This is a genomic window from Paenibacillus larvae subsp. larvae (assembly GCF_002003265.1).
Taxonomy (GTDB): Bacteria; Bacillota; Bacilli; order Paenibacillales; family NBRC-103111; genus Paenibacillus_H; species Paenibacillus_H larvae.
This window is the reverse complement of sequence record NZ_CP019687.1, coordinates 625,413-683,083: the sequence shown is the minus strand read 5'-3', so window position 1 is coordinate 683,083 and position 57,671 is coordinate 625,413. Positions and strand designations below refer to the sequence as shown.

General features: G+C 46.0%; 59 protein-coding genes and 1 pseudogene (2 of these 60 cut by a window edge). 1 reads left to right on the top strand and 59 read right to left on the bottom strand.

Features of this window, described 5'->3' with window-relative positions:
* From BXP28_RS03805 to BXP28_RS03595, 43 genes and pseudogenes are all read right to left on the bottom strand, one after another.
* Nucleotides 1-274, bottom strand: the 5' portion of a protein-coding gene (locus tag BXP28_RS03805; protein WP_023484676.1) for a M16 family metallopeptidase. It extends 977 nt beyond the left edge of the window; the window shows 274 of its 1,251 coding nt (coding positions 1-274); the start codon lies at nucleotides 272-274; the stop codon falls past the left edge of the window.
* Nucleotides 275-370: 96 nt separating this feature from the next.
* Complete coding sequence (locus tag BXP28_RS03800) at nucleotides 371-1,387, bottom strand: polysaccharide deacetylase family protein (protein ID WP_023484677.1); 1,017 nt, start codon at nucleotides 1,385-1,387, stop codon at nucleotides 371-373.
* A 214-nt stretch (nucleotides 1,388-1,601) separates the two neighbouring features.
* Nucleotides 1,602-3,719, bottom strand: a complete 2,118-nt coding sequence (pnp, locus tag BXP28_RS03795) for a polyribonucleotide nucleotidyltransferase (protein ID WP_024094252.1) — start codon at nucleotides 3,717-3,719, stop codon at nucleotides 1,602-1,604.
* A 226-nt stretch (nucleotides 3,720-3,945) separates the two neighbouring features.
* Nucleotides 3,946-4,215 carry a 30S ribosomal protein S15 gene (gene rpsO / locus BXP28_RS03790; protein ID WP_023484679.1) on the bottom strand — a complete coding sequence of 90 codons (270 nt, stop codon included), beginning with the start codon at nucleotides 4,213-4,215 and terminating at the stop codon, nucleotides 3,946-3,948.
* Between the two features lie 164 nt (nucleotides 4,216-4,379).
* Nucleotides 4,380-5,318 (bottom strand): bifunctional riboflavin kinase/FAD synthetase, encoded by a 939-nt coding sequence (locus tag BXP28_RS03785; protein WP_023484680.1) that lies wholly within the window; start codon nucleotides 5,316-5,318, stop codon nucleotides 4,380-4,382.
* A 40-nt stretch (nucleotides 5,319-5,358) separates the two neighbouring features.
* A complete protein-coding gene (gene truB, locus BXP28_RS03780) occupies nucleotides 5,359-6,270 on the bottom strand; it encodes a tRNA pseudouridine(55) synthase TruB (protein WP_023484681.1) in 912 nt (303 codons plus the stop codon).
* Nucleotides 6,267-7,265 (bottom strand): DHH family phosphoesterase, encoded by a 999-nt coding sequence (locus BXP28_RS03775; protein WP_023484682.1) that lies wholly within the window; start codon nucleotides 7,263-7,265, stop codon nucleotides 6,267-6,269. The genes truB and BXP28_RS03775 overlap by 4 nt, the downstream gene beginning before the upstream one ends.
* On the bottom strand, nucleotides 7,262-7,618 hold the full coding sequence (gene rbfA / locus BXP28_RS03770) for a 30S ribosome-binding factor RbfA (protein WP_024094255.1): 357 nt from the start codon (nucleotides 7,616-7,618) through the stop codon (nucleotides 7,262-7,264). Before rbfA ends, BXP28_RS03775 begins: the two co-directional genes overlap by 4 nt.
* 6 nt (nucleotides 7,619-7,624) lie before the next feature.
* On the bottom strand, nucleotides 7,625-10,021 hold the full coding sequence (gene infB, locus BXP28_RS03765; protein WP_394804672.1) for a translation initiation factor IF-2: 2,397 nt from the start codon (nucleotides 10,019-10,021) through the stop codon (nucleotides 7,625-7,627).
* Between the two features lie 55 nt (nucleotides 10,022-10,076).
* On the bottom strand, nucleotides 10,077-10,403 hold the full coding sequence (locus tag BXP28_RS03760) for a L7Ae/L30e/S12e/Gadd45 family ribosomal protein (protein WP_374049659.1): 327 nt from the start codon (nucleotides 10,401-10,403) through the stop codon (nucleotides 10,077-10,079).
* Entirely contained in the window at nucleotides 10,396-10,704 is a 309-nt protein-coding gene (rnpM, locus tag BXP28_RS03755) for an RNase P modulator RnpM (protein WP_036654035.1), read from the bottom strand. The genes BXP28_RS03760 and rnpM overlap by 8 nt, the downstream gene beginning before the upstream one ends.
* 30 nt (nucleotides 10,705-10,734) lie before the next feature.
* Nucleotides 10,735-11,832, bottom strand: a complete 1,098-nt coding sequence (nusA, locus tag BXP28_RS03750) for a transcription termination factor NusA (RefSeq protein WP_023484687.1) — start codon at nucleotides 11,830-11,832, stop codon at nucleotides 10,735-10,737.
* A 37-nt stretch (nucleotides 11,833-11,869) separates the two neighbouring features.
* Nucleotides 11,870-12,331, bottom strand: coding sequence for a ribosome maturation factor RimP (gene rimP / locus BXP28_RS03745; RefSeq protein WP_023484688.1), 462 nt, complete (start codon nucleotides 12,329-12,331; stop codon nucleotides 11,870-11,872).
* A gap of 183 nt (nucleotides 12,332-12,514) precedes the next feature.
* Entirely contained in the window at nucleotides 12,515-16,822 is a 4,308-nt protein-coding gene (locus tag BXP28_RS03740; RefSeq protein ID WP_036654033.1) for a PolC-type DNA polymerase III, read from the bottom strand.
* An 84-nt stretch (nucleotides 16,823-16,906) separates the two neighbouring features.
* Nucleotides 16,907-18,352: a proline--tRNA ligase gene (gene proS / locus BXP28_RS03735; RefSeq protein WP_023484690.1), complete on the bottom strand. Its 1,446-nt coding sequence runs from the start codon at nucleotides 18,350-18,352 to the stop codon at nucleotides 16,907-16,909.
* Between the two features lie 77 nt (nucleotides 18,353-18,429).
* Nucleotides 18,430-19,683, bottom strand: coding sequence for an RIP metalloprotease RseP (gene rseP / locus BXP28_RS03730; RefSeq protein WP_023484691.1), 1,254 nt, complete (start codon nucleotides 19,681-19,683; stop codon nucleotides 18,430-18,432).
* A 337-nt stretch (nucleotides 19,684-20,020) separates the two neighbouring features.
* The gene (locus BXP28_RS03725; RefSeq protein ID WP_036656569.1) at nucleotides 20,021-21,172 is read right to left on the bottom strand and encodes a 1-deoxy-D-xylulose-5-phosphate reductoisomerase; all 1,152 of its coding nucleotides are present in this window, start codon (nucleotides 21,170-21,172) and stop codon (nucleotides 20,021-20,023) included.
* 33 nt (nucleotides 21,173-21,205) lie between these two features.
* A complete protein-coding gene (locus tag BXP28_RS03720) occupies nucleotides 21,206-21,994 on the bottom strand; it encodes a phosphatidate cytidylyltransferase (RefSeq protein WP_023484693.1) in 789 nt (262 codons plus the stop codon).
* A gap of 23 nt (nucleotides 21,995-22,017) precedes the next feature.
* Nucleotides 22,018-22,794: an undecaprenyl pyrophosphate synthase gene (gene uppS / locus BXP28_RS03715; protein WP_023484694.1), complete on the bottom strand. Its 777-nt coding sequence runs from the start codon at nucleotides 22,792-22,794 to the stop codon at nucleotides 22,018-22,020.
* Between the two features lie 71 nt (nucleotides 22,795-22,865).
* Nucleotides 22,866-23,420 carry a ribosome recycling factor gene (gene frr, locus BXP28_RS03710; protein ID WP_036654032.1) on the bottom strand — a complete coding sequence of 185 codons (555 nt, stop codon included), beginning with the start codon at nucleotides 23,418-23,420 and terminating at the stop codon, nucleotides 22,866-22,868.
* 3 nt (nucleotides 23,421-23,423) lie between these two features.
* Nucleotides 23,424-24,149: a UMP kinase gene (gene pyrH / locus BXP28_RS03705; protein WP_024094262.1), complete on the bottom strand. Its 726-nt coding sequence runs from the start codon at nucleotides 24,147-24,149 to the stop codon at nucleotides 23,424-23,426.
* A 227-nt stretch (nucleotides 24,150-24,376) separates the two neighbouring features.
* Complete coding sequence (gene tsf, locus BXP28_RS03700; RefSeq protein ID WP_023484697.1) at nucleotides 24,377-25,027, bottom strand: translation elongation factor Ts; 651 nt, start codon at nucleotides 25,025-25,027, stop codon at nucleotides 24,377-24,379.
* A 131-nt stretch (nucleotides 25,028-25,158) separates the two neighbouring features.
* Nucleotides 25,159-25,857: a 30S ribosomal protein S2 gene (gene rpsB / locus BXP28_RS03695; protein ID WP_024094263.1), complete on the bottom strand. Its 699-nt coding sequence runs from the start codon at nucleotides 25,855-25,857 to the stop codon at nucleotides 25,159-25,161.
* Nucleotides 25,858-26,085: 228 nt separating this feature from the next.
* Nucleotides 26,086-26,577 (bottom strand): hypothetical protein, encoded by a 492-nt coding sequence (locus BXP28_RS03690; protein ID WP_023484699.1) that lies wholly within the window; start codon nucleotides 26,575-26,577, stop codon nucleotides 26,086-26,088.
* Nucleotides 26,570-27,124 carry a hypothetical protein gene (locus tag BXP28_RS03685; RefSeq protein WP_024094264.1) on the bottom strand — a complete coding sequence of 185 codons (555 nt, stop codon included), beginning with the start codon at nucleotides 27,122-27,124 and terminating at the stop codon, nucleotides 26,570-26,572. Before BXP28_RS03685 ends, BXP28_RS03690 begins: the two co-directional genes overlap by 8 nt.
* Nucleotides 27,125-27,138: 14 nt before the next feature.
* A complete protein-coding gene (locus BXP28_RS03680) occupies nucleotides 27,139-27,486 on the bottom strand; it encodes a hypothetical protein (protein WP_051427801.1) in 348 nt (115 codons plus the stop codon).
* A gap of 41 nt (nucleotides 27,487-27,527) precedes the next feature.
* Nucleotides 27,528-28,931 carry a flagellar assembly protein A gene (locus tag BXP28_RS03675; RefSeq protein WP_036654029.1) on the bottom strand — a complete coding sequence of 468 codons (1,404 nt, stop codon included), beginning with the start codon at nucleotides 28,929-28,931 and terminating at the stop codon, nucleotides 27,528-27,530.
* A 26-nt stretch (nucleotides 28,932-28,957) separates the two neighbouring features.
* Nucleotides 28,958-29,746, bottom strand: coding sequence for a FliA/WhiG family RNA polymerase sigma factor (locus tag BXP28_RS03670; protein WP_023484703.1), 789 nt, complete (start codon nucleotides 29,744-29,746; stop codon nucleotides 28,958-28,960).
* A gap of 15 nt (nucleotides 29,747-29,761) precedes the next feature.
* Nucleotides 29,762-30,196 carry a hypothetical protein gene (locus BXP28_RS03665; RefSeq protein WP_023484704.1) on the bottom strand — a complete coding sequence of 145 codons (435 nt, stop codon included), beginning with the start codon at nucleotides 30,194-30,196 and terminating at the stop codon, nucleotides 29,762-29,764.
* Between the two features lie 3 nt (nucleotides 30,197-30,199).
* On the bottom strand, nucleotides 30,200-30,694 hold the full coding sequence (locus BXP28_RS03660) for a chemotaxis protein CheD (RefSeq protein WP_023484705.1): 495 nt from the start codon (nucleotides 30,692-30,694) through the stop codon (nucleotides 30,200-30,202).
* Nucleotides 30,691-31,308, bottom strand: a complete 618-nt coding sequence (locus BXP28_RS03655; protein WP_023484706.1) for a chemotaxis protein CheC — start codon at nucleotides 31,306-31,308, stop codon at nucleotides 30,691-30,693. The genes BXP28_RS03660 and BXP28_RS03655 overlap by 4 nt, the downstream gene beginning before the upstream one ends.
* A gap of 3 nt (nucleotides 31,309-31,311) precedes the next feature.
* Entirely contained in the window at nucleotides 31,312-31,773 is a 462-nt protein-coding gene (locus BXP28_RS03650; protein WP_023484707.1) for a chemotaxis protein CheW, read from the bottom strand.
* A gap of 69 nt (nucleotides 31,774-31,842) precedes the next feature.
* Nucleotides 31,843-33,899: pseudogene (locus tag BXP28_RS03645) on the bottom strand (chemotaxis protein CheW).
* A gap of 87 nt (nucleotides 33,900-33,986) precedes the next feature.
* Nucleotides 33,987-35,129, bottom strand: a complete 1,143-nt coding sequence (locus tag BXP28_RS03640; RefSeq protein WP_023484709.1) for a protein-glutamate methylesterase/protein-glutamine glutaminase — start codon at nucleotides 35,127-35,129, stop codon at nucleotides 33,987-33,989.
* A 28-nt stretch (nucleotides 35,130-35,157) separates the two neighbouring features.
* Nucleotides 35,158-36,036: a MinD/ParA family protein gene (locus BXP28_RS03635; RefSeq protein WP_023484710.1), complete on the bottom strand. Its 879-nt coding sequence runs from the start codon at nucleotides 36,034-36,036 to the stop codon at nucleotides 35,158-35,160.
* Nucleotides 36,029-37,411, bottom strand: coding sequence for a flagellar biosynthesis GTPase FlhF (flhF, locus tag BXP28_RS03630; RefSeq protein WP_023484711.1), 1,383 nt, complete (start codon nucleotides 37,409-37,411; stop codon nucleotides 36,029-36,031). Before flhF ends, BXP28_RS03635 begins: the two co-directional genes overlap by 8 nt.
* Nucleotides 37,408-39,441: a flagellar biosynthesis protein FlhA gene (gene flhA / locus BXP28_RS03625; protein ID WP_023484712.1), complete on the bottom strand. Its 2,034-nt coding sequence runs from the start codon at nucleotides 39,439-39,441 to the stop codon at nucleotides 37,408-37,410. The genes flhF and flhA overlap by 4 nt, the downstream gene beginning before the upstream one ends.
* Before the next feature lie 25 nt (nucleotides 39,442-39,466).
* The gene (flhB, locus tag BXP28_RS03620; protein WP_024094272.1) at nucleotides 39,467-40,558 is read right to left on the bottom strand and encodes a flagellar biosynthesis protein FlhB; all 1,092 of its coding nucleotides are present in this window, start codon (nucleotides 40,556-40,558) and stop codon (nucleotides 39,467-39,469) included.
* A 41-nt stretch (nucleotides 40,559-40,599) separates the two neighbouring features.
* On the bottom strand, nucleotides 40,600-41,379 hold the full coding sequence (gene fliR, locus BXP28_RS03615; RefSeq protein WP_036654025.1) for a flagellar biosynthetic protein FliR: 780 nt from the start codon (nucleotides 41,377-41,379) through the stop codon (nucleotides 40,600-40,602).
* A 12-nt stretch (nucleotides 41,380-41,391) separates the two neighbouring features.
* Nucleotides 41,392-41,661, bottom strand: a complete 270-nt coding sequence (gene fliQ, locus BXP28_RS03610) for a flagellar biosynthesis protein FliQ (protein ID WP_023484715.1) — start codon at nucleotides 41,659-41,661, stop codon at nucleotides 41,392-41,394.
* A 22-nt stretch (nucleotides 41,662-41,683) separates the two neighbouring features.
* Nucleotides 41,684-42,451: a flagellar type III secretion system pore protein FliP gene (gene fliP, locus BXP28_RS03605; protein WP_023484716.1), complete on the bottom strand. Its 768-nt coding sequence runs from the start codon at nucleotides 42,449-42,451 to the stop codon at nucleotides 41,684-41,686.
* Nucleotides 42,444-43,085, bottom strand: a complete 642-nt coding sequence (locus tag BXP28_RS03600) for a flagellar biosynthetic protein FliO (protein ID WP_023484717.1) — start codon at nucleotides 43,083-43,085, stop codon at nucleotides 42,444-42,446. The genes fliP and BXP28_RS03600 overlap by 8 nt, the downstream gene beginning before the upstream one ends.
* 35 nt (nucleotides 43,086-43,120) lie before the next feature.
* Nucleotides 43,121-43,483, bottom strand: a complete 363-nt coding sequence (locus BXP28_RS03595) for a response regulator (protein ID WP_023484718.1) — start codon at nucleotides 43,481-43,483, stop codon at nucleotides 43,121-43,123.
* A gap of 128 nt (nucleotides 43,484-43,611) precedes the next feature.
* Between BXP28_RS03595 and BXP28_RS03590 the strand changes: the two genes are divergently transcribed.
* Complete coding sequence (locus BXP28_RS03590) at nucleotides 43,612-44,835, top strand: IS256 family transposase (protein ID WP_023483236.1); 1,224 nt, start codon at nucleotides 43,612-43,614, stop codon at nucleotides 44,833-44,835.
* 72 nt (nucleotides 44,836-44,907) lie between these two features.
* Here the strand turns inward: BXP28_RS03590 and fliY are convergent, their stop codons facing one another.
* The 16 genes from fliY to fliE all read right to left on the bottom strand — a co-directional run.
* Entirely contained in the window at nucleotides 44,908-46,155 is a 1,248-nt protein-coding gene (gene fliY / locus BXP28_RS03585; RefSeq protein WP_023484719.1) for a flagellar motor switch phosphatase FliY, read from the bottom strand.
* The gene (fliM, locus tag BXP28_RS03580; protein WP_023484720.1) at nucleotides 46,145-47,143 is read right to left on the bottom strand and encodes a flagellar motor switch protein FliM; all 999 of its coding nucleotides are present in this window, start codon (nucleotides 47,141-47,143) and stop codon (nucleotides 46,145-46,147) included. The genes fliY and fliM overlap by 11 nt, the downstream gene beginning before the upstream one ends.
* Nucleotides 47,144-47,185: 42 nt before the next feature.
* Nucleotides 47,186-47,470: a flagellar basal body-associated FliL family protein gene (locus tag BXP28_RS23825; RefSeq protein WP_023484721.1), complete on the bottom strand. Its 285-nt coding sequence runs from the start codon at nucleotides 47,468-47,470 to the stop codon at nucleotides 47,186-47,188.
* A gap of 9 nt (nucleotides 47,471-47,479) precedes the next feature.
* Entirely contained in the window at nucleotides 47,480-47,638 is a 159-nt protein-coding gene (locus BXP28_RS23820; protein ID WP_235430643.1) for a hypothetical protein, read from the bottom strand.
* Nucleotides 47,638-47,859, bottom strand: coding sequence for a flagellar FlbD family protein (locus BXP28_RS03570; protein WP_023484722.1), 222 nt, complete (start codon nucleotides 47,857-47,859; stop codon nucleotides 47,638-47,640). The genes BXP28_RS23820 and BXP28_RS03570 overlap by 1 nt, the downstream gene beginning before the upstream one ends.
* A gap of 52 nt (nucleotides 47,860-47,911) precedes the next feature.
* The gene (gene flgG, locus BXP28_RS03565; protein WP_024094279.1) at nucleotides 47,912-48,724 is read right to left on the bottom strand and encodes a flagellar basal body rod protein FlgG; all 813 of its coding nucleotides are present in this window, start codon (nucleotides 48,722-48,724) and stop codon (nucleotides 47,912-47,914) included.
* Nucleotides 48,725-48,812: 88 nt separating this feature from the next.
* Nucleotides 48,813-49,202, bottom strand: coding sequence for a TIGR02530 family flagellar biosynthesis protein (locus tag BXP28_RS03560; RefSeq protein WP_023484724.1), 390 nt, complete (start codon nucleotides 49,200-49,202; stop codon nucleotides 48,813-48,815).
* A complete protein-coding gene (locus BXP28_RS03555) occupies nucleotides 49,199-49,792 on the bottom strand; it encodes a flagellar hook capping FlgD N-terminal domain-containing protein (protein WP_052752953.1) in 594 nt (197 codons plus the stop codon). The genes BXP28_RS03560 and BXP28_RS03555 overlap by 4 nt, the downstream gene beginning before the upstream one ends.
* A gap of 35 nt (nucleotides 49,793-49,827) precedes the next feature.
* A complete protein-coding gene (locus BXP28_RS03550) occupies nucleotides 49,828-51,231 on the bottom strand; it encodes a flagellar hook-length control protein FliK (RefSeq protein ID WP_023484635.1) in 1,404 nt (467 codons plus the stop codon).
* Nucleotides 51,232-51,266: 35 nt separating this feature from the next.
* Nucleotides 51,267-52,178 (bottom strand): magnesium transporter MgtE N-terminal domain-containing protein, encoded by a 912-nt coding sequence (locus BXP28_RS03545; protein WP_024094283.1) that lies wholly within the window; start codon nucleotides 52,176-52,178, stop codon nucleotides 51,267-51,269.
* A 25-nt stretch (nucleotides 52,179-52,203) separates the two neighbouring features.
* The gene (fliJ, locus tag BXP28_RS03540) at nucleotides 52,204-52,647 is read right to left on the bottom strand and encodes a flagellar export protein FliJ (protein ID WP_023484637.1); all 444 of its coding nucleotides are present in this window, start codon (nucleotides 52,645-52,647) and stop codon (nucleotides 52,204-52,206) included.
* 10 nt (nucleotides 52,648-52,657) lie between these two features.
* The gene (gene fliI / locus BXP28_RS03535; protein ID WP_023484638.1) at nucleotides 52,658-53,977 is read right to left on the bottom strand and encodes a flagellar protein export ATPase FliI; all 1,320 of its coding nucleotides are present in this window, start codon (nucleotides 53,975-53,977) and stop codon (nucleotides 52,658-52,660) included.
* A complete protein-coding gene (locus tag BXP28_RS03530; protein ID WP_235430645.1) occupies nucleotides 53,977-54,813 on the bottom strand; it encodes a FliH/SctL family protein in 837 nt (278 codons plus the stop codon). The genes fliI and BXP28_RS03530 overlap by 1 nt, the downstream gene beginning before the upstream one ends.
* Nucleotides 54,797-55,801 carry a flagellar motor switch protein FliG gene (gene fliG / locus BXP28_RS03525; protein ID WP_023484640.1) on the bottom strand — a complete coding sequence of 335 codons (1,005 nt, stop codon included), beginning with the start codon at nucleotides 55,799-55,801 and terminating at the stop codon, nucleotides 54,797-54,799. Before fliG ends, BXP28_RS03530 begins: the two co-directional genes overlap by 17 nt.
* Before the next feature lie 24 nt (nucleotides 55,802-55,825).
* Nucleotides 55,826-57,409 (bottom strand): flagellar basal-body MS-ring/collar protein FliF, encoded by a 1,584-nt coding sequence (gene fliF / locus BXP28_RS03520; RefSeq protein ID WP_024094286.1) that lies wholly within the window; start codon nucleotides 57,407-57,409, stop codon nucleotides 55,826-55,828.
* A 101-nt stretch (nucleotides 57,410-57,510) separates the two neighbouring features.
* Nucleotides 57,511-57,671: the 3' portion of a flagellar hook-basal body complex protein FliE gene (gene fliE, locus BXP28_RS03515; protein WP_024094287.1), read on the bottom strand. It continues 154 nt past the right edge of the window; the window shows 161 of its 315 coding nt (coding positions 155-315); its start codon lies beyond the right edge, outside the window; it ends in the stop codon at nucleotides 57,511-57,513.

Below are 57,671 nucleotides of genomic sequence, written 5' to 3'. Positions count from 1 at the left end.
CATCCAGTACTTTTGCATAATAACAGGTGTATTCTTTGGATGTAAAGGCGTTCACATTTCCGCCAATTCCGTCAAAAATCTCAGCGATTTCTTTGGCTGAGTGACGAACCGTTCCTTTAAACAGCATATGCTCAATAAAATGGGAAATCCCGTTGTTTTGAGCCGACTCGTTTCTAGAGCCGGTTTTCACCCAAATGCCGAAAGCTACGGACCTGCAAGTGGGGATTTTTTCAATTACAACCCTGAGCCCGTTCTTTAATTGATATTTTATCACCAAGGGTTCCTCCTCAAAAAGTAGACGCACCTGGACATTATTCACACGAAACCTGTAAAAGTCCACCTATGATTCTAACAAAAATGTAGAATGGACTCAACTTGAAGGCTGGGGCTCAGGCAACCGCTTTGAAGACAACACATCGCTCACTGTCCCTAAGGAAATCCCTTTATTTTTGATGATCTTAATCATTTCAGGAAGGGCCTCGCTGGATGAAGAAGTAGGATGCATCAGAACCAAAAAACCTGGTTCCATACGGTGGCTTATTTTTTGATTGATCCTTGCCGCACCCGGATTTTTCCAGTCGATGGTATCAAGAGACCACATTATGGTTTTAAGCCCCTGTTCATGGGCAATCTGAACAGTCTCTTGGTCAAAATCTCCGGAAGGCAGAGCAAAAAGTGTATTGTTCACACCCAGTTCCTTTTTAATAAGCTGCTCAGTTTTTACAATTTCTTCCGTAGCTTTTTGTCTGCTAAGTTCACTCATATTTTTATGCGAATAACCATGGTTCGAGATTTCATGGCCTTCGGCTTGAATCTGTTTAGCCATATCTACATTTTTTTTCAGCCAGGAGCCATCCAGAAAAAATGTCGCTTTGACATTTTCCTTTCTTAGGGTTTCAAGCATGCCCGGTAAGAATTCATTCCCCCAGGCTACATTGATCATTAGAGCTGCCATCTGCTTGCGTGGGTTTCCTTTATAAATGGGGTGAGCCCCCAGTTCCTCCAATTTTACTTTAGGCTCAATCTCTTTATATACATAAGTTATTGGTGTGCCGGGGGGTTTCTCTTTAGCAAGCTGATATGTTTTCTCTACATCCACTTCCCTGCCGTTATATCCGGGCATTGCTTTCCAGATCTTGTCCACTTTCGCATCTACAGGCGCTTCTTTGCGTTTCCCGGCTTCAGCCTGGATTTCTTTCATCAGGGCATGATCATCAGGCTTTTCTCCCCAAATAAAGACAAGTGAAGTCAAGCCGTGGGAATTGTTCCACACCTCACGTGTCTCCCCGCTTTTTACGGCATGAATAAATCCGTTTATCGGCTGAATACAAAGTCCAATAAAAACAGCTGCAAAAACACAGCAAAGGAAAATGACCTTTTTTCGCATCTTCTTTTCCTCTTTTCACCCATAGTGCTACAACTTATGCGGAAAAGGACAAGAATAGACTAGCCAAAATAAAAAAGAGACAGGCATATATGCTGGATCTTTGTTTGGGGATGTAGAACGTTCTCCCGAAAGGAGGACGTTTTACCCGAGGATGGGAAAGCATAAAGAATTTATACTTTCCAATGTATTCAATTAGGGTAACTCGCACGTAAACTTATGACTTGGTTGGTTCCTGTTGAGGCTTCTCCTGATTCACAAGCGTAGCCTTGCGGGAAAGATTGATCCGGCCCTGATTATCAATTTCCGTAACTTTAACCGTAATTTTATCGCCGATAGAGACAACATCCTCTACCTTTGCAACACGCTCTATGGAAAGCTGGGAAATGTGAACGAGACCCTCTTTATTTGGAAGCACCTCTACGAATGCACCGAATTTTTCAATCCGCTTCACCGTACCCAGGTAGGTTTCTCCCACTACTACTTCACGAACGATGCCTTCAATAATTTCTTTGGCTTTTTGATTCATTTGCTCATTCGAGGAAGCTATGAAAACGCGGCCGTCCTGTTCGATATCAATTTTTACGCCGGTCTCTTCAATGATTTTGTTGATGATTTTACCACCTGCTCCAATGACATCCCGGATTTTGTCAGGATGAATGGACATGGTCAAAATTTTCGGGGCATAAGGTGAAAGCTCTTTCTTAGGATCACTGATACGGCTCAGCATTTTTTCCAGAATGAACATTCTTCCCTCTTTGGCCTGAGTAAGTGCCTGATGCAAAATGTCCCGATCTATGCCGTTGATCTTAATATCCATCTGCAGCGCAGTTACGCCTTTAGCCGTACCAGCTACCTTGAAGTCCATATCCCCGAGGTGATCCTCCATACCTTGTATATCTGTCAAAATGGAAAAGTGTTGCCCGTCTTTGATCAGACCCATAGCAATCCCGGCAACAGGCGCTTTAATCGGCACCCCTGCATCCATCAGGGCAAGCATACTTGCGCAAATGCTGGCTTGGGAAGTAGATCCGTTGGACTCTATCACTTCAGATACAAGACGAATGGTGTACGGGAACTCTTCCTCGGAAGGAATAACCTGCTCAATAGCTCTTGCTCCAAGAGCACCATGACCAATTTCACGGCGGCCAGGAGCACGAAGCGGTCTAGCCTCCCCAACACTGAACGGAGGAAAGTTGTAGTGATGCATGAAGCGCTTTGTTTCTTCCAGATCCAGCCCGTCCAAAATTTGCACATCCCCAAGTGCTCCTAAAGTACATACACTGAGAGCTTGGGTTTGACCCCGGGTGAAAAGACCCGACCCGTGGGTTCTCGGAAGAAGGGAAATATCACATTCGATAGGGCGTATTTCATCCAGAGCCCGTCCATCCGGTCTTACCTTCTCATGAGTGATCAAACGGCGGACTTCTTCCTTTACGATGTCATGCAGCACTTCCTTGACGTCTTTCAATTTCGCCGGATCGTCTTCAAGTAAGGAAGCAAAATGCTCCTCCGTCTCGGCACTGACCAAGTCAATGGCTTCTTGTCTCGCATGTTTCTCAGGAACCTGAATCGCTTCAATCATTTTTGCTGAGGCAAACTCACGTACTTTCGCGTTAATTTCCTCGTCCACTTGATGAAGCTGCACTTCCATTTTAGGCACCCCGGCCTCTTCCACGAATTGTTCTTGTACTGCCACGATCTTTTTAATCTGCTCATGACCGAACATGATCGCTTCAAGCATAACCTCTTCCGGAACTTCGGCTGCCCCCGCTTCTACCATCATAATGGCATCTTTCGTACCGGCAACCGTCAGGTGAATATCACTCTTGGCCGCCTGTTCCGTAGTAGGATTGATCACAAATTCACCGTCTATACGGCCAACTATGACACCGCCGATAGGTCCGTTAAACGGAATATTGGAAATGCTAAGTGCTGCGGAAACCCCGGTCATGGCAGCAATCTCAGGCGAACACTCCTGATCAACACTCATGACTATCGCTACTACCTGAACCTCATTCCGGAATCCTTCCGGAAATAGCGGACGAATAGGACGGTCAATCAAACGGCTGGCCAGAATGGCTTTTTCACTGGGACGGCCTTCCCTCTTAATAAATCCGCCCGGAATTTTCCCTACGGCATATAATCTTTCTTCATAGTTCACTGTCAGCGGAAAAAAATCCAGATCCTTTGGCTCACTGGACGCCGTGACCGTACACAATACAACGGTATCGCCATACCGGACAAGTACCGATGCATTGGCTTGCTTGGCAAGACGGCCTGTCTCAAGTGATAGTGGCCTTCCTGCCAAGTCCATTTCGACGATCTTAACCATACTCAACCTCCTAGAAGTTTTTGAAGAAAATGCTTCTTACGCTAAGATTCTTCATCATGCTGTACAAGTGCTGTTACCCGAATCTCATAGTATTTCTGCGTATGTATAGTATTTCCTTCTTTTTATAATTTAAAAATATAACAAAAAGCAACCCGTTAGCCTTTCGGCAAGCTCGGCTAGAGCTCGCTACCAAAGAACAGCAGGGTTGCTTTACTGTGTGCCGGTCCTATCTACGTAAACCAAGCTTCTCGATCAATGCACTATAGCGCTTGACGTCGTTGTTCTTCAGGTATGCCAGCAATTTACGGCGTTGACCTACCATTTTCAGAAGACCGCGACGGGAATGATGATCTTTCTTGTGAGTGCGCAAGTGATTAGTCAAGTTGATAATGTTTTCCGTAAGGATAGCTACTTGCACTTCCGGAGATCCAGTATCCGTGTCGTGCACCTTATGTTCTTGAATCAACTGCTGTTTGCGTTCTTGAGTTAATGCCATCCTTGTCACCTCCTGTTCCTGTTAAAAGAATCGCCGTTAGCCCAGAAAGCGTCGGTGTCTCGCAAATCCAAGCTAAGGTTCGTTGCCTTTATGCTTTGTTGTAGCATTGCAGGCGTTGTTTAGTATATCATAAGCGTCCGCCAGAAGCAATCAGGACATGAAAATTAAGCTAATTTTGTTTCGGCTGCTTTCACATCCTGCTGAATTTGGGCCACCAAAGCTTCAACTGAAGAAAATTTCTTTTCCGGGCGCAGAAAACAGACAAAATCCGCTTGTATGTCTTCACCATAAATGGTCTCATGAAAATCCAGTATATGCACTTCAAGGGTAATCCTCTTGTCAGAACTGAATGTAGGCTTTGTACCTATACTCATTACACCTTTATACCGTTTCCCTTTTACCCAGGTATACACAGCGTACACTCCGATTGCCGGTGTTACATACGGCTCTTTGATGTCCATGTTGGCAGTAGGGAATCCAATGGTACGTCCCCGGCGGTCTCCTCCGATTACCTTCCCGCGTATGGAATAATAGCGTCCCAGAAGCTCGTTTGCATACATTACATCTCCGTCTTTTAGTGCGGATCGGATCTCTGTACTGCTTGTTTTGATCCCGTTTTGAGTAAAAGGACTCACGACTTCAACCCCATATCGGCCATTACTCCACTCTATCAACTTATCAGGAGTACCCAGACCCTTGTAACCGAAAGTAAAATCAAATCCGATCACCAAGTCGGCAACGTTAAGGGGAATTAATACTTCCTCTACAAAAGTTTCGGCAGACAGCTTCATAAGGGATTCATCAAAATGCAGTACATAAGCATAATCAATCCCGAGCTTTTCCAAACAGTCCATTTTATGGTCCAAGGGGGTGATAACATCGGTATATATTTGCTGCCCCAGTACTTCTTTAGGATGCGGATAAAAAGTCATAACGGCCGAAGGAATCTTCTTCTCAGAAGCCATGCTGAGGGCACGCCCTATTACTTCCTGATGTCCTAAGTGAACCCCGTCAAACTGGCCGATCGCCATGACCTGTTTCTCAGGAAGCTTGGATATTACGGACTTATCAATAGGGTAATTCAAATGAATCATTTCCATCATGTATGTTCACCTACCATCTTTGCCTGCATCACGGGCTATTTTACAGGAATACTTTGACGGGTTGCAAGAGATGCTGGTCACATTTCCATTCGAATATGCCTAAGAACTTATCATTCGGGCCATATGCCCGAAACAGCTTTTCCCCAGAAACGCCTACTGAAGGCACCGAGATTAATGTGATTTTTTTGCCTTGAAGAGCATTCCCGGACTGCACGGCTGTTAACTGGACTTTGGGCAGGTGGAAGACAGCCTGGTCCATGGGAATAAGCTTTTCATGAAGAAGCCCCTTTTGAACAAGCTTAGCCGCTTCCTCTAGAGTGATGCACTGCTCCAGACCGATTGCTCCTGTTGAACTGCGTACCAGCCGTTTCATTGTTGCAGGATACCGCAATTTTTTCCCTATGTCTACACATAAGGTGCGGATATAAGTCCCTTTGGAACATTTCACCTTGAAACGAACCTCCGGGAACCTCAAGGATAAATCCATGTACACATCAGATATTGAATAAATGTACACTTCTCTGGATTTACGTTCCACTTCCTTTCCTTCACGAGCCAGCTCATAAAGCCGTTTCCCGTTCACACGGACAGCAGAGTACATTGGAGGGACTTGTCGTATGGAACCTACGAATGATTCCAAAACACGGATCACCTGGCCTTCCTCAAGCTGGACTTGTTCGGCCTGCTCTATGATTGTCCCGGTTGCATCTTCTGTATCCGTGGCAATGCCTATTTGAAGCGTGGCCTCATATTCTTTAGGCAGCTCCTGAATATATTCCACTAAGCGGGTAGCCCTTCCAAGGCATAAAGGAAGGACCCCGGTAACAGAGGGGTCCAAAGTACCGGTATGGCCAATTCGTTTCATACCGAGAATTCGTCTCATTTTGGCTACCACGTCATGCGAGGTAAATCCCTCAGGTTTATAAACAGGCAATATCCCTTCCCATGTCATGTTAGCTTGCTCCTAACTCTATCTACTACTTGATTAATCACTTCTTCCAGCGTTCCCTGGACCGAACACCCGGCTGCCCGGATATGTCCTCCTCCTCCGAAAGACTGGGCAATTTCGGCTACATTGGCTTGTCCATTGGAACGCAAGCTTACTTTCACGGTCTGTTCATCCCGTTGTTTGAACAACAGGCCGGCTTCAACATGCTCTATGTTACGCGCATAATTGACTAAACCATCCAAATCATCACTTGTAGCCTGCAGCTCTTCAATCTCTCGAACGGTTACCGAAAGCCATGCTATTTTCCTGTCTGCACTAAACGTTAAGGTGGAAAGTGCTCTTTTTAACAGCTCAACCTGAGCATACGTCATACGTTCCAAATATTTCTCCGCGAGTACAGAACCGTTCACTCCAAGCGCCAGCAAATCAGCTGCAATCTGCATTACCCTTTCTGTCGTACTAGAGTAGCGAAAACCTCCGGTATCTGTTAAAAGGCCGGTATACAGACATTCAGCACACTTGACTTCCAGCGGAAACGGAAAGCGTCCCATCAGATCCGTCAAAATTTGCGTGGTGGATGCGGCATCCGGTTTAATAAGCTGACAAGTGCCAAAATAGTCATTGGTTGGATGATGATCGATATTTAATAGATCCGGTGAAGGAGCAAACAAAGAAGCTACTTCCCCGATTCTTGAAAAATCCGCACAATCAACGGTTATAATCGACTGATATGTCCGGTTAGGGCACTGATTCGAATAATTCAGAACATCGGCAAAATGAACCAAATCCGAAAATTTGACAGGCAAACTTCCTTCGTTAATTAAGGTTACCTGCTTGCCAAGCCGGCGAAGCAGCCAGCCGACAGCCAGGGTGGAAGCGGCCGCATCCCCGTCGGGTTGGACGTGGGATACGACGAGAAAATCATCCCTTTCCTCAATAAACCGCTTAGCCTGATCCAACTGAGCCTCATAGGACAAAGAACGGGAGTCTGCCGTCATGGGGTTTGATCTCCGCGGTTAATGTCCTGAAGCAGGGATTCAATCCGGCTGCCGTAATCAATGGATGTATCGAATTTAAACTGAAGTTCTGGTACTTTGCGCAAACGGATTCGCTTGCCAAGTTCCGAACGGATATATCCACTTGCCACACCTAAGGCTTTCAGCGTCGCTTCTTTCTCCTCATCGGAACCCAGAACGCTGAGATACACTTTTGCCAGGGAAAGATCGTTTGTCACATCTACCCCTGTAATTGTCAGAAAACCGATTCTGGGATCTTTTAATTCGGATTGGACAATCTGGCTCAGCTCTTTTTTGATCTGCTCTCCAACTCGTCCCACTCGAACTCTAGCCATGTGTTATCACCTCTCAACTGTTTCCATCACAAAGGCTTCAATGGTGTCCCCTTCTTTAATATCGTTGTATTTCTCGATGGAAATACCGCATTCGTAGCCTTGGGCCACTTCTTTTACATCGTCCTTGAAACGTTTGAGGGAGTCAATTTTGCCTTCCACAATCACGATACCGTCCCGAACCAGACGTACTTCCGCATTGCGGGTTATTTTACCTGAGGTTACCATACAGCCGGCGATTGTACCGACACCTGAAATTTTAAAGATATTGCGCACTTCCGCATGTCCGATTACAGTTTCCTTAAATTCAGGATCCAGAATCCCTTTCATGGCTTGCTCAATTTCTTCAATAACATTATAGATAATCCGATGCAGACGAATATCTACTTGTTCCTCTTCAGCAGTCGCTTTGGCAGCCGGTTCAGGACGGACGTTAAAGCCAATAATGATAGCATTGGATGCGGAAGCCAGAATAATATCCGACTCCGTAATAGCTCCGGCGCCAGTATGAATAATTTTTACCCGGGCGCCTTCCACTTCAATCTTCTCAAGTGAACTGCGAAGAGCTTCTACCGATCCTTGAACGTCGGCTTTAATGATGACATTCAGATCTTTGATTTCACCCTCTTGAATGTGTTTGTACAGATCATCCAGAGTAACCCGGGCATTTGCATTCATTTCACTCTGACGCTGGGTTACGGCACGTTTTTCAGCAATGGAACGAGCTTTCCGCTCGTCTTCAAACACCATGAACGGATCACCTGCTTGCGGTACTTCAGCAAGACCGGTAATCTCCACCGGAGAAGATGGGCCCGCTTCTTTTAATCTTTTGCCCCTGTCATTCATCATGGCACGCACACGTCCGAAGCAGGTGCCCGCTACAAAGCTATCCCCTACTTTCAGCGTGCCGTGCTGAACGAGGATACGGGCTACCGGGCCTTTTCCTTTATCCAGTTCAGCTTCAATCACGGTACCTCTGGCACGCTTATTCGGATTCGCCTTGAACTCTTGTACCTCGGCAACCAGCAAAATCATTTCGAGCAGGTTTTCCAGACCGATCCGTTGTTTTGCCGAAATTTCAACAAAGATCGTATCGCCACCCCACTCTTCAGGGACAAGTTCATATTCAGTGAGTGCTTGTTTGATTTTCCCTGGATCTGCAGTAGGTTTATCGATTTTATTCACCGCTACAATAATTGGTACATTAGCTGCTTTAGCATGGCTGATTGCCTCCACTGTCTGTGGCATTACACCATCGTCAGCCGCAACTACAATAATCGTGATATCGGTGACCTGGGCACCTCTGGCACGCATTGTAGTGAATGCTTCGTGTCCTGGAGTATCGAGGAAAGTGATTTTCTTGCCGTTCACTTCTACCTGATAGGCACCGATATGCTGGGTAATACCTCCGGCTTCGCCTTCCGTTACACTTGTATGGCGGATCGCATCAAGCAAGGTTGTTTTCCCATGGTCAACGTGCCCCATAATGGTAACGACAGGAGGACGATCTCTCAGATCTTTTTCATCGTCCTGTTCCTCAACGAGTTCGAATTTATCTTCTTCTACCGGGATCTTCACTTCAACTGCAACACCGAACTCAGTTGCTACAAGTTCAATGGCATCTAGGTCAAGTTCCTGGTTAATCGTCGCCATAACCCCTAAAAACAGAAGCTTTTTGATTACTTCCGAAGCATCTTTATGAAGGGCTTTGGCCACTTCCCCGACGGTCATGGTTCCACGGACAATGATTTTCTTAGGTGTATTATCAATTTTTTCTTTCTTAACAACCGGTTCCTGATTGCGGCCTCTGCCCCTGTTGCCTTTATAGTTATTTCCCCGGTTTTGTCCCCGGTTATTGTCATCAAATCGCTTTTGATTGCCGCCTGTGTGTTTGTTTTTACCGCGTTTTTCCGACGTGTTGTTTGCACCTCCTGCTTGGACACGGGATGGCTTGTTATGGTTATCTGATACAGGTTTGTTCCCTTGATTCTGACGGCGCTGCTGGTTTTGGCCGGGGGATTGAGAGCGGTTATTGTTTCGCTCAGTCGGTCTTGCGTTCCCTTGATTATGCCCACTACCTTTACGCTGGGATTGGCCTTGGCCATTACCCTGGTTCTGACGCTGTTGTCCGTTCTGCTGGTTGCGGCGCGCACCTGGAGCGGCAGATGTATTTGCACCTTGTTTCTGACTTTTTGACTGTTCCTGCTTAGGTTCCTGATTCGTAGTTGATTGATTCAAATTTTCATGTCCTCCATCATTCACTGCCCGTTTTGCCGCGGCATTTGCTTTGATATCTCGAAAAAACTTCTCGACACTGTGTACCGCTTCGTTTTCCATCACACTCATGTGATTGTTTACGGGGATATTAAGTCGCTTGAGAATGGTTATGATTTCTTTACTGCTCATATTTAAAGATTTGGCATATTCATACACCCGAAGTTTATCCTTAGAATTTTGTTTATTACTCAATACCATTCACCTCCGTGGGATTTACCTGGCAATTCTGAAGCATCTTGGCGAAACCGCCATCAAGGATGCCTACGACCACGCGCGCTTCCTTGCCGATGCTTGCTCCTATCTGGCTCCTGTCCCCCGCTATCATAAGCGGAATGCCGTATGACCGGCATTTATCCGAAAATTTCTTCAGGGTGTTCGGACCGGCGTCTCTTGCTAAAATTACAAGTTTCGCATCACCGGAGCGCATTGCTTTTAGTACCCCATCCTCACCGGTTGTTAATTTGCCGGCTCGCATGGTCAATCCAAGATACGAGTAAAACTTATCACTCACCAGGCATCACTTCTTTTCCTGAGTGGAATTCATCTTGGACAGAAATAAAGTCCCGTTCCAACTGTTCATAAATATCCGCACTAACCGTGTGTTTCAATGCCCTGTCCAGCGCTTTGGTTTTTTGGGCTAGGCGGAAGCAAGAAACTTTCCCGCACAGGTAGGCACCGCGACCGGATTTTTTTCCTTTGAGGTCAATCTGGATGTCACCTTCCGGTGTCCGCACAACCCGGATCAGTTCCTTTTTGGGCATCATTTCCTGGCAGGCCACACATTTACGTAGAGGAGTTTTTCTTTGTTTCATTGTTATCACCCCTTCTCTCGCGGTCCGTCATCAATCAATGCTGATGGAATCTTGATGCATTTCCTCCGTAGACGTTCTAGGTCTGCCAAATTCCTGCTCAGCCTGAGTCTCACTCTTGATATCAATTTTCCAGCCAGTCAGCTTGGCTGCAAGCCGGGCATTCTGTCCCTTGATCCCAATCGCAAGGGAAAGTTGATAATCCGGAACAATGACCCTTGCCATCTTTTCATCTTCAAAGATATTCACTTCCAGTACCTTGGAAGGGCTCAGCGCATTAGCTACATACTCTTCCGTACTTTCCATCCAGCGGACAATATCAATCTTCTCCCCGCGCAGCTCGTTCACAATAGTTTGAACACGCAATCCTTTAGGGCCCACACAGGAACCGACAGGGTCTACTTCCTCATTCCGGGAATCAACGGCAATTTTTGAACGGAAGCCCGCTTCACGCGCAACGGAACGGATTTCAACTACTCCATCGAAGATTTCGGGCACTTCCAGTTCAAACAAACGTTTCAGCAGTCCCGGATGAGTACGGGAAAGAATGATTTGCGGCCCTTTCGTCGTATTCTCCACTTTCGTAATATAGGCTTTAACACGATCTCCGTGCTTAAATTTTTCTGTAGGCATCACTTCATTAAGAGGAAGCACAGCCTCTACTTTGCCAAGATCCACATAATAGCTTCGCTGATCTTGGCGCTGTACGATACCGGTAACGATATCTTCTTCTTTATCGATAAAAGCATTGTAAATTAATCCCCGTTCGGCCTCCCGGATTCGCTGCGTGACTACTTGCTTCGCTGTCTGGGCCGCAATCCGGCCGAAATCCCGGGGCGTTACCTCAATCTCTACGATATCACCAAGCTGATAATTCTGGTTTATTTCGCGTGCAGCCGTGAGGGAAATCTCAAGTCTCGGATCCAGAACATCCTCTACAACAGTTTTGCGGGCAAACACCCTAATCACGCCTGTTTGCCGGTTGATATCGACCCTTACGTTTTGTGCTGTATTAAAGTTGCGCTTGTAGCTCGAAATCATGGCGGCTTCAATAGCATCAATAAGTAGATCTTTAGAAATTCCTTTTTCCCTTTCGATTTCAGATAAGGCTTCAATAAACTCGCTGTTCATCTGAATCGACTTCCCCCTTTCATTAGTTCAACAATTATTAGAATACAATCGCTAATCTGGCGCTGGCCACTTTCTCATAAGGAATGGAGCTTTTCTTCTTAGCGGTTTTTACTACCAGCGTCTCGCCATCAAAAGAAAGAAGTTCTCCCTCAAACTCTTTTGCATTATCCACAGGCTCGTATGTAGTAATAAATACGTGTTTGCCAACAGATTTGGCTATATCCTGTGGTTTTTTTAGCGGGCGCTCTGCACCTGGAGACGATACTTCCAGGAAATAAGCCGTTGGAATAGGATCTTTCTCATCCAGCTTGGCACTTAGATACTCACTGATTCTGCCGCAATCCTCTATATCAATACCGCCTTCCAACTTATCGACGTACACGCGTAAAAACCAGTTGCTGCCTTCTTTCACATATTCAATGTCCACTAGTTCAAAACCGTTTTCAGTGAGATAATCCTTCATCATCTCTTCGACAATGCTTTTTATGGATGAACTCATGGTTGACCGATCCTCCTGTACTGTCTTTTCGGGTCTTAGTAACCAAAAAAGTCTCATAGCAAAATGTAAAGAGTGGGTTGCCCCACTCTCCCGTTAATAAGTCGATATCCTCATTATTGCCAAGAAAAATTATACCATAACCTTAATTCTTATGACAATAGTGAATCCTTTTCAGGCGCCCAATTAAAACAGGGAAAGCTGGTTGGACTCGGGAAGCCCGCGGAAACAGCCCATTTGACCCAGCAATTCCACTATACTCTTCGATACTTTTGCCCTAGTCTGAAAATCCTCAATGGAGAGGAAATCTCCGCCTTCACGCGAAGCCGCGATATTTTTAGCGGCATTCTCTCCAATACCGGGAACCGCTGAGAATGGAGGAATGAGCGAATCCCCGTCGATAATGAATTTGTTGGCTTCCGACCGGTACAGGTCAACCGGTTTGAAACTGAAACCCCGGGCTGTCATTTCAAGGGCCATTTCCAGGATGGAAATCATCGCTCTCTCCTTAGGAAGCGCCTGAAAACCTTTTTCCTCAATCTCAATCAGTCGTTTTAAAATGGTATCGTATCCCTGGCAAAGAAGATCGAGTTCAAAGTCCTCCGCCCGGACAGAAAAGTAAGTAGCATAGAAAGCGATAGGATGATACAGCTTGTAGTACGCCGTGCGAACAGCTGAGATGACATAAGCTGCGGCGTGGGCTTTCGGGAACATATACTCAATCCGTTCGCAGGATTCAATATACCAATCCGGCACGTTGTGTTTTTTCATCTCCTCTTTCCATTCGTCCGTAAGCCCCTTTCCTTTCCGCACGCTCTCTGTAATTTTAAAAGCCAGCCCTGCATCCATGCCGGCTTTATAGATCAGGTACAACATGATATCGTCCCGGCAGCCGATAACGGTTTTAATGCTGCATATGCCTTTTCGTATCAGTTCCTGGGCATTGCCAAGCCAAACCCCCGTGCCGTGGGACAAGCCGGAAATTTGCAGCAAATCCGCAAAGCTGCTCGGCTGTGTTTCCTGAAGCATCTGGCGAACGAATTTAGTACCCATCTCCGGCACTCCGAAAGTGCCTACAGGAGAACGGATCTGTTCGGGAGTTACGCCAAGCGCATCCGTCGAATTGAAGATGCTCATTACCTTCGGGTCATTCATTGGAATTTTCAACGGATCTACGCCGGTTAAATCCTGAAGCATTCTCATCATAGTCGGGTCATCGTGACCCAGAATGTCCAGTTTTAGCAAGTTCGCATCAAAGGCGTGGTAATCGAAATGGGTTGTTTTCCACTCCGATTTCGTATCATCCGCCGGAAATTGAACAGGCGTAATATCATCCACTTCAATATAATCCGGTACTACAACAATTCCCCCAGGATGCTGTCCTGTACTCCTTTTAACCCCGGTACACCCTGAAGCAAGCCGGCTTATCTCTGCATTCCTCCATTTTTTTCCAAGGCTTTCTTCATATTTTTTCACATAGCCGAATGCTGTTTTTTCCGCCACCGTTCCTATTGTTCCTGCCCGGAATACATTTTTCTCGCCAAAGAGCACCTTTGTGTAATTATGGGCCACTGGCTGATACTCACCGGAAAAGTTGAGATCAATATCCGGTACCTTGTCGCCTTTAAAACCGAGGAATGTTTCGAACGGAATATCCTGCCCCTCACCCTTCAGCTTTCCGCCACAATGCGGGCACTCCTTGTCAGGGAGATCAAATCCACTGGGGACACTTCCGTCCATGAACCATTCACTATGTTTGCAAGAACTGCAAATGTAATGGGGAGGAAGCGGATTAACTTCAGATATTCCAAGCATCATTGCCACAACAGAAGATCCGACGGAACCCCGTGATCCAACCAGATAGCCGTCTTCATTCGATTTTTTAACCAGTCTCTCCGAGATGAGATAGTTTGCAGAGAACCCGTATTTGATAATCGGAACAAGTTCTTTCTCAAGCCGGTCAATAATAACCTGGGGAAGGTCTTCGCCGTAAATCTGCTTCGCCGTATTATAGCATTTTGTCCGGATTTCTTCGTCTGCTCCTTCAATAATCGGGGTGAAGAGCTTGTCCGGGAACAGTTCGAGTTCTTCGAAGCGGTCTGCCAGTTCGTTCGTATTTTTGACGACTACTTCATAGGCTTTCTCTTTACCGAGGAATTGAAATTGCTCCAGCATATCGGAAGTAGTTCGGAAGTGGGCATCCGGTTTTTTCATGTCCTTAAGCGGGCTAAATCCGGTTATGCCGTTAATCGTAATATCCCGGCATACTTTATCCCTTGGGTGAAGATAGTGGACATTACCGGTGGCTATAACCGGTTTACCAAGTTTCTCACCAATCCGGATAATACGTTTCACCGCATCCTCCAGATCCGCTTTGCTGCCTACAAGCCCTTTTTCTACCAGATGCCTATTATAATCAACAGGCTGTATTTCCAAAACATCATAAAACTCAGCAATTCCCTCGGCTTCTTCCATCGATTTGTTAAGAACCGCTTCGAAAAATTCCCCTTTTTCACAGCCTGAAGCAATGATGAGTCCTTCCCGCAGTTCAATCAGTTTGCTTTTAGGAATACAAGCTACCCTGTGAAAATATTCCGTGTGCGATAAAGAAACAAGCCTGTACAGATTCTTCTTCCCAACCATATCTTTGGCATATATGCAGCAGTGGAACGGTCTTGTATTTCTTAAATCTTTTCCCACATGATCATTCAACCGGTTCAGCTGTGTCAGGTTCTGTTCCTCTGCTTCTTGAAGTAAATGATTTAAAATATGCATAAGTGCAACCGTATCATCAATGGCCCGGTGGTGATTCTCCAGGCTGACCTTGAACTTATCGGCAAGTGTATTCAGTCTATGATTTTTCAAGGACGGGAATAGAAGTCTCGCCAGCTCCAGCGTATCCAGAGAAGGGTTGGGCAGTTCAGGCATGCCAATGTTTTTCAGATTCGCCTGGATAAAGCCCATATCGAATCTGGCATTGTGCGCAACAAGCACAGCGTCCCCTACAAACTCGACAAATTTCGGCAGCTCCTCGGCGATATCAGGGGCTCCCTGTACCATCTCATCTGTGATGTTGGTCAGCTGCTGAATGTTATATGGAATCTTTTCATGAGGGTCGATAAAAGTTGTATACCGTCCAATCTCTTTTCCATCTTTCATTTTCACTCCGGCTATTTCTATAATCTTGTTATTGATAACGGATAAGCCGGTCGTTTCAATATCAAACACAACATAAGTAGCTTCTTTCAATTTGATTTCTTTGGAGTTTTCAACAATTGGTACAGAGTCATTAACCACGTTAGCTTCCAGCCCATAAATGACTTTCATGCCGTGTTTCTTTCCCGCCTTGTTAGCATCTGGGTAACATTGAACCCCGCTATGGTCCGTTATTGCAATAGCTTTGTGGCCCCATTTGGCAGCTGTCTTAATGTACTCTCCTACCGGTGTAATTCCATCCATGGTGCTCATCGTCGTATGAAGATGGAATTCTACCCGCTTCTCTTCCGCATCATCTGTCCTCTCTTTGGGAGGAAGAACTTCATTGATATCGGACGGCATCATTACAAGCTCAGGTACCTGCATGAAACGGTCATATTCTACCCGGCCTCTGGCCCGAATCCATTTGCCGTTAGCCAGAAGGCTAAGTACACGTACATCTTCCTTTGTCTTGGCAAATGATTTCATCATAATAGAATCGGTAAAATCTGTAAGATTATAAGTAAAGAGCGGACTCCCGTTGCGCAGTTCTTTCATTTCCAGGCCAAAAATTGTTCCCTGAATGGTGATTTTCTTTTCTTCATCAATTACTTCCATAATCGGAACCGGCATATCTTTAATTTCATAACCGACCATCAGCTGCACATCAGCATCCAAAGCTTCTGCTGCGGCTGTTTCTTCCTGTTTAACTGATTGCATGATTTCCTGAGTAACCACTTTTTCTTCTTCTTCAATCTGTTTGGCAAACTGAACGTACTCTTCTTCCGACATCTCGCTTACCGCATATCGAACCGACAACTCGGTCATGAAATATTCCATGAAAAAGGTGCGGACCCATTCGTCCATCTTTTTCTTTTTTGCCAGTTCAAGCCCAATATTGTCCAGCAGGGTTAACGTTAATAGATGATCCTGGACCTCTACTTTTGCCCGGCTTAGCCAGCCGTTCACGGACACGGCTTCCCGCTGTACCCACTCGATAAACAAGCTCCAAAACTGCTCTACTACTTCAGCAGGCTGTGCCTCTTGCATGTGCAGTTTAAATCGTATTTTCGCGATATGCTGAAATTTCTCTTGAATCCTTTTGCAAAAGTTCCTGTACGCTTCCTGAGGAACTATAGTTGATTTCAGTAAATAAAATGTCCACTCGCGGTTCGTGCGGCTGCATTCCACCTTCTCTATGTAGGCATCCGAAAAAAAGGCTTGTGCCAGTTCGGAAGGGATCTCTGCCTGCTGCATCAAAAGCTCGAACCGCTTCCTTTTCTCTGCCGTATTCGTCATGTCCATCCTCCCCGTATTACCGCCTGTTTGGCAGTAGTCAATAAGAAAGGGCAAAAGTAAATTCTTTTGCCCCGGACTGCCCGATTAATAAGATTTGCCGAATACCACCGTATGCTTAGCAGGTGCTCCGCAAACGAGACACGTGGATTTATGTTCTCTTGGTTCAAATGGAATGTTGCGGCTCGTAGCACCAGTTTCATCCTTAACTGTAGCTTCACAAGCTTCTGAACCGCACCACCCGGCTAATGCAAAGCCGCGCTTGGCTTCCAAAAATGCTTTAAATTCATCCAGTGTATCCACACTGATCATATGTTCTTCCAGGAACTGCTTCGCTTTGGCAAACATTTGGTTATGGGCCTCATCAAGAAGCCGGGTGATCTCTTCAACCAGGTTATCCTGTGCTACCACTTTCTTTTCTCCGGTTACACGGGATACAAGAATCACCTGTCCATTTTCCATATCGCGGGGGCCAAGCTCTACCCGTACCGGGACCCCTCTCATTTCGTATTCGTTGAACTTCCAGCCCGGACTTTGTTCACGGGCGTCCACCCGTACCCGGAAACCGGCTTTTTTGATCTCTGTCTGAAGTTCGTATGTCTTAGCGAGGACCTGGTCTCTGGTCTTAGCCGGTCCTATTGGAATCATAATAACCTGGGTCGGAGCAACTTTCGGCGGCATCACAAGTCCGCGGTCATCACCGTGAGCCATAATCATAGCACCAATCAAGCGGGTCGATACTCCCCAGGATGTGGTATGAACAAACTCATGCTGATTTTCACGATTCAAAAATTTAATATCAAATGCTTCAGCAAAATTCGTTCCCAAGTAATGCGATGTGCCTGCCTGTACCGCTTTGCCGTCCTTCATCATCGCTTCAATAGAGTACGTATCGATAGCCCCGGCAAATTTTTCGGATGGTGTTTTTTGTCCGGTAATAACAGGAATAGCCAAGTAATCTTCGACAAAGGTTCGGTAGATTTCCAGCATCTGCATCGTTTCTTTTCTGGCATCCGCTTCATCCTCATGTGCCGTATGCCCTTCTTGCCATAAAAATTCGCTCGTTCGCAGGAATGGGAGTGTTCTTTTTTCCCAGCGTACTACGTTCGCCCATTGGTTAATCAGCAGCGGAAGGTCCCGGTAGGAATTGATCCATTCCGCATACATATGGCCTACCATGGTTTCTGAAGTCGGACGAACTGCCAGCCGTTCCTCCAGCTTTTCGCCACCCGCTTCAGTTACCCAAGGTAATTCAGGGTTGAAACCCTCCACATGTTCTTTCTCTTTCTGGAAAAAACTTTCCGGAATAAAGAGCGGAAAATAAGCATTGCGATGACCCGTTTCCTTAAACATATCATCCAAAATGCGCTGGCAGTTTTCCCAAATTTCATATCCGTCCGGTTTGAAAACCATACAGCCTCTAACGGGTGAATAACTCATTAAATCCGCTTTTTTGATGACATCAATATACCACTGCGAGAAGTCCTCCTGCTGAGGTGTAATCTCTTTGACAAACTGCTTATCCTTCGACATATGCTCCTCCTCACAGTCTGCTGCCGGCAGTCCCGGCGGCAGACAACTTCATACACTGATACTATAGTAAAACTATATTACTGTTTGATCAATCTTAAAATATCGTTGTAGGTCACGGCTATCATCAGCATGAACAACATGGCAAAACCGATGAAATGGACCATCCCCTCTTTATTAGGATCGACCGGTTTCCCTCTGACCGCCTCCAGACCCAAGAAAACAAGACGGCTTCCGTCCAAGGCCGGAAATGGAAGAAGGTTGAATATTCCAAGGTAAAGGCTGAGCAGTGCCATCCAGTAAAGGAAAGCAGAAAATCCAACCGATGCAAATTGTCCGGTAACTTCCACAATGCGGACAGGACCACCAAGATCATCCATCTTGAAATCACCCAGCACCAGCTTTTTGAATCCGTCCATGATGCCTACCGTAGAATTGACGACATGATTGTAGGTGCCTGTCATAACTTCTTTGAAAGAAGCCGTTCTTGTATCCGCCGTTATGCGCACTCCTACCATGATAGTCCCATCAATTTGTTCCGGTGTTACCTTTAAAGGAATCTCTTCATTACCGCGTTTTACTAACCAATCCATCGTTTGGTCCGGTGATGCCTGAATGAGTCTTTTAAACTTGTCCTGATCGGCACCAATCGGTTCGTTGTTAACGGATATCACAATATCCCCGGCTTTCAGGCCAGCTTTGGCAGCAGGCTGATTAGCCATCACTGAGTCCATTTTTACATTTGTCGGGACTCCGCTCATGATGACCAGAATCAGGAACAAGACTATAGCAAGCAAAAAGTTCATGACTGGTCCCATCACTATGGATAAAGCACGTGCTCCGACAGTCTTGCTGGAGTATTGCCGGTCGTAAGGGGCAATTTGGGTTTCCTTGCCTTTGGCCACGATCATGGCATCTTCTTGAACAGGATATTGAACAGATTCTCCTCCTACATCCAGCCGGATAAAGAGTTCTCTTTCGAGATCAATCTCTTCAATAACCCCTTGAATAACATGAGATCTTCGATCGAGCTGGTCCAGATAAATCTTGCCGATCTTCCCCTCATTATTTAACTCCACGGCAATGGTTTGGCCGCTTTGCGCTTCTACTACTTCAGGGTCTTCCCCGGCCATACGGCAGTAGCCGCCAAATGGAAGAAGGCGCAGCGTATATCTGGTTTCACCTTTTTTATGAGAGAACAGCTTTGGCCCAAATCCGATGGCAAACTCGCGGACCAAAATGCCGGCACGCTTGGCAAAATAAAAATGTCCCCACTCGTGGATAGATACGAGGACGAAAAATAGAAAGATCACTTTCAAAGCGGTTTCGATCATGCCGCACCATCCCTCCTTTGCGTCATATGTCTTAGATTAACATTATTTCTAAGTTTAAAACAAGCCATACCAAACCTATGGCATGTATACGAGAGAGGGATCCTGTTTAGAAGTAATCAGTAACAACTTTACCCTCCTGTTTAAGAAAGATCCGGTCGGATGGAAATCTAAATGATGAAATTGATTCGCTTATTTTTAATTTAAGCGTACGGGGAAATGGTTCAATTGACTTTCCCCTTGTTGAAAAAAGAGCCTGACAACCGGCACCGCGGCTGACGGCTCGTCTAATCAAGTTGACTCTTTATGGTTCTTTGCCCCATATGACCTACAGAGAAACTTAACGGATTTGCGAGGCAAATGTTCTAGCCCATGAATCTGCTTCTGTTATCTCCTCCAAAGACGGCATTGTTTCCGGATTATGCGCATTTAGCGTACGTTCAATCAAATCTTCAATTTTGAGGAAAGAAATTTCACCTTTTAAAAACCGGGCAACTGCCACTTCATTAGCTGCATTGAATACGGTTGTGGCTGTACCTCCAGCCTTTCCGCATTCATATGCCATTCTAAGGCATGGAAAACGGTCAAAGTCCATCCTTTGAAAATGCAGCTTGCCGATCTCGGCAAGGTTAAGACTCTTACCTGGAGACGGCAGGCGCTTAGGAAAGGTTAGGGCATATTGAATCGGAATTCTCATATCAGGAAGACCCAATTGAGCTATAATACTGTAGTCTTGGAATTCGACATAAGAGTGGATAATACTCTCGGGATGGATCATAACTTCAATTTGTCCATAAGGAACCCCGAAAAGCCAGTGAGCTTCAATTACTTCCAGTCCTTTATTAACCATTGTTGCCGAATCAATCGTTACTTTTGCTCCCATTGACCAGTTCGGATGGTTCAATGCTTCCTTCACTGTGACTCCCTGCAGCTGATCACGGGTTTTGTCCCGAAAAGAACCGCCTGAAGCCGTTAACGTAATAGCACGAACGTCTTTGCTGTTTTCTCCGTTTAGGCATTGAAAAATAGCAGAGTGCTCACTATCTAGGGGGAGCAGAGTAACTTTATGCTTCCGGGCTGCTTCCGTAACCAGATGTCCGGCACTTACCAGGGTCTCCTTGTTGGCGAGTGCAATTTGTTTACCTGATTCTATGGCAGCAAGAGTTGGCTTTAGACCTTGGCTTCCCACAACTGCCGTTAGTGTCACATCCGCATCCGTCCCCGCCGCCGCTTCGATCAACCCTTCTTCGCCATAGAAAACTTTCGTATCCGGCGGAACCAGAGATTTTATTTGTTCCGCGAGTTTCTTGTCGGCAACCGAAATCATCTCCGGACTAAACTTTCTGGCCTGCTCAGCAAGTAAATTAATATTACGTCCTCCTGCCAATGCTTTAACGGTGAACAATTCCGGGTGATTTTCGACCACCTCTAGCGTTTGGGTTCCTATTGAACCTGTTGATCCGAGTATTGAAATTGATTTTGTTGTTAGCATAAGCATCTCCGTTTCCTGAATTTCCCCTAAAACTTATGGAAGCAAAGACAGCAAGTGAACGATAGGAAAGACGATAAGCCAGCTGTCCACACGGTCGAGTATGCCCCCGTGCCCCGGAAGGATGGCGCCTGTATCTTTAATGCCTTTGACCCGTTTATATGCCGATTGGATTAAATCTCCCAGCTGGCCTACTACAGCGATAACAACACCAAGCAGGGCTGCCCGTCCGATTGAAAGCAGTTCCGGATCATATAACGCAAAAGCTACTGCTACGATTGCGGCAATAATTACACCGCCAATGGAACCCTCCACAGACTTTTTAGGGCTTATAACCGGCCAAAGCGGGTGTTTCCCCAGCTTTGATCCGACAAAATAAGCTCCTGCATCACTAGCCCATATGCAAAGAAAGATGAGCAGTGTCCAGAACAAGCCATTTTCAAGACGCGTCAGGATCATATAATAAAACCCAATCCCTATGTAAACTACTCCAATAAAGAGGAGGGCAATCTGATCGATTGTAATTTTATTTTTGGACAAAACCGTTATGGCGAGCAAAACAAACATCAGCAGCCAGATGACTGCAGAAGTATCAGGTTGAAAAGACCATCCTGTCAGGCTCCAGGGAATTGTAAGCACGATCAACCCCAGCCAGCCTGCTGCATACGTTCCCTTGTTTGCTTTCATATGAATCATCCGGACAAATTCGTCATAGCCGATAATTGCCATGAGCAAGAGTAAAGCGGCATACCAATAGGAGCCGAGAATTAACAGAGCAATGAATCCAGCACCGGCAACCACACCTGTGACAATACGCTGCTTCAAAAGATACTACCTCCAAACCGTAATTATACCGCGCCATACCGCCTTGCACGACGTTGATATTCCGCAATAGCTTGATAAAAATGAGATTCAGTAAATTCTGGCCAGTAGGCATCTGTGAACCATAGTTCCGTATAGGCCAGCTGCCATAAGAGGAAATTGCTTAATCTCAGCTCGCCACTTGTACGGATCAATAAATCCGGATCAGGCAAGCCTGCGGTCAGCATATACCCGGAAAAAGTTTCTTCGTCGAGCTGCGACAGATCAAGTTTACCGGATTTCACATCCCGAACCACTTCATGGACGCCGGAAAGAAGCTCTTTCCGTCCGCCATAATTAAGGGCGAAGTTAAGAATAAGACCGGTATTGTGCTTCGTGCGTTCAATGGCACCCTCGACCGCCTTTAGCGTATGGTCCGGCAGTCCTTCACACCAGCCTGTCATATGAACGCGAACATTATTTTCTATAAGTTCATCAATTTCCAAAGGGAAGAATTCCTGCGGCAGTTTCATCAAAAACTCCACTTCTTCCTTTGGTCTCTTCCAATTCTCAGTCGAGAACGCATACATCGTAAGTACCTGTACCCCGATGTCATTGGCGGCCATCGTAATTTTTTTGACATTTTTCATACCTGAATGATGGCCGGCTACCCGGGGCAAGCCTCTTTGCCTGGCCCAGCGACCGTTGCCATCCATGATAATCGCCACATGTTTCGGAACGTTCTCAAGATCAAGGGATGAAGCATCCGGTTTCTCCTTCTGACCGGAACTGTTCCCAAACCATTTTTTTAACGGATTGAACATCTTTTTTCCTCCACTAAAGGAAAGATGAAAAGCCCCCAGCTATACCAATAGATAAGGGGCCTCACTTGTTGCTAGACTTCCATAATTTCTTTTTCTTTCGCAGCCAGTACTTTATCTACTTCTGCAATATATTTGTCGGTTGATTTCTGAATATCATCCTGATGACGCCTGGATTCATCTTCTGAAATCTCCGTTTTTTCCATCTTTTTAATACTTTCATTCGAATCACGGCGGATGTTGCGGATGGCCACTTTCGCGTCTTCTCCGTATTTTTTTGTCATTTTAACCAATTCCAGCCGTCTCTCCTCTGTTAGCGGCGGGATCGTAAGACGAATCATTGTACCGTCGCTTGTAGGAGTTAATCCCAGCTCAGATTTCAAAATCGCCTTCTCAATAGCACCTAAAGAACTTTTGTCCCAAGGTTGGATGAGTAGAGTGCGGGGATCCGGCACATTAATGTTCGCCAGCTGATTCAGGGGCGTCATTGCTCCGTAATACTCCACTTGAACACGATCAAGCAGTGCTGGAGTAGCACGGCCCGCACGAAGTGAAACCAGCTCTTTTTGAAGAGCTGCTACTGCTTTTTGCATACGGTCTTCCGCATTTATTTTCACTGATTGAGGCATGAATTATACACTCCCTTTAACTGTTGTACCGATTTTTTCGCCGAGCACTACGCGCTTGATATTGCCTTTCTCCGTAATGGAGAAGACGATTAGCGGAATATCATTGTCCATACATAAGGAAGATGCTGTTGAGTCCATAACTCTCAGGTTTTTATTCAATACTTCCAAATAAGTTAAGGTTTCGTACTTCACGGCTGCGTCATCTTTGAACGGATCAGCAGAGTAAACACCATCGACCTTGTTTTTGGCCATAAGAATCACTTCAGCCTCGATCTCCGCTGCCCGAAGCGCTGCTGTTGTATCCGTAGAGAAATAGGGGTTACCGGTTCCGGCTGCGAATATGACTACGCGTCCCTTTTCCAAATGACGGATAGCTCTTCGGCGGATATATGGTTCAGCGACTTGCTGCATGGATATTGAGCTCTGCACACGGGTAGGAACTCCTATAGTTTCAAGTGCGTCCTGCAATGCCAGGGAGTTCATTACCGTTGCCAGCATTCCCATATAATCTGCAGTGGCCCGGTCAATGCCCTTGGAACTTCCGGCGATTCCTCTCCAAATGTTGCCTCCGCCTACGACAATTGCCACTTCCACCTGTAAGTCGACAACTTCTTTCACTTGAGCCGCAATCGAGGAGATCATCTCGGAATCGATGCCGTACCCCTGCTGTCCTGCCAAAGCTTCCCCACTTAGTTTAAGAATAACACGTTTGAAAAAAGGTCGCTCCAACTTTAAAAACCCTCCGTTTCCCAAAAAAGCTTATCATTTCTTAAATGAATCCATTTCATAACTTAGATTTTCATCCAAACGGGTACAAGATATAGTTAAATCCGGACCGTATTTATCTATATCTTTTCGATTAAGCGCTCACCAGTTGTATGATGAAATTGATTCAACTGAATACTTTATTTTAAAAAAGAAGGAACACGGTGTGTGTTCCTATTTCGGGTTGCCTATTAAAGTTTCGCTTGAGCCATAACTTCTTCAACGAAGTTGTCCTGTTTCTTCTCAAGACCTTCACCCAGCTCGAAACGAACGAAACGACGAACAGAAATGTTTTCACCGATTTGACCGATCTTCTCTTTCAAAAGAGTTTCAACGGTTTTATCCGGATCTTTAATGAAAGCTTGTTCAAGCAGGCAAACTTCTTCATAGTATTTGCTCATGCGGCCTTCCACCATTTTCTCAACGATATGGGCTGGTTTACCTTCGTTCAAAGCCTGGGCTTTCAAGATTTCCTTTTCTTTCTCGATCGCTTCCTGAGGCACTTCTTCGCGGCGAACATAAGTCGGGTTTGCCGCTGCGATCTGCATAGCGATATCTTTTACCAGGGCACGGAAATTGTCTGTTTTGGCAACAAAGTCGGTTTCGCAGTTTACTTCAACCAGAACTCCGATACGTCCGCCTGCATGAATATAGGATTCAACCATACCTTCCGTGGCTACACGTCCGGCTTTTTTCGCTGCGGCAGCAAGGCCTTTTTCACGAAGAAGCTCGGTTGCTTTAGCAACGTCACCGTTTGCTTCATCCAGTGCTTTTTTACAATCTAACATACCTGCGCCTGTTTTCTCGCGCAGTTCTTTTACCATAGCTGCGGTAATTGCCATTTTGGAACCTCCCGAATAGTTTACGTAAGTACTTGAATAAGATACTGCTCAAAGAGCTTATCTTTTAAAAAAAGGGTGGGTGATAGGCTTAAGCACCTTCAACCCACCCTTTTTTCTTTCGCTTATATCAATTAAGCAGTTGTTTCTTCACCTTGGTGAGACTCAATTACAGCGTCTGCCATCTTAGCAGTGAGAAGCTTGACAGCGCGAATTGCATCGTCGTTACCAGGAATCACGTAATCAATTTCATCCGGATCACAGTTAGTGTCCACGATACCTACGATCGGGATACCCAATTTACGGGCTTCAGCAACTGCGATGCGTTCTTTGCGCGGGTCGATGACGAACAATGCACTTGGCAAGCCTTTCATGCCTTTAATACCGCCAAGGAATTTCTCAAGACGGTCTTTTTCTTTGCGCAGAAGGATAACTTCTTTTTTAGGCAGCAAGTCGAAAGTTCCGTCCTCTTCCATTTTTTCCAGTTCACGAAGACGATTGATCCGCTTTTGAATAGTTTGGAAGTTTGTCAGTGTACCGCCAAGCCAACGTTGGTTGATATAGAACATACCGCAACGTTCGGCTTCTTCTTTTACAGAGTCTTGGGCCTGTTTCTTTGTACCTACGAAAAGAATGGTTCCATTCTCTTCAGCAAGAGATTTAACAAAGTTGTAAGCTTCCTCAACTTTCTTAACTGTCTTTTGCAGGTCAATGATGTAAATTCCGTTTCTTTCGGTGAAGATGTATTTGTCCATTTTCGGGTTCCAACGACGGGTTTGGTGACCGAAGTGTACCCCAGCTTCAAGCAGCTGTTTCATGGAGATAACTGCCATCCTCACACACCTCCTCTAAAAATGGTTTTATAGTGATCCTCCGCCCATCGCATCTTTACTTAAAACTCGCCTTTCAGCAAGCACCATTAAGCAAATTGACAGACGTATGTAATAACACCGTCAACAAATATACCACAACTGCGAACCCGTTGCAACACTTTGGCTATCCGTGTCAAAACGAATTTAAACAGAAAAACAGGCGCCTTTCTGCGACTGCGACAGCCTGTTTTATGGTAAGGTAGTCAAATTGGTGATGATCTCATCCAGTGAAGGCTGTCCTTCAAAATGATGCAGCCCGGTCTGGATTTTAGTTTGCAGGTTCCTATTATTAAGCTCCTGCTGAAGCTCTTTGCTGTCCTGAACGAATCCCATTTTTTCAAGAAGGTCACTGACCGATTTGGAGTCCATGTTTGAGGCGACATATAAATATCCTTGCTTCCCGCCGGCTTTTTCTTCTTTATGTGCTGCCTCACCTTCCAGCTGTTTGCTTAACTCTTCTTTAAACTGATCTTGGGTATATACTTTCTCTTGTTTATCAAAAATCTGGTAATAAGATTTTGCAGCTTCCTTTAAAGAAGCGGGATCCATTTCTTTAGGACTCACTCCCGCTGTATGGGGGGACTGTACCGGCTGTACGGCAACGTTCATCAGCTGCAGCAATAGAGCTCCCGCAATTAACCCGGAACCAAGACCAATTAGAAAATACCTATTTTTAAACACGATCCTGTTCCTCCTGTTTTGCCAAACCGAGAATCAGCCCAACTTCCCCTTTGTTCATTTCTGTCTTTTTGGCAATGTATTCAACGGACTTTCCTTGGTCGTACAGCCGAAAAATATCCGGATAGCGCTGACGAATGCTTGGTTCATTCGGAGTCCCAATTTCAAAGCCGTTTGGTAAACCCGAGCTATTTTCACCCGTAGATTCCGAATCCGGAACAGGCTGCATCTGAATGTTCTCACTACAGATTTTCTGAACGGCGGCTGCTAATTCAGCTTGGGCCAAGGCTAACTGGGAGACCTGACCCTCAAGAGAATCAATATGCCCTTGCATCCGGGAAAGCTTCATCTCGTTTTCCTGTTTGTTCGTTTGCAGGACTTTCATCAAAGCTTCATTCTGTTCTTCCAAATCAGCCGCAAAGTGATCCATCAGCTGTCCTACCTGCGGCAGTATGCTGCTTTCTGATTGGCCGTTTTTTTCCTGTCTGCGAAGCAGTGCAAAAACAAGAATGCATAGACCCACAAGAACAATATAAATCCATGGCTGCATGCTGTTAACACCTTTCATGATGGAGAAGTAAAAAGTTTTGATTCTATAAGGATAAATCGATAAAGCGTCCTTTGTAGGGATGCTTTAATCGGGGTGCATTCGTTTCTTGATCTTCGGCTTGATCTGTATTTCCTTCCTCCCTGCGACCCATTCTGTCCGCGTTGTCCGTCATCCTGAATCCCGGAAGCCCCTGATTTATCCACCTCTGTGCTTTGCCGGAGCTTCTTCTCTGCCAGTTTCATCGTTTCCTGTCCCGTTATGACCTGGTCTTCAGACGGTTTTTGCATCATCTGATGCTGTTTTAGTCCGGCCTGGTCATTTTTATGTATGGCAAGCTGTAAATCAATCGAATGAAAGCTCATAACCATTCCTCCATCGACGCCTGCTTAATGTTACTATCTAATTATAAATTGGCGATTGAAATATCTCCGTCTGCCAGAACAAATTTGATTTTACTGATAGGGTCTTTTACAAATCGTGTGTAACGGCCTATGACCACTTTCGTTCCACCGTATACAATAGAATTCACCTGTACTTGAGCCTGATTCGTCTCTTCCAGAGACTGCTCCAATTCCAAAATGCGTTCTTTGATCTCCGCCTGCTGCTGCACCATCTGTTTTTTGGTCCGGCTCAGCCTTACTCTCATTTCCAGCTTATCTCCCGTTAATTGCCCTGCTGCAGCAAGCTGGTCCAATAAAGCAACCGCTTTATCCGTTTTCATTTGATGGTCCATTAATTCTTTAAGCTGTTGTCTGAGCCCGGAAAGTTCATTCCGGAGTTGAGGCAACACTCCTACCTCAATGACAGTAACCGTGGACAAGGAATTTCCAATTGTCCTCGCGCTAACGAGCTCTCCTGCCTGAATCGTCCCACCGACTATCAGTCCCTTCGCACCACTGCATTGGACGGTTTTACCTGCCCTCAGCATAGAATGCATGATGCTCTGATTCACCACGATGGAATCCCCGGCTTCTACATAAGCATCTTGAATAAAAGAGCTTTTCACATTCATTCCGGCGATTATACGCGCCTTATTGTGGCCTAGAATGCCTGCTGTAATATCAACAGAGCCTCCAGCCTTCAGTTCAGCTGCTTCTACACCCCCGACTATCCTGATATCGCCGGATGCCTTGATCCGAAAGCCCAGAAGCACATTTCCCCGAATAACTACGGTTCCCACAAAATCAATATTTCCTATATTATAGTCAACATCCCCATTAACTTCGTAAACAGGAAAAACATTGATCTTTCCTCTGTCGGTTTTGGTTACGAGCCCATCAATAGTGGCATACAAATGCATTTGTTCAGCATCTGCTACTGCATTTTTTCCTATGCGAAAACGGGCTTCTTTCGGCTTTTTGGGAGGTATGGCCTCGCCGGTGACGGTCATTCCCGGGCTTCCATCACGGCCTGCAATCCTTTTGGCGATCAACTGGCCCTTCTTTACATTATTAAGTATCGTAACTTCTTTGTAGTTTACCCGGCCATCCGCAGTTTCCATAGGTTTTTTCTCCTGACGGCTCAATTCGTAAACATATTCAATGTAACCGTTTGTCCCGTTTACAGGCTTCTTCCCTTCGGCAATTACCGTTTTTTTATTCAAAAAGGCCCGGGGGTTCGCAACAATCTGGTATAAGACCTGGTCACTCAGACCGCTTACGATCGTATTTGACCGCAAAAAGGCCCGAAGCTCATCCATAGAGAGAAGCATGTCCTCTTCCACATGCAGAACTTCCAAGTAAGCGATCAGTTTATCTTCCGAGATGGTTACGTTCATCAGCTTGTCCAGAATGCCAGAACTTAACATATCATCATACAACCTTTCTGGTATAATCAACTATCTTGAAAAAGTTGAATCTTGTATTTGTTCAGCGTCCCCCTCAGTCGTAGAATAGCTTTAGAATGTAATTGGGAAATGCGGGATGGAGAAAGACTCATAACCTCCGCGATTTCGCTGAGCGAGAGTTCTTCAAAATAAAACAGCGAAACAACGATTTTCTCTTTTTCCGTCAACTTCTCGATCGCTCTCGCCAAGGTTTCTTTTAAATAAAACTCATTAACTTTATATTCAGGGTTTTTTGCCTTTTCGTCAATAAGTAATGATAATCTTGTTTCAGATTCTTCCTCTTTAATAGGGTCATCCACAGAGCAAATAGAGGTTACATTAATTTCCTGGAGCATCTGCCGGAATTCTTCTTCCTCCACACCTAAGTATTCGCTGATTTCCGCATCCGTTACAGTTCTTAAATAGTGCTGTTCAAGCTTTTGATAGGCATCTTCTATTTTTTTGGCTTTTTCCCGAAGTGATCTTGGAACCCAATCCCCTTGTCTGAGCCCATCGATGACTGCCCCCAGGATTCGCCAAGAGGCATAGGTTTCAAACTGCAGCCCCCGGGTATGATCAAATTTCTCCACCGCATCCATCAGCCCCAGTACTCCGAAGCTTGCCAGATCTTCCTTGGCCACATTCCTCGGCAATCCGTTAGACATCCGGCTGGAAACATAGTCCACCAGCGGCAGGTATTGCTCCAGTAAAGACTGCTTGGCCTCCAAGCAGCCCGCTTCTTTCCATGCCTTCCATAACTCTTCGTGAGCAAGGCGGGATTGTTTCTCTTGAATCATGAGCATTCACCATCCTTATTTCTCTGACAAATGACGGAGCGCATCAGACAGTTGAGCAGCATCGGACTGATTAAGTTTCGATAACTTCGGAGGAGTAAGTGGTGAGAACTCCTCTTTGTCGGATGTAGGTGCTTTGGAAGATTTTTCCTTATCTTCCCCGGAAGACGATACCGGAAGGTTGGAGACTGTCTCTTCTTCCAGTGGTGTAGTTAAATCAATATGTACTCCTTTGGACGAATCGTCCTCCTGTTCTATGTGCTGCTGTTCGGTATAGTTGAGAATTATTCCAAATACCCATCTAAAGACAAACATGAGTGCGAACAAAATAATAAAACTGTATATGCTGCGTATAAGTGTAGTTAACAGGACATTATCAAATAATGAAAAAGTAAAGGTAAGGGCAAAGGCAACAATAGATACGGCAAAGTTCCAGCTAAGCGATCCGATCATTGTCTACAATTCCCTATTGCCTTTCTGTACACTTCGTATAATGAGGACACCTGTCTCACAAAGTAATTCAATGGTTCTCCCATAATTTCCACCCGTATCTTCGCCTTTCACTTGTATGTTAAAATCATGCAGTGCCGCTTTACATGCTTCTACATTTCTGGGGCCGATCCTCATGGTATCCGCTTGTCCCGGTAAAGCAAACATTTGCGCTCCTCCTGCCAGCTTGGCCTGCATTCTGCTTACAGAGGCCCCGATTTCGGTCATCCGGGTTACCAGTTCAGGAATCGCGGTATCAGCAAACTTGGCTTTATTCAAATTTCCAGCCTTCGCAATGGAGGAGGACGGCAGCATCACATGCGCCATTCCGGCAATCTTGGATAGGGGGGCATATAAGGTTACTCCTACACAGGACCCCAATCCGGTTGTTCTCAGCACTCCGTGCCCGGTCACAATATTTAAGTCAGCCATCCCCACCTTAATAAGCTCCTGTTGAATCATTTGCCTACTCCAAGTGCGGAAAAAATCATGCCGAACGATTCCGGATCCGGAATAAGAAAGAAGTGGCCCCGTACTTCTTCCTGTCCTTCTAAAAATTTAGTATCAATAAGCAATGCCTGGTCTCCCATCTGACCGAACTGCAGGAGTCCAAAGCTGAGAACGGCCCCCGCCATGTCAATAGCCAGTGACGGAACCGTCGGCGAAAGGGAGAGCCCCGTAAAATCCGCTAATGATGAAACGTAGGAACCGACTAAAATGTTGCCGATTTCCCCTAATGCCGAATATTCCATTTCGGAAAATTTTTCATAACTTGTAATATCCATTCCCGCCATACTCCGTAATAAATTTTTGGCGGAAGCGGTGTCCATGATAAAAAACATGTTCCCCGGCGCATCCCCCAGTACCCGCAGGAAAACAGCAAGGACAATCTGCTCGTCGCCCCCTACGCTTTCGGCAATAGATTCGAAAGGTACCAGCCTTACACTTGGTACCGTCATATCTACCGGTTTACTGAGGAGGGTGGACAAGGCGGTGGCGGCATGACCTGCCCCTATATTGCCCACCTCTTTTAACACATCCAACTGGAAATCAGCTAATTGCCTGAGCTCTTCCACGGCTTAACCCTCAAACTGTTCCAACTGAATGATTTCTTCTTTATTTAAAACCTGTTCCAGGTTCATCAGGACAAGCAATCTGTCCTCGCCAATTTTGGCTATTCCATCCAAATACTTCGCCTTAATTCCTCCTACTACTTCCGGAGGGGTCTCCACTTCATCCGTATTGATGTCCAGCACGTCATTAGCGGAATCCACGATCAAGCCTACTTCCATCTCATTAACTGCTACAATGATGATGCGGGAACTATCGGTTTCTTCAGATGCCGGCAGCCCAAACCGTGTACGAAGATCAATAACGGGGATAACAACTCCCCGCAGATTCATTACACCTTTAACAAAAGCCGGGGTTTTGGGTACACGAGTTAACGGAACCAAGCGTTCGATGGTACGGACTTTGTCCACTTCCACACCATATTCCTCATGCGCCAGTGCAAATACGATAACTTTTTTTTCCTCACCCATATATGACCCTCCTGATACTTGATAATTTGCGTACTGATTCAGGTAAACCTGTAACTCCCGGGAGTTTACCTATTTGATTATGGTATTAGTGTCAATGATTAAAGCCACTTGCCCGTCTCCTAAAATCGTAGCCCCGGAGACAGCGAAAAGCTTGGTCAGATAGGACCCCATTGTTTTGAGAACAATTTCCTGCTGTCCAATGAATGAATCAACCATTAAAGCAGCCAATTTATCCCCTTTGCGGATAATAACTACTTCCGTCTCATCCTCCTCTTCTTCCGAATAATCCGGCACATCAAGAAGTTTGCTTAATGAAATGAGCGGAATGACATTTCCTCTGAAATGCATCATTTGACTTCCCTGAACAACATGGACCTGTTCCTTCGTAATAAGGGAAGTCTCCACGATAGAGGATAATGGAATCGCATATTTTTCATTTCCAAGCTGAACTAGCATGGCGGAAATAATCGATAATGTAAGGGGCAGCTGTACAGAAAATTTAGTCCCTTGCCCAGGGGAAGATTCAACTAGAACATGTCCGCCCAGCGACTGGATTTTTGTTTTTACTACATCCAGACCGACGCCCCGGCCGGAAATGTCGGAAATCTCTTTAGCTGTGCTAAAGCCGGATTCAAAGAGAAGCTGATGCACAGCATGATCAGGCATTTCAGCCGCTTCCTCCGGAGTGACAAGTCCGTTTTGAATGGCTTTGCCCAGTATCGCTTCCCGATTGATTCCTTTTCCGTCATCCTGAATTTCAATCATGACATGATTGCCGCTATGGTAAGCCTGAAGCTTCACAATACCGGTCTCACTTTTGCCTGAAGCAACACGTTCAGCCACAGTCTCCACACCATGGTCAACAGCATTTCTCAACAAATGAACAAGAGGATCTCCGATTTCGTCAATAACAGTCCGGTCCATTTCCGTATCTTCCCCGCTGATTTGAAGGTCAATCTTCTTATCCAGCGTTTTGGCGATGTCCCTTACCATACGCGGAAACCGGTTAAATACGGTCTCAACAGGCACCATGCGCAGATTAAGAACAATATTCTGTAAATCTCCGCTGACACGAGACATATGCTCAACGGTTTCAAGCAAATCTGCCCGCTTGATTTCACCGGCCAATTGTTCCAGTCTTACCCGGTCAATCAGCAATTCACTGAAGAGATTCATCAGGGAATCGAGTTTTTCTATGTCAACCCGGATAGTGCGCCCAGCCAATGGTGCATTTCCGGACGCCTTAGGCTTTTCCGCACGCTTAGACTGAGCAGCCTCCTGTTTGACCGGAACCCCGGATGCAGCCGTTTCGGCTTTGGCTGTTTCCCCCTGTTGTGCTCCAGGACCGTTTTTTTGCTGCAGCATTTGTTCCAGTGAAGTCTGATCCAGCAGGGTCACGTTTACCCCTTCTACTTCAGACACAGATTCAATCTGATTCTTCAAAGTATCTGTTTCGATCTCTCCAATGTGGAAAACAGCAAAGGAACACTCAAACTTCTCCTGTTCAATATCTTCTACGGGGGGATAGACTTGACCACTTCCCCAGCTTGGTCCATCACATCAAACACCATGTAGGCCCTGGCCGCTTTCAACACACAATCTTCACGGAAAGTCACCTCGATGTGGTGAACTTGAAGACCGGACTCCATGGACTGCAGAAGGACGGACTGCTGAAATTCATCAAGCAGCAAATGCTCGATCTCAGCCGATTGACCAGTGGAAGCGGCTCCTTCGCCGGACTCATAATCTCCTGAAACAATAGATTTCAGGGAAGCGACAATCGCCTTTACATCGGACTGTCCCGTTCCTCCTTGAATAATGTCCTCCACCATCGCCTCAAGAGCGTCGAGACTCTGAAATAAACAGTCAAATATGTATGCATTCATCTGAATCTGGTGGTTACGCACCAAATCCAGCACATTTTCCATCTCGTGAGTCAGCGATGCTAGGTCTTCAAACCCCATGGTGGCTGACATTCCTTTCAATGTATGAGCAGAGCGGAAAATGGATTGGACCAAACTGATATCATCGGGGCTGTTCTCCAGGCTGAGCATATTGTCGTTCATGGCCTGGAGGTGTTCTTTTGATTCATCGATAAACATGGACAAATATTGATTCAGCTCCAACAAAACACACCTCCATGTAACTTTTGTATAGACAGCTTGCTTTACGTGTTTTTCATTCTGATCATGCTGCAAATCAGGTTGTCAGTTTCAACAGGATACTGCCTGTACCAACTTTGATGCAATTTCGTGAAGGGGGAGCACAAACATAGCGCCGCCCATCTCCACGGCAGTTCTTGGCATTCCATAAACAACACATGTTTCTTCAGATTCAGCTATTGTCGTCATAGCCCCCGCCCGCCGGAGTGCAGTAAGCTCTCTTGCACCATCACTACCCATGCCTGTCATAAGGACAGCGTGCCGCTTGGCAGCTTGAAGCGGGAGCAGAGAATGAAACAAAACGTCCACTGACGGGCGATGCCCTGACTTCGGTTCCTCTTTATTCAGCACAATGCGGTAAGAACCGTTTTCGGCTTTGCCCACTGTCATATGCATTCCTCCCGGGGCGATATAAGCATGCCCGGAATAGGCAATCTCGCTGTCAAGAGCCTCAGTCACCCGAATCTCACACAGATCATTCAGTCTTTTGGCCAAAGATTGTGTGAATTTTGGCGGCATGTGCTGAACAATGAAGATAGGAGCGGGAAACTCCGCCGGGATTCCCTGAAGTACTGTTTGCAGCGCTTTGGGGCCTCCTGTTGATGTTCCAATTGCTACAAGATGGTCCACACAAGGGGTTCCCCCGTTTTTAGGTTTTGCCGGCATTTGTTTTTTTCCAAGAAGCGCCGACACACTTTTGATACGTTTTAGGGTGCCAGGCCGGACCGGCTCATTTGGTTTCTTGATCTCAGCTCCGGAAGTCTGAAGAGCCGTTCTCGCTATCCCTGCTTTGGACTGGGCCGCAATATGCAGCTTCTCATGCAGCTGCTTTTGCACTTTGTATAAATCCAGCGAAATAGAGCCTGAAGGCTTGCGGATAAAATCTACTGCACCAAGCTCGAGAGCACGGATGGTCTCAGACGCCCCTTCCTCCGTCAAGCTGCTGAGCATGACAACAGGAGTTGGACATTGTTTCATGATTTTTTCCAGCGCCTGAAGTCCATTCATAATAGGCATTTCAATGTCCAAGGTAACGACATCAGGCTTAAGCTGCACAATTTTTTCAATGGCTTCCTTGCCATTTTTCGCCGAATCCACTACTTGAAACTGGGATGATTCCATGATCAGATCCGATATGATTTTTCTCATAAACAAAGAATCGTCCACAACAAGAACCTGGATGGGTGGTGCCATAGTTTTCCCCCCGATTGTCTCTAAGTTGTTATTTCCGCCAGCCGATTAATTTCCCCCAAAATTGCTTCCAGGTGCGCTCACTGGAATGTCCCAGCCTATGACCGTTCAAAAACCGGTCCACAAGAGACTCCAAGTCTCTGGAAGCCGAAGCATTCGGGTACGCCACCAAAAAAGGGGTCTGTTTTTTTACAGCCTTGCTTACATGGGTATCGTCTTCCAAAAAACCAAGGGTAGGAATCTGCAAATGTAAAAATCGTTCCGCCACCAATGTGATTTTATCTGCCGTCTGCCTTCCCTCTCTGAAAGAAGATACCCGGTTAATTACCAATTTGAAGGATACCTTATGCTCCAACTGATGAATCATCTTAATTATTGCATAAGCATCGGTTATGGATGTGGGTTCCGGCGTGGTGACCACAATCGTTTCCTGTGCTGCCAGGATAAACTTCAGCGTTTCTTTGGACAAACCCGCACCTGTATCGAAAATAATAAAATCATAATACCCGTATAGAGAATTCACCTGATCAGCAAAATCATTTAGTTCGGCCTCGGTCAGCTGAAGCAGATCGTGAAAACCCGATCCTCCGGCAACGAGCCGAAGTCCGTAAGGTCCTTCGTGGATAATCTCTTGAATCTTCTTTTCCCCTATTAACAAATGATAGAGATTATAGGGGGCTTGTGTACCCAGCAGCACATCAATATTGGCCAGTCCGATATCGGCATCAAATACGAGTACCTGATAACCGCGTTTGACAAGGGAAAGAGCGAAATTTAAAGTGAAATTGGACTTGCCCACACCGCCTTTTCCACTTGTAACGGTTAAAATATGCGTATTTCTGACAGCTTCCGCCGGCTTGCATTCCCTTCTTCCCACAAGGTCTCTCAGACGTGCCGCCTGATCATCCATGGGAGTAGCCCTCCAATAAAAGCTCTACTATTTTGTCTTCATCTGCCAGGGTGATATCATCCGGGACATTCTGGCCATCTGTCAGGTAGGAAAAAGGTAATTGGAAATCACGCTTTAAGTTCACGAGAGTACCATAAGTCGCTGTTTCGTCCATTTTAGTGAACAATACTTTGTCTACCCCGAATTTGATAAAGTTTTCGGTAATAACCCGAATATCCTCATATTTCGTTGTCAGGCTTAATACAAGATATGTCTCAGTTTCACCGCATGATTGAAGCAGCGCATTCAGTTCAGAGACGGCTAGCTCTTTTCGGAAATTTCGCCCGGCTGTGTCCATAAAGATCACATCAACATCTTGTAATGCTTCAAACGCCCTTGGCAAATCCTGGGGGGAAAATACTACTTCAAGCGGCACGCCCAGAATATTGGCATAGGTTCGCAGCTGCTCAACGGCTGAGATCCGGTAAGTGTCCGATGTAATAAAGCCTGCTTTTTTATGATGTTTCAGCACCTGTTCAGCAGCGAGCTTGGCAATAGTCGTCGTTTTCCCTACCCCGGTTGGTCCGACAAAATGAATCATTTTCGCTGTCCGGGAAACAGGAGAAGGGCTGCCGTCACGGTTAAACCAATCTTTTAACTGCGAAGCAACCGACTGCCTGAGCTCATCCGGAGTCCATGTTGTTTGTGCACCCGCGGCGGCGGAATCCGCTTGATTAAGCAGTTCTTCAATCCACTTCGGATCAATCCCCTGGTTCCGGAGATGACGCTCCATACCAGCAAACGGCTCTGCCCTGGAAGGGGGCGGCTGCACCCCCACCGCTGACATTTGGGCCATCATAGCTTTCATCTGCTGGATCTCCGAAAGCAGTACATCTTCCCGTGAAGAATGCGGTACCTCCGGTTCCCCTGCCTGATCGGATGTTTCTGCTGCCTCCTCCCGGAAAGCCTTCATTTCGCTTAAAAAAGCGGTGCTAAGTTGAGACACCTCCTTTACCGCTTCAGCTGGTTGATCGTGCGGGGAGGAAACCGCCACAGCCGCTTTATAAGCCTTGGGCACTGTAGCGGCGGGAACTGCCGGTACTGGCTTAACCGGTTCCGGTTGTGCGGGCTGCTCCTTTTTTGCCGTGGCCGATTTGGCCGGTACTGCGGCAGATTTAGCCTTGGGTCTGGAAACAGGCGGCTCTTTGGCCGTCTTCACCGTATTCTCCTGCTCTATCGCAGCGATAACTTCAATTCGTTTTTTGCTGAAAAAGCCCAGGAACCCGCCGGACCGAATTTCTTTTGTATTCATAATAACTGCATCCTTGCCAAGATCTGTTCTTATTTTTTGCAGGGCATCCGGCATGGAATCAACTACATAGCGCTTCACTCTCATAAGTTCACAACCCCTACACTTTGAATTTCCACATTAGGCTCCAATTCACTGTAGGACAGTACAGGGATTTCCTGCATTGTGCGTTCCAGCAGTTGTTTCACATACATGCGGATTGTTGGTGAGGTTAGAATAATGGGCTGATGCCCGGAATGAACCATTTTGCTAATCTGTTCATTAAGCTTATGAAAAATAATCTGGGATGACGAAGGGTCTAAAGCCAGATAAGAACCTTGCTCGGTCTGCTGTACCGACTCTGCAATTTTCTTCTCCATGGCAGGGCCTACAGTAATGACCCGCAAAGCGTCTTCCTGACTTGCATACTGTTGGGTAATCTGTCTGGACAGGGCCTGCCTTACGTACTCCGTCAAAATATCCGGATCTTTCGTATAGGCGCCATAATCGGCCAGGGATTCCAAAATCGTAACCAGGTCACGGACAGAAACCTTTTCCTTAAGCAAGTTGGCCAGCACCTTTTGTACATCGCCAATAGTGAGCACATTCGGGATCAAATCATCCACAAGAGCCGGATAAGTTTCTTTCACATTTTCGATAAGTGTCTTTGTTTCTTGACGGCCGATGAGTTCGTGGGCATGTTTTTTAATAACTTCTGTCAAGTGGGTTGCTACAACAGAAGGCGGATCCACTACCGTATAACCGGACAATTCCGCCCGTTCTTTGGTTGGCTCGTCAATCCATAAAGCCGGCAAGCCAAATGCAGGCTCCGTCGTTTCGATACCGGATACCGTTTCATCATCTACACCAGGACTCATCGCCAGATAATGATTAAGCAAAAGTTCGCCTTTTGCGATGATATTGCCTTTTATTTTGATGATATATTCGTTAGGCTTCAGCTGGATATTGTCACGTATCCGGATAACTGGTACGACTATACCGAGCTCAAGAGCACATTGCCTGCGGATCAGGATAATGCGATCAAGCAGATCTCCTCCTTGGGAAGTATCCGCAAGAGGGATAAGTCCGTAGCCGAACTCGAATTCGATAGGATCCACCTGAAGCAAACTGATCACACTTTCCGGACTGCGTACTTCTTCGATCTGCTGTTCTTCCTCCATTTGCTCCTCCTGTTCCTGCTTTTGCTGGAGGTTTTTCTCCATCTTCCAGGCCCCGGCAGCAAGCAGCAGAGCAATTGGAATTGTCGTATACCAATGTATCGGTGTAAAAATACCAAGAAAAGCTAATGTTCCGGCAACGATATATAAAAGCTTGGGATAGGACGTGATCTGATCCGTGATATCACTTCCCAGATTTCCCTCTGATGTAGCCCGTGTAACGATAATGCCCGCAGCTGTTGAGATCAGCAGGGCCGGAATCTGACTCACGAGACCATCCCCGATTGTCAGGATGGAATAGGTCTCGGCTGCCTCTGCAAGTGACATCCCCTTCATGGTCATACCGATAATCAAACCGCCGATAATGTTGATGAGCAGAATGATGATACCCGCAATGGCATCGCCTTTTACGAATTTGGTTGCACCATCCATGGCTCCGTAGAAATCCGCCTCTTTTTCAATCTTCTGGCGCCGGGTTCTGGCTTCTTGTTCGTTGATTAATCCCGCATTCAGATCCGCATCAATACTCATCTGCTTCCCAGGCATCGCATCGAGAGTGAACCTCGCAGCCACTTCGGCAACACGTTCAGACCCTTTAGTGATTACGATAAATTGCACAAGGACCAATATTATAAACACGATAAAACCAACTACAATGTTGCCGGCCGCTACGAATTTTCCGAACGTGGCCACCACATTCCCCGCTTCTGCATGAGCCAGAATATTTCTTGTGGTGGAAATATTTAGTGCAAGCCGGAACAATGTAGTAATCAGGAGCAGGGAAGGGAAGATTGAAAACTGCAGCGCCTCTTGAGTATTCATGCCGATCAGAATAATCGTGAGTGCGATCGTGATATTAAGAATCAGCAGAACGTCAAGAAGAGCGGGCGGAATCGGTACGACCATCATTATGACAATGGCAATGACGCCGATCAGCACAGTAAGTTCTTTTGGTTTCATCTGTCATATAGCCCCCCTTTCTTCCTTACATCTTCCTGCCTTTTGCTTTGTAAACGTAAGCCAGTACTTCCGCAACAGCCTGGAACAAGTCTGCCGGAATGGCCTGGCCAATCTCTACTTGCGCGTAGAGCGCGCGGGCAAGTGGTTTGTTTTCCATGATGGTAACTCCATTTTCCTTCGCGACCTCTTTAATCTTGAGGGCAATCAAATCTGTTCCTTTGGCAATGACAGCCGGCGCCTCCATTTCTGCAGCATCATAGCGGAGAGCAACAGCAAAGTGAGTCGGGTTTGTGATGATCACATCCGCTTTCGGCACTTCCTGCATCATCCGCTGCATGGCCATCCGGCGCTGTCTTTCCCTGATTTTTCCTTTTATTAACGGGTCCCCTTCCGATTTTTTGAATTCGTCCTTAATCTCTTGTTTGGACATTCGCAGGCTTTTTTCATATTCAAATTTTTGATACATATAGTCCAAAGCCGCTATAGCAATAAGCACTCCCCCAATTTTTAGTCCTAGTTGAACTGTTAGCGAACCAATGTAGGGCAGCATATCCTGTAACGGTACATGGCCTAGTGAAATGAGCTTATCTTTTTCTCCCCAGATCGTCATCCAAACAATGGCCGCAATCACGATCATCTTAATGGTTGACTTCAAAAAGTCGATGATAGCACGCAGGGAGAAAATGCGCTTGGCCCCTTCGATCGGATTGATTTTATTGAATTTCATCTTTAGCGGTTCCCCTGTAAACAAGAAACCGATTTGTGCATAGTTGGCAAAAAAAGCGATCACTACAGAAATAATAAAAATAGGTGCAAGAAGCAAAAAAGCTTCGCCGATCAAGTGCAAAAACATCATTTGAACGTTATTGAGCGTCACGTTCATAACTAAATCATGTTCCAGGGTGTATGTAACAAGACCAAGCAGCCTGTCCTTCATAAAACCGCTGAACAACAAAAGTCCCAGAAAGGTGAAAAATAATATCAGGGAAGCCGGAATTTCCATACTTTTGGCAACCTGACCTTTTTTCTTAGCTTCCTCACGCTTTTTGGGGGTCGCCTTTTCCGTCTTTTCCCCTGAAAACAATTGTAAATCCACCTGCAGCCTATATCTGGACACGGTAACCCTCCTTGTGCCGATTTCAGATTCAGGCTGCCCGTTCACGATCCGGAGAACAGCTGCAATCCGTTTTTCATCCAGGCAAACATAGTCGTGAATACTTTCTCAAACATCGATCCCAGCTCAGGCAGCAGCATCAGCAGAAGAACAAAACCGAGCAGCATTTTAAAAGGAGCCCCCACAACAAAAATGTTAAACTGCGGCGCTACCCTGGTTAAGAGACCCAGCCCCAGATCCGTGAGGAAAAGAGCGGCCGCAATTGGAGCTGCCAGTTGGAAAGCCAATCCAAACATCGTAGTAAAAGACCGTACTATCCATTCTGAGACCTGCCCTTCAAAGACGCGGGCAAAAACCTCATTCGTCATTGGCACCCAGTCATAGCTGTTCATAATCGCTTGAAGAAGCAAATGATGGCCATTAAACGATAAAAAAAGCAAGGTGGCGATCATGTATTTGAAGTTCCCCAGAATCGGGGCTGATGCTCCTGTCATGGGATCAATAACATTGGCAATACCAAACCCCATTTGAATATCAATAAAGGAACCTGCAATCTGAACGGCTGTAAAAAATAAGTAAGCGACAAATCCAAGGGTGATTCCCACTAAAATTTCCCGAAAAATGGCCAGCAGATAAGTCCCGTCCATCGTTACCGGGTTATTCATCCCTAATGCCGTAAACACAATCAGGGTAATAACGAGGGATAGTCCTATCTTGAATTGAGAAGGTACATTCCGGGAAGAAAATGTGGGAACTACGACAAAGAACGCCGTAATTCGACAGAAAACGAGCATAGCATTAGGCAAAAGCTGTAACCATTCCATTGCATCCACTGCCTATCCGATGAATCGGTGCAGGTTGTTTAACAAATTAAATGTATAATCAACCAGCGTGTTCAGGATCCAGGGGCCGAATATGATAACCGAAAGCAGTACTGCAATAATCTTTGGGACAAAAGCGAGCGTCTGCTCCTGTATCTGTGTTGTTGCTTGGAATATACTGACCAGTAGTCCCACTACCAGGGCTATGATAAGCATTGGTCCGCTCGCTTTTAGAACGGTATACACAGCATCACCAGCCAGCTTAATAATAAATTCCGAACTCATGGTTTACCTCCTCCATCACACTTCATGTGTGATAGCTGACCAGCAGCGACTTTACGACCAGATACCAGCCGTCAACCAGTACAAAAAGCAAAATTTTAAACGGTAAGGATATCATGACCGGAGGCAACATCATCATTCCCATCGCCATCAACGTACTGGAAATAATCATATCGATAACAAGAAACGGTATGAAAATCATAAAGCCCATCTGAAAGGCCGTTTTCAGTTCGCTGATTGCGAATGCCGGAACTAGTGCGGCTATGGGTGTATCTTCTGGCCCGTTCGGTTTTTCCGCGTTTGAATAGTCAAGGAATAACTGAAGGTCTTTCGGCCTCGTATGACTCCACATAAACTTTTTAATCGGTTCTGCGGCTTTTTCCAGGGCCTGGGTCTGGTTTAGCTCCCCCTTAATGTACGGCTGGACTGCAACCTGGTTAATATCTCCAAGTGTAGGAGCCATGATAAACAGGGTGAGAAAAAGAGCAAGTCCCACCAGCACTTGGTTAGGAGGCATCTGCTGAGTTCCCAGGGAAGTCCGGACAAAACCGAGAACGATCACAATCCGGGTAAAACTGGTCATTAAAATCAAAAATGCAGGCGCCAGACTTAATACGGTAAGCAGAAGCAATATGGTAACGGTGCTGGACGCACCATTCACACTGTCACCACCCACTTTAATGTCAATGCCGGGAATAGGGGCTGCCGGAGCCGCATTAGCGGTTAAATCCGGAATGGATATCGCGATCAGCAAGCCCGTTACACCAGCAAACAACCATTTCTTTTTACTCATGTTCATTCAACCGATCTGTTTGTTTTTCATCTTGCATCCATTGCTTCATTTTCCGCTTGCGCTCAGTGACGTGCTTCATTTTATCTTCAAACACTTCTTGAAACGAAGTTCCCGTGAGTTCTTCCTCTTCCACTACTTTTCCTGATTTTCTGCCTTTCAGCCACTGCAGCACTGACGGAAAGCCTTCCACACTTGTTCCCGGCCCTGTTAACTGTGCCGTAATCAGCGCGACCTGATCCGGGTTATCGACTTTTTCTAGAAGCTGAATATTGTCCCCTACCCCTACGATGTATAAGGATTGTCCGATTTCCACAATTTGGATCGACTTGTTTTGTCCAAGCGGTACTCCTCCCAAGGAGCGGATCGCTTTATGAAAGAGAAGATTGTTTTTTTTAGCCAAAACCTTCATGATGGCGAAGAAAAGCCCAATGATGATAAGAAGAAAAAAAATCACTTTAAGCATCATCATAAAGGTGTCCCCTGTTTCTCCGCCACCTCCTGGCATGGTTTCGGTCTGGTTCGGTAAGGAAGATCCTGAAGCCGGCTCACCGTAACAAACAGGTGCAACCCATGCCAACTGAGTCCAAAGAAAAGCCGCAGCCAGCAACAGTCGTTTTATGTGTTTTTTCAGCATGTCACATTCCTTTCAGCGGTGAAAGCCGATTCATCTTACCCTAAAGTTTTCTTTATCGCTTCAATAACACGGTCAGCCTGGAAAGGCTTTACGATAAAGTCTTTGGCCCCGGCTTGAATCGCATCAATCACCATAGCCTGCTGGCCCATTGCTGAACACATAATCACTTTTGCACTCGGGTCCATTTTTTTTATTTCCTTTAATGCCGTAATTCCATCCATTTCCGGCATGGTAATATCCATGGTGATCAAGTCAGGTCTGAGTTCTTTAAATTTTTCTATGGCTCCATTGCCATCGTTGGCTTCACCGACTACCTCGTATCCATTTTTTGATAAAATGTCTCGAATCATCATTCTCATAAATGCTGCGTCATCTACGACTAAAATACGGTTTGCCATTACTAAACAGTTGAGTCCGTATAATTGTGTAAAAAGCTAGGTTCCAAAAAATGAAAGGAGCCATATTCATAGCCCTCAGTTAGAATAATGTTGGGACACAAAATTCTAAATATACGAGGTGTTATGAAATGGCTCAATACCAGATTAACGTAGATTCGCAGCTTTTGCATCAACTATTTTTGGGAAATTCTCAGGATGCGGGTGTAGCCAAGCTGCTCGAGTCTGTACTGAACCAAGTCTTACAAGCACAGGTGAGTGAACAAGTGGAAGCAGATCGTTATGAACGAACAGAGAATCGAAAAGCGTACCGGAATGGATCGTATCCACATGGGCTGCATACGCGGGTGGGAACCATTACACTAAGTGTTCCGCGCATCCGTGGCGGGAAGTTCACGACAGAGCTCTTTAGTCGTTACCAGAGAAGTGAACAAGCGTTAATCTTAGCGATGATGGAAATGGTCGTAAACGGCGTCTCTACGCGTAAAGTCTCGCAAGTAACCGAAGAACTCTGCGGAACCGAGTTTTCTAAATCCACTGTTTCAGACCTTTGTAAGCGGCTGGATCCCATCGTAACTGCTTGGAATAATCGAAGCCTGGCAGACAGCCTCTTTCCGTTTGTTCTCGTAGATGCGATGTATCTCAAGGTCCGTGAAGACGGTCGTGTACGCTCACGAGGCATCATGATTGCCATTGGTGTAAACACCGAGGGCTATCGTGAAGTCCTTGGCCTGATGCTGGGTGACACAGAATCTGAAGCAAGCTGGAGTGAGTTTTTCAGCTCTCTAAAAGGACGTGGATTACGAGGTGTGGATCTCATTACCTCCGACGATCATGGCGGCCTTGTACGCGCGGTACGGCAGCAGCTGCAAGGGGTAACATGGCAGCGATGCCAGACTCACTTCACGCGAAATGTATTAGAAGCCTCACCCAAAGCCTTGAAGGATGAGATCCATGGCCGTCTACGGTCGATTCTAGATGCTCCTGATACTGGAACGGCAAGGTTTTTATTAAAACAGACCTTAGCGGCTTATGAAGATAAGGCGGGTAAGGCGATGGGCGTGCTGGAAAGCGGATTTGACGATGCTACCGCCGTCTTAATGCTGCCAGAGCGTTACCGAAAACGGCTGCGCACGACAAATAGCGTTGAGCGTCTCAACGAAGAGGTTAGACGCCGGGAACGTGTCATTCGCATCTTCCCAAACCGTGAATCCGTGATTCGTCTTATTGGTGCTCTATTGATGGAACAGGATGAAAAATGGGCAGCCGGCAAGAAATATCTCGACATGACCGAGTACATGGAATGGCGGAAGGATCGGCCAAAGTCCGATGCCAAAGTGACTCGCATTATGTAGCACAGTCTAGCTGAGGGAATTTACACACAAATTTGGACTTGATCTTACTAAACAGTCCTCCTAAAAATTGTGTTATTGAATCTTCTGGATACGGTCAAACTGACTGACGATATCTGTGACGCGAACCCCAAAGTTTTCATCGATAACTACTACTTCGCCTTTCGCAATCAGCTTGTTATTCACAAGGATATCGACCGGTTCGCCAGCGAGTTTGTCTAATTCCACAATCGAACCCTGCTGCAGTTCCAAGATATCTTTAATCATTTTGTTGGTTCTTCCAAGTTCCACTGTTACTTTAAGCGGAATATCAAGAAGCAGATTCAAATTGGTTTCATCTGCCTGGGCGTAGCCTCCAGCTTGCAAATTGGAAAACTGCACAGGCTGGACATTGACGTTACGCTGCATCATGCCCGAAGATGCCGCCGGCTCTTCTTTGTATGCAGGCGAAGCCAGATATGCAGATCCTCCTTCATGCGGCTGTTGCCTGGCCGGCGGTGCCTGGGTATAGTCATGTTGTGAAGCAGGCATAGGTGGCTGAACCTCCTTTTCTTCCGGGATGGAAGCCGAAGAAGTCAGTTCCGGTTCCATCGTTAAGGCTGCAGCTGTTTCCTCTTCTGTCTGGGTACCCTCTCCAAGCATGTTGGAAACCATTTCTTTGGAGAAGTCTACAGGCAGGAGCTGCATAATCGTGGAATCTATCAAATCGCCTATAGTCAGGCGGAATGATATTTTAATAAATACGTCTTCGTCAGGTAAATTTCCTTCTCCTTCGGACAAACGCATAATATCAATTCCCGGTGGCGAAATATTCACAAGTCGGTTAAAGATTATCGACATCGAGGTGGCTGATGATCCCATCATCTGGTTCATCGCCTCCTGAACGGCACTTAAATGAATTTCACTCAGCTCATCCGTCTCCGGATGTCCGTCTCCGCCCATCATCAAGTCAGCAATTACTTGTGCATCACTTCTTTTAATCACGAGCAGATTGATGCCATGAAAACCATCTACATATTTTACATGGACTGCCACATGAGGCTTCGAGAATTCGTTCACGAGGTCCTCACGTGCAATGACTGATACTTTGGGAGTAGTAATTTCGACTTTCTTTCCTAATAAAGTAGATAATGCCGTTGCTGCGCTGCCAAACGTGATATTTCCAATTTCTCCAAGGGCGTCCTGTTCCAGGCCTGATAGAAAGTCTTCCACAGCCGGAGAATAACTGCTGCCGCCTTCTGATGAATCGGAACGGTCATCGGATGTCTGCATAAGCAAAGCATCTATCTCTTCCTGAGAGAGATAATCCTTGTTATTCGTCATATTCCTCTTCTCCTTCGCTTACAGGTTCATTAATCTGAACAGCCATTTTCCCCCTTACGGTACCTGGACTGCCGGTATATTTATATTTATCGCCAATCCGAATCTTTAAGGGTTCGTTCACGGGCTTTTGCAATGTAATTACATCCCCGACGGATAAGTTCAAAAACTCATGCACGGTAATGTGTGAGCTGCCCAGTTCTGCAACAAAAGGAAGCTTAGCCTGATTTAGGCGGAATTGTAAGGCTTCCACCTCTTCCGGAGCCCGGGACTTCTTCTGCGACACGAACCAGGAATGAACGGATAGCCTTGGCATAATCGGTTCAATAACCACATGCGGAATACAAAGGTTAATCATACCTGTCGTATCCCCAATTTTAGTGCTAAGTGAAATGAGTGCTATCGTCTCATTCGGCGATACAATTTGCATAAACTGCGGATTCGTCTCCAGCGCTTCCAGCCGGGGCTGAAGGTCCACCACCGTTTTCCATGCTTCTTGAAGACTGTCAAATGCCTTGCTGAAAATTCTCTCCATGACAATTGTTTCAATTTCGGTTAAAGCATTGATCTTGGAGGGAGAAACTCCTACACCACCAAGCAAATGGTCAAGCATGGCATAAGCTACGTTAGGGTGAACCTCCATAACCATCCGCCCTTCCAATGGCTCTGCCTCAAAAATATTCAGAATGGTCATTTTCGGAATGGAACGGATAAATTCATCGTAAGGAAGCTGTTCAACCTGAACCACATTAATTTGCACAAACGTTCTTAGTTGGGCTGAAAAATAAGTGGTTAAATAACGGGCAAAATTCTCGTGAATACGTGTCAAACTGCGAATATGATCCTTGGAAAACCGGACTGCCCGCTTAAAATCGTAGGACCGGATTTTCCTCTGTGTCTCTTCTTTTTTCAGCTCTTCCGCATCCATCTCTCCTGAGGAAAGAGCCGCCAATAGAGCATCTATTTCATTCTGAGACAAAACATCTACCATAAGTGTCACCCCCTTGATCCCGTTAAACGGATACCGTTTCTGCTATTGGACCACGATATCCGTGATGCTGACTTGTCTGACTTTCCCTTCCTTTATCTGGTCGTTAATTAATTTTTCCAGCGTTTTCGTCAGATTATCTTGTCCTTTGCTGCCCTGTACCTGCTCGGCTGTCATATCGGACAGCGTCCGGATAATCGTCCCCTTCACTCTGGAATCTAGCAGGTTTTCAAGATCGGCCTTCGCCTTTTTACTGTCCATTTCAAAAGCAAAACTGACTTTTACAAACGTCCCGGGAGAAGCCAGGTTGGTTGTTACGTCTTTGACCAAAACGGTCTGTTACTTCATTTCGGCCGTCGTTAGCGCCTTACTGGAACTTTCACTGCTTCCCTTGTCTTTGTTGTTCAAAAATTTGAAAGCAAAAATAGCCGAAACCAAAACCAGCGAAATGGCTAGCAGGATTGAGATAAGTATCAGGAAAAATCGGTTTTTAGCCATTACGACCCCTCCGTATTCATCGACTGAATTGTAGTATGTATGGTGCCAATTTTTTGCATATAGGCTTGAATCAGTCCGATGACCGTTTCTGCCGATTCCAGCACCATGATCTTTTTTCCGGTGGTAAGCGAGATGACGGTATCGGGCGTTTCTTCAATGGTTTCGATCAAAAGCGCATTGATTACAATGGCTTTACCATTTAATCGTGTGAGGGAAACCATATGCTCCTCCTAAGATAAGAGGGGAGAGGACCTCCCCTCTATGGATTCAATCTTATCGTTTCAGGTTGACAACTTCCTGCAGTACTTCATCGGAAGTGGTGATAATGCGGGAGTTGGCCTGGAAACCGCGCTGGGCAACGATCATTTCTGTAAATTCACTGGTCAAGTCTACATTGGACATTTCCAGCGAGCCTGTCATAAGAGTTCCCGTTCCGGTTTCTGCGTTCTTGGGAGTTGAAATTCCAGGGTCTCCATCGTGAGCGTTTGGAGTTAATTCGAATAAGTTGCCTCCTACTTTCATCAGTCCGGATGGGTTGGTGACTTTTACGACACCGATTTGGCCAATCGTTTCTTTTTCGCCTCCTTTTAAAATTTGTGTAATAGTACCATCCGCTCCGAAAGAGTAGTCGGTCATATTTTCACTAAATTCGATTGGATCCCCGTCCGAATTTAAAACAAGCATGCCATCAGCGGTTACCAGACGCCTTTGCGCATCTACTTTAAAATTTCCTGCGCGGGTCAAATAATATGTGTCGGATTCTGAAGAAGTTTTTACCGCAAAATATCCGTCTCCTTCAATTCTCATGTCCGTTTTTACGTACGTATTCATTGCACCAGTATTTGTATGAAGGGTATCAATAGAAGCTACCGTACTGCCAAGGCCGATTTGCTGTCCGTTTACTCCCCCTTGCGTATCAGTTGGTCCTGTTGCCCCTCTGATGGTTTGACTCATCAGATCCTGGAACATGACACGGCTGCCTTTAAATCCGATTGTATTTACGTTTGCGATATTGTTGCCAATGACGTCCAACTTGGTTTGAAATCCTCTCATTCCGGAAATACCGGAATACATTGATCTTAACATACACATTTCCTCCCTAAGATTTGAGATGATTGAGCCGCTTCTGTCGATCTGCTGGCTCGAGGCTTCCACGCTTGGGCCAGCCTCTTTATTAGGAAATAATAATCGCACTGTCTATTTTCGTAAACATACGATCCTTCATCGAAGTAGCATCCATTGCCGTTACGACAGTTTTGTTCGGAACGTTGACGATCAAGGCTGTACCGTCCAGCATCATCAGAGAATTTTTAGCCCCTTTGGTGGCGGCCTTATCCATAGCTTTGTCCAAACGGCTTAGCTGTTCCGGAGTAAGCACAATGCCCCTTTGCTTAAAACGCATTTCAGCATGATGGCTGAACGTAACCAGGTTTTGCTGAAGGAACTGCTGAAAGCTCGAAGCTGGAGGATTGTCATAGTCCCTAGTAGATGCGGAGGCAGTTCTCCCCGAAGCCGGAATAATCCGCTTATGAAAAAACTGTCCTGCATGAATACGATCGGTCATGCTTTATCCGCCCCGAATATTTCTGGTTTCCCGGTTTTATCGTTTGGTTTATCGGGTTTTTCACCTGGTTTGTCGGGCTTTTCACCTGGTTTGTCGGGCTTTTCACCTGGATCCGGCTCAGGAGCTGGTGAATCGCCAACTCTGGTGATAAGATCAATGGGAATTTCCTCTTTTCCGATTACCACATGAGCCATACCATTTTTCATGATAATCGCATCCACAACCCCTTGTTTGGTTATGACTTCCTGTTTTTCATTCACCGTCAAATAGCTGACATGTTTTCCTATCAAAGTGGATGCACCGCCCAATGATTGCCGAAGATCATACATTTGTTCCGCCATAAAAGTCATCTGTTCCACGGCTGTGAACTGGGCCATCTGAGCAATAAATTCCTTATCGTTCATTGGATCCATAGGGTTCTGGTTTACCAATTGGGCAATGAGAATCTTAAGAAAATCGTCTTTCCCGAGCGATGAATTGCCTCCGCTTCGCATCGTCTTTGTCTCGGATTTCTGGTTTACTGACAACTTATCCCTTGTCTTTACCTCAAAGTTTTTTAGGTCACCCGCAGTTCGCAATATGTCTGCCATTTCTTCACCTCCACTCTTCTAATGAAACCGGCTGCTTACACACTTGCTCCAAACGCATTGCCGTATGTCGCACGCCTCAGTTCTTCACGCAGCTCAATTTCCTCAGAAGCAGTAAGCAGTTCCTCACCAAAAAAGGTCCTTGTTTTTTGTTGGCTGTAAGACTGCTTGGAACCTTGCTGCTGCCTGTTGTCCTGGAACATGCCGGATGCTTCGCTATTATGCGTCACTTCCAGCTTCTGCACCTGAATTCCCTGCTGCTGCAAAGTCTGTCTGAGCTGGACCAGTTGGCTTTCCAAGGCATCCTTTCCGGCCATGGTTTCCGCTACAAACTGGGCAACAAGCTGACCCTGGTGCATCAAAATCTTCACTTCCACATGGCCCAGCTGCCTCGGGTACAGGGTCAGTTTGGCTTCCGAAACTCCTTCTTTCATCATGAACTTCATCTGATTTTTAAGCAGATGCGTACTCATCTCTTCGGCAAACCGTTTGGCGTTCATGGCGAGCTGTTCGGTTTCCGCTGTTTCTGTCTGGCCCAAGGCTTTAAAAGGGTCTTGAAGAGTCTGCTGAAGTACAGGCTCTGCGGATTCCTGTGGTGCATTCTTTGCCAGAAGGCTTCCTGTTTCCTCAACAGGCTGCTGCAAAGCTGTTCCATATCCGCTTTTTGCTGCCATCATTTCCAAAGCTTTATTTGCTTGTAGTTGGGTTGCAGGCTGCTTTTCGGAAATTGTCTGAACCTTAATCTCGACATTTTCTGCACCTGTCATGCTGTCCGGTTTGGCAGGAACGTTGTCCGGTTTACGAGAAGCAGCCGGCGTGATTGCCCCCTTTTGTACATCCGGTTCCGTTCCTAAGTCAGAAATGTTCAAGGGATTTCCCGCACGCTGATCCTCTTCAGCAAATGTTGCCAAAACAGGCTGGACAACAGCGGCCAATTCATCCGCCAGATGCCGAATAACAGGATTGCCTGATTGCGTGTGCTGCAGTGTCATCAGATCCAACAGTACTTGCTGGGCTTCAAGAAGATCAACCGGCCTAGTCATCTCGGCTTCTTGACCGTTCCAGGAGTTCAGCACATCTGCCGTTTCTTGAATCCATGCCTGGAAGTCCGGATTCTGCAGCAATTTGGAGGCGACCTCTTCATTCTGATTCAACAGGCCCAGCAAAATTTCGGGTATTTGCATCTGTCCGTCTACATGCTGGCCGGCACCTGCTTCTTCTATTGAAGCTGTCTGCAGCGGCAATATACTAAGCAGAAAAGCTGCTGGCAAACCGCCTTCATCCGTCTTTTCCTCTTTCATCAAATTATCCGGCTGACCGCCAAGCAGATCGGAAAAAGAGGTTCCGCCAGCCTTATCACCAGCTCCTCCCGTTTTGCCTGACAGATCTTTAGGCAAACTTCCTCCGGATACCAAAGCGGTTAAAGCATTCATCATATCCATGTCTTTTTCACCTCCTTTCCCTGTAAAATGAAATCTTATCCAAGCCGCAACGCTATCGTAGTAGCAAGAGCACTATCGACCTTGGCAATTTCAGCCAGTATTCGCCCTCTTGATCCCGTATCCATACTTGTCAGCAGAGCGATCACTTTGTTGGCATCTTTTTTATTCATGTCAATGAGAATCGCTGCTGCGGATTTACCGTCCATTCCGGAAAAAGTACTTGCAAGTTCTTCAGAAGATATCTTCTGGGAATTGGAAACTTCGGCTGTTTGTTTATTTTGCAGCTCTTTAACCCGTTCCTGCAGAGCAGCAATTTGTCTGTCAGCCGCCGGAACCTGATCCTTCAGGGCTATGGAAAAGTCGGCTGCCTCCTTGGGATCCATCTTCTCCAGAATCTTTTGACGGCTGTCCGTTCCCATCATGCTCAAAATCAAAATCGTTTCCTTTGGCGTTAAGCTCTCCAGGATGGGAGCCGCCTTACCCGGAGACATGTTCGAGTACAAGCTGACCAGCTTTTTCAGCTGCTCGTTATACTTTGCGTTGTTCTTTGCTTCCAACTGCTCCTTTAACTCCGCGTTCTCAGTTGAGAGCTCTTTTAATTCCACATCTTTTTTATCAAAATTTTCTTTCAGCTCATCATACTTTTTTTGAAATTCATTCAGTTTTCCCGATAATTCCCCGATTTGCTCCTCTTTGTTTTTCAGGTCATTTTGGGCTGCTTTTTCCTTAATCTCGGCAGCTGATCCGCCGCCTTTAGGTTCGGGAATAAGTTTGTTTAAAATCGGTACGTCGCTCAATGTTTTTTGAACCGAATTCATGACATCATGATTAAATATCGCAATCAAAACCCCGAGTAATACGGTGGTGAATACAAAAGGGATCAGAAACCATACGAGAAACCGTTCCATCTTACTCTGGGATGATTTTTCTACATTTGGATCCGTCACTTCCCCTCCCCTTCATGTCTGTTCCTTAATAGGACATTCGTTTGTGCCGTACGGTTGCCATTTCATCAAGCATCTCCTGCTCTTTTTTCAGCGCTGTTACTCTAAATTTCTCATAGGCCTTCTCTTTGGCTTTTGACCACACTTTTTCGTCCATCATACGCTCGTTCAGATGATGCTGCTTTAGCTGAACCTTCTGTTCTGCCTGCCGGACATCTTCATTTTTCTTTTCGATTTGAACGTTTAAGTGAGCCACATAATTCTGTAAAAGCTGCAATTCAGAGACAGGCACGCTTCCGACACTGGATGTTAAAATACTTTCCTGCAGCTCCTTTTTTTTCTCATGCAAATGAAGCAAATTCTTTTGTTCCCGATTAAAAAGCCCGATAGCTTCAGATAAATGCCATTCCGCTTGGGAGCGTTCATTCTCCTTCAAATCAACAATTTGTTGAAAAGCATATTGAAATTTCATGACATCTCACTCATCCCGTATAAAATTGCTCAATCAACTGCTGTTTTGCCTGTTCGATCGTTACTTTGTCCGTTGTTTTTTGCCTGGTGAATTCCCAGATCGACTCAATATACTGAAGGGACAGATCAATGTCCGGATTTGAACCCTTCTGGTACGCCCCCAAATTTATGAGGTCTTCCGAATCTCTGTAAATAGCCAAAAGGCGCTTAAGCTGATCAGCTGCCGATTGTTGTTCGTCAGACACAATTTCCTTCATTACCCGGCTTACACTGGAAAGTACGTCGATAGCCGGGTAGTGGCCTTTGTGCGCCAGATTCCTGTCAAGTACAATATGTCCGTCCAATATCCCGCGGACCGCATCGGCTATAGGTTCATTCATATCATCACCATCAACCAGGACGGTATAGAAAGCGGTAATTGAACCCTTCGGCCCGTTGCCCGAACGCTCAAGCAGCTTAGGAAGCAAAGCGAATACCGAAGGCGTATATCCCCTGGTTGCCGGCGGTTCGCCGACGGCAAGTCCAACTTCCCGCTGGGCCATCGCAAACCGGGTAACGGAATCCATCATCAGCATGACATTCAATCCGCGATCACGGAAATACTCAGCAATACTGGTAGCTATCAAAGCACCTTTGATACGGATGAGGGCCGGCTGGTCGGAAGTAGCAACAATCACAACGGAACGCGCAAGCCCTTCCGGACCCAGATCCCGTTCAATGAAATCCAGTACTTCACGTCCGCGCTCGCCAATCAGGGCAATGACATTTACATCCGCTTCTGTATTGCGGGCGATCATACCCATGAGGGTACTTTTCCCGACACCCGAACCGGCGAAAATACCTACACGTTGTCCGCGTCCGATTGTTAAAAGGCCATCAATGCACTTGACTCCTACACCCAAAGGTTCAAGTACTCTCGGGCGCTGCAGCGGATTGTTCGGACTATTGTTAGTAGAATACTGAGTCATTCTGGAAGGCAGAAACGAACCATCCAGCGGCTGGCCCAGACCGTCCAGGACTTTGCCGAGCAGTTCATGACCGACTGGAACGGTTAACGGTTTTCCTGTCCCTACCACGTCACAGCCGGGACCTATAGAATCCAGCTCACCCAGGGGCATTAGAATCACCTTGTTGTCCCTGAATCCGACGACCTCCGCTTTCAGAGGCTGATCAGATTTTAAAGGATAGATATAACATACATCTCCGATACTGGCATCCGGACCTTCAGATTCTACAGTTAAACCGATCACTTGTGTTACTTTCCCGTTAACTCTGACCGGGTCAAGCTGCTGCAAATGTTCTATATATTTTTGGGGTGACGGAAGCTGCATCAGGATCCCTCACCTTCATCCTGTATCGAAATCTGACGCAGGGCATGCTTGATTTCTTTAAGCTGAGTATCTATACGCGCATCAATGCTGCCAAAAGTCGAGCGTATCACACAACCGTGGTCTTTTACCGCAGGGTCCGGCAAGATCTCCAGCTCAGCGAGCGAATCGATAGAAGTCAGGAGTTCTTCCCGCGCATCTTGGATGTAAGCGAAATGTTTAGGAGATACGCAAAGGGTAATCGTTCCTTTCTCCCTCCGTCTGGACAAGACTCCCTGAATCATTTCTTTGACCCATTCTGGAGACAAGGTCAGTTGATGCTGAATGATCTTCTCGGCTATGGAACAGCTCAAATCGATCAAAAAAGGTTCCGATTCTTGAATGATTCTCTCTTTTAACTGGTAGGATTGTTCCAATATGGTTCTCGCTTCAGCAAGCATGCCGGCATGTTCTTCGCGGACTTTATCCAGCGCTTCATGACTTCCTTTCCTGAACCCTTCTTCATAGCCTTGATCCTTAAGCTCTTCAATCAGCTCTTTATCATCGGATCTTCGCTGTTCCCACCAGGAGGAGATTTCCTGTTCTGCTTGTTCCCGGAGATCGGCACATTCCTGCATGGCCTGTTGAATTTGCTCCTCCGCGTATTGTTCGGCATCCTTCAGAATCGTTTCTTTAAGTTTCTGGGTATCATGCAGTTCCTGCATTTCCTCCTGAGACATCCCCGGTTCTACCTCTGCACCGGCAGATACAGGAGGTTTAGGTTGTACAGAACGAATCGTATGAGCATCGTCTAATTCCACGTAATGTAACGATTTGATCAAATTAGACAATAATATCATCTCCTCCACCGCGGGCGATGATGATTTCACCAGCCTCTTCCAGACGGCGAATTGTTGCTACGATACGGGTTTGAGCTTCTTCCACATCACGCAGCCGGACAGGTCCCATAAATTCCATTTCCTCCTTGAATGTTTCGGCCATCCGTTTGGACATGTTCTGGAAAATGGTTGCCCGCAATTCTTCACTTGCAACCTTAAGCGCAAGCTGAAGATCGCTGTTCTCGATATCGCGGATGATACGCTGAATCGAGGGATTGTCGATGTTGACAATATCTTCGAACACAAACATCCGTTTCTTGATCTCTTCGGCAAGCTCGGGATCTTGAATCTCGAGCGAATCGAGAATGGTTCTTTCCGTCCCGCGGTCTACTCCGTTTAGGATTTGCACAATGGATGCAATGCCGCCTGCTGAAGTATAGTCCTGCGTTACGGTTGCTGACAGTTTTTGCTCCAAAACGCGCTCCACCTGACTGATGACTTCCGGGGACGTACTATCCATCAAAGCTACACGTTTAGCGACATCCGCCTGCTTTTCCTGCGGAAGAGCAGATAAAATGATGGAAGCCTGTTCGGGCTGCAAATAAGAAAGTACCAGCGCGATCGTTTGCGAGTTCTCGTTTTGGATAAAGTTTAGAATCTGTCCCGGATCAGCTTTACGGGCAAAATCAAAAGGTCGTACCTGTAAAGTCGCAGTCAAACGGCTGATGATGTCAACTGCTTTTTGTGAACCTAACGCTTTCTCCAGAATATCCTTGGCGTACTCTATCCCGCCTTGGGAAATGTATTCCTGCGCCAGGCAAATTTGATGGAACTCGGAAAGAATTGTTTCCTTATCCAAAGCATCTACTTTCCGGACATTGGCAATTTCAAGTGTCAGCTGTTCGATTTCTTCCTCACGAAGATGTTTAAAAATCTGAGCGGATACTTCGGGTCCCAGGCTGATTAAAAGGATTGCCGCCTTTTGTCTGCCTGTCAAACCCTGCTGCATGGGTCTAGCCAAACAAGCACACCTCTATTCATCCACCAACCAAGTTCGCAGCAAATTCACAAACTCTTCCGGTTTTTTCTTTGCTAATGTTTCAAGCTGTTTGCGCACTTGATTATCATTAGTCACATTTTCAATATCAATTGTCGGATATTCCACCTGCTGCTGGCCGGTGGTTATGTATTCTTCCTCTTCTTCAAGAAGATTTTTCTTGCGCCTGCGAAGGGCAAATACAGTACCGGCGATTAATGCCAATGCTGCCAGTCCAATGCCGCCGTAAAGCAGGTAATTGTTCAAGTTGGATGCGGTTGTTGAGCTTGGTGATTGGAGCTCTTTAGGAATAATCGTGACTTTTTTATCAATGTCAGCCTGCTCATATTCCACCCCGCTGTCCGCCAGTGCCGTCTTTACGATTCCTTTCATGGCATTTTCAAGCAGCTCCGCGTTTTCGATTTTTCCGGGGTTTCCATTCACACTTTTTGTGTCAATCGCAACTGTTATATTCAAATCCTTCACAACATACGGTGCGCGAATAATATCATTTGTGATTCTATTCACTTCATAGTTAACGGTTTTCTGGTTTTCTTCCGACTTGCTGTTTCCGGAATTTGAAGTGCTTTCATAACCCGGAACATCGTTAGTGCCGCTTCCGGCAACACCGCCTGCCGTTGCCCCGTCACTGCTTGCAGATTTTTGCAATTCCTGGACCGATATCTCTAGGCCCTTTTGCTCATCTTGATTAGGGGCACTAACCAATTGCTCTTTGGTTTTCTTTTGATCGAAATTCATGGTAGAAACGACATTCACCACTACTTTATTTTGCCCGTACATGGGAGCCAGCAGATTCACAATATTCCGCTGCATGTCGCTTTCAAACTGCTTCTTAACCTGGAATTGGTTAGCGACTTGCGTGCTTCCCTGCGGAGAACCGTCTGCTTTGGAAGGAACCATATACTGGCCAAATTGGTCAGCTATCGTGATATTGTCCAGTGGCAGATTTTTCACACTGTGGGACACCAGATTATAAATCGTATCGATCTGATTTTGATCAAGCGTATATCCTTGCTTCACTTCCAGTACGACGGAAGCACTTGCCTTTTCCTCATTTTTCGAAAGGAATACTCCTTGCTCAGGGATGTTGATCAGCACTTTGGAGTTTGCAATCGCCTGGTTGGAATTGATCAACTGCTGCAGCTCGCCTTGCATGGCATTCAGCTTTTGCATTTCAAACTGATTGTCTGTCGTTCCAAAAGAACCCGACTGATCAAATATGCCGTATCCTACATTCCCGCCTTTGTTAAGTCCTTTTGATTCAACCGCGATTTTCACTTCGGCTACCTGGGCAGTCGGAACCCCGATACTCTTGCCGTCGGCGCTGAGCTTATACGGGATTTTTTCCTGATCGAGATAAGCCTTGATATCCGCCGCCGCATTCGGCTGCAAATTGGTAAATGCGGTTGAATATTCAGTTTTGGATAAGTTGTAACTGATTATCCCGACGGTCAGAATCATGAACACAGCGGCTGCGATCAAGGTGATTTTCGTTTTTTTGCTGTATTTGTTCCAATATTGTTTGACTCTCCCCCAATATTGGCCGATTTTTTCGTTCACTATGTCACCCCATCCGACCAAATGTTAATTATGTACTCACCTGAATCAATTTCATAACTTAGATATCCATCCGAGTTATATTATGAAATTGATTCACCTTATTAAATCTGAATCCTCATGATATCCTGATAAGCTTCGATCGCTTTATTTCTTACCTGAACAGCCAGTTCAAGTCCAAGAGATGCTTTTTCAGAAGCCACCATTAACTGATGAATATCCGTTATCTCCCCTTTTACAAATTTCTGGTTCATGTCATCTACGC

Coding starts and splice junctions, on each gene's coding strand:
- BXP28_RS03800 (WP_023484677.1), bottom strand. CDS start 1,387: ATGCGAAAAAAGGTCATTTTCCTTTGCTGTGTTTTTGCAGCTGTTTTT.
- pnp (WP_024094252.1), bottom strand. CDS start 3,719: ATGGTTAAGATCGTCGAAATGGACTTGGCAGGAAGGCCACTATCACTT.
- rpsO (WP_023484679.1), bottom strand. CDS start 4,215: ATGGCATTAACTCAAGAACGCAAACAGCAGTTGATTCAAGAACATAAG.
- BXP28_RS03785 (WP_023484680.1), bottom strand. CDS start 5,318: ATGATGGAAATGATTCATTTGAATTACCCTATTGATAAGTCCGTAATA.
- truB (WP_023484681.1), bottom strand. CDS start 6,270: ATGACATGGGAAGGGATATTGCCTGTTTATAAACCTGAGGGATTTACC.
- BXP28_RS03775 (WP_023484682.1), bottom strand. CDS start 7,265: ATGACGGCAGACTCCCGTTCTTTGTCCTATGAGGCTCAGTTGGATCAG.
- rbfA (WP_024094255.1), bottom strand. CDS start 7,618: ATGGCTAGAGTTCGAGTGGGACGAGTTGGAGAGCAGATCAAAAAAGAG.
- infB (WP_394804672.1), bottom strand. CDS start 10,021: ATGAGCAGTAAAGAAATCATAACCATTCTCAAGCGACTTAATATCCCC.
- rnpM (WP_036654035.1), bottom strand. CDS start 10,704: ATGAAACAAAGAAAAACTCCTCTACGTAAATGTGTGGCCTGCCAGGAA.
- nusA (WP_023484687.1), bottom strand. CDS start 11,832: ATGAACAGCGAGTTTATTGAAGCCTTATCTGAAATCGAAAGGGAAAAA.
- rimP (WP_023484688.1), bottom strand. CDS start 12,331: ATGAGTTCATCCATAAAAAGCATTGTCGAAGAGATGATGAAGGATTAT.
- BXP28_RS03740 (WP_036654033.1), bottom strand. CDS start 16,822: ATGACGAATACGGCAGAGAAAAGGAAGCGGTTCGAGCTTTTGATGCAG.
- proS (WP_023484690.1), bottom strand. CDS start 18,352: ATGTCGAAGGATAAGCAGTTTGTCAAAGAGATTACACCTCAGCAGGAG.
- rseP (WP_023484691.1), bottom strand. CDS start 19,683: ATGATCGAAACCGCTTTGAAAGTGATCTTTCTATTTTTCGTCCTCGTA.
- BXP28_RS03725 (WP_036656569.1), bottom strand. CDS start 21,172: ATGCTAACAACAAAATCAATTTCAATACTCGGATCAACAGGTTCAATA.
- uppS (WP_023484694.1), bottom strand. CDS start 22,794: ATGTTCAATCCGTTAAAAAAATGGTTTGGGAACAGTTCCGGTCAGAAG.
- frr (WP_036654032.1), bottom strand. CDS start 23,420: ATGCCTCAATCAGTGAAAATAAATGCGGAAGACCGTATGCAAAAAGCA.
- tsf (WP_023484697.1), bottom strand. CDS start 25,027: ATGGCAATTACCGCAGCTATGGTAAAAGAACTGCGCGAGAAAACAGGC.
- rpsB (WP_024094263.1), bottom strand. CDS start 25,857: ATGGCAGTTATCTCCATGAAACAGCTGCTTGAAGCTGGGGTACACTTC.
- BXP28_RS03685 (WP_024094264.1), bottom strand. CDS start 27,124: ATGCAGCCATGGATTTATATTGTTCTTGTGGGTCTATGCATTCTTGTT.
- BXP28_RS03680 (WP_051427801.1), bottom strand. CDS start 27,486: ATGAGCTTTCATTCGATTGATTTACAGCTTGCCATACATAAAAATGAC.
- BXP28_RS03675 (WP_036654029.1), bottom strand. CDS start 28,931: ATGTTAAGTTCTGGCATTCTGGACAAGCTGATGAACGTAACCATCTCG.
- BXP28_RS03670 (WP_023484703.1), bottom strand. CDS start 29,746: ATGATTCAAGAGAAACAATCCCGCCTTGCTCACGAAGAGTTATGGAAG.
- BXP28_RS03665 (WP_023484704.1), bottom strand. CDS start 30,196: ATGATCGGATCGCTTAGCTGGAACTTTGCCGTATCTATTGTTGCCTTT.
- BXP28_RS03660 (WP_023484705.1), bottom strand. CDS start 30,694: ATGATTCAACAGGAGCTTATTAAGGTGGGGATGGCTGACTTAAATATT.
- BXP28_RS03650 (WP_023484707.1), bottom strand. CDS start 31,773: ATGGGTGAGGAAAAAAAAGTTATCGTATTTGCACTGGCGCATGAGGAA.
- BXP28_RS03640 (WP_023484709.1), bottom strand. CDS start 35,129: ATGGCACCACCCATCCAGGTTCTTGTTGTGGACGATTCTTTGTTTATG.
- BXP28_RS03635 (WP_023484710.1), bottom strand. CDS start 36,036: ATGGATGATCAGGCGGCACGTCTGAGAGACCTTGTGGGAAGAAGGGAA.
- flhF (WP_023484711.1), bottom strand. CDS start 37,411: ATGAGAGTGAAGCGCTATGTAGTTGATTCCATGCCGGATGCCCTGCAA.
- flhA (WP_023484712.1), bottom strand. CDS start 39,441: ATGAAACCAAAAGAACTTACTGTGCTGATCGGCGTCATTGCCATTGTC.
- fliR (WP_036654025.1), bottom strand. CDS start 41,379: ATGGAATGGTTACAGCTTTTGCCTAATGCTATGCTCGTTTTCTGTCGA.
- fliQ (WP_023484715.1), bottom strand. CDS start 41,661: ATGAGTTCGGAATTTATTATTAAGCTGGCTGGTGATGCTGTGTATACC.
- fliP (WP_023484716.1), bottom strand. CDS start 42,451: ATGAGTAAAAAGAAATGGTTGTTTGCTGGTGTAACGGGCTTGCTGATC.
- BXP28_RS03600 (WP_023484717.1), bottom strand. CDS start 43,085: ATGCTGAAAAAACACATAAAACGACTGTTGCTGGCTGCGGCTTTTCTT.
- BXP28_RS03595 (WP_023484718.1), bottom strand. CDS start 43,483: ATGGCAAACCGTATTTTAGTCGTAGATGACGCAGCATTTATGAGAATG.
- BXP28_RS03590 (WP_023483236.1), top strand. CDS start 43,612: ATGGCTCAATACCAGATTAACGTAGATTCGCAGCTTTTGCATCAACTA.
- fliY (WP_023484719.1), bottom strand. CDS start 46,155: ATGACGAATAACAAGGATTATCTCTCTCAGGAAGAGATAGATGCTTTG.
- fliM (WP_023484720.1), bottom strand. CDS start 47,143: ATGGTAGATGTTTTGTCTCAGAATGAAATAGATGCTCTATTGGCGGCT.
- BXP28_RS23820 (WP_235430643.1), bottom strand. CDS start 47,638: ATGGCTAAAAACCGATTTTTCCTGATACTTATCTCAATCCTGCTAGCC.
- BXP28_RS03570 (WP_023484722.1), bottom strand. CDS start 47,859: ATGGTTTCCCTCACACGATTAAATGGTAAAGCCATTGTAATCAATGCG.
- flgG (WP_024094279.1), bottom strand. CDS start 48,724: ATGTTAAGATCAATGTATTCCGGTATTTCCGGAATGAGAGGATTTCAA.
- BXP28_RS03560 (WP_023484724.1), bottom strand. CDS start 49,202: ATGACCGATCGTATTCATGCAGGACAGTTTTTTCATAAGCGGATTATT.
- BXP28_RS03555 (WP_052752953.1), bottom strand. CDS start 49,792: ATGGCAGACATATTGCGAACTGCGGGTGACCTAAAAAACTTTGAGGTA.
- BXP28_RS03550 (WP_023484635.1), bottom strand. CDS start 51,231: ATGGATATGATGAATGCTTTAACCGCTTTGGTATCCGGAGGAAGTTTG.
- fliJ (WP_023484637.1), bottom strand. CDS start 52,647: ATGAAATTTCAATATGCTTTTCAACAAATTGTTGATTTGAAGGAGAAT.
- fliI (WP_023484638.1), bottom strand. CDS start 53,977: ATGCAGCTTCCGTCACCCCAAAAATATATAGAACATTTGCAGCAGCTT.
- BXP28_RS03530 (WP_235430645.1), bottom strand. CDS start 54,813: ATGATATTATTGTCTAATTTGATCAAATCGTTACATTACGTGGAATTA.
- fliG (WP_023484640.1), bottom strand. CDS start 55,801: ATGCAGCAGGGTTTGACAGGCAGACAAAAGGCGGCAATCCTTTTAATC.